The organism is Kitasatospora sp. NPDC042419, from assembly GCF_056437345.1.
In genome coordinates this window covers 55,709-112,964 of record NZ_JBWKAW010000011.1, presented here as the reverse complement: position 1 = coordinate 112,964, position 57,256 = coordinate 55,709, and the positions used below count along the sequence as shown (strand labels likewise).

At 74.7% G+C, this 57,256-nt stretch carries 46 protein-coding genes (2 of these 46 cut by a window edge); 15 read left to right on the top strand and 31 right to left on the bottom strand.

Going from position 1 to position 57,256, the window contains the following annotated elements; genetic code table 11:
- From AC067J_RS21790 to AC067J_RS21765, 6 genes are all read right to left on the bottom strand, one after another.
- Positions 1–637 carry the 5' portion of a demethylmenaquinone methyltransferase gene (locus AC067J_RS21790; RefSeq protein ID WP_478301580.1) on the bottom strand. Its footprint begins 56 nt before the window's first position, so the window shows 637 of its 693 coding nt (coding positions 1–637); the start codon lies at positions 635–637; the stop codon falls past the left edge of the window.
- 133 nt (positions 638–770) lie between these two features.
- Complete coding sequence (locus AC067J_RS21785) at positions 771–1,358, bottom strand: hypothetical protein (RefSeq protein ID WP_478301578.1); 588 nt, start codon at positions 1,356–1,358, stop codon at positions 771–773.
- Positions 1,359–1,763: 405 nt separating this feature from the next.
- Positions 1,764–2,483 carry an amidohydrolase family protein gene (locus tag AC067J_RS21780; RefSeq protein WP_478301577.1) on the bottom strand — a complete coding sequence of 240 codons (720 nt, stop codon included), beginning with the start codon at positions 2,481–2,483 and terminating at the stop codon, positions 1,764–1,766.
- A gap of 14 nt (positions 2,484–2,497) precedes the next feature.
- A complete protein-coding gene (gene mqnC / locus AC067J_RS21775) occupies positions 2,498–3,721 on the bottom strand; it encodes a cyclic dehypoxanthinyl futalosine synthase (RefSeq protein WP_478301575.1) in 1,224 nt (407 codons plus the stop codon).
- Positions 3,722–3,883: 162 nt separating this feature from the next.
- Positions 3,884–5,611, bottom strand: coding sequence for a serine/threonine-protein kinase (locus tag AC067J_RS21770; protein ID WP_478301573.1), 1,728 nt, complete (start codon positions 5,609–5,611; stop codon positions 3,884–3,886).
- 207 nt (positions 5,612–5,818) lie between these two features.
- Positions 5,819–6,721: a menaquinone biosynthetic enzyme MqnA/MqnD family protein gene (locus AC067J_RS21765; RefSeq protein ID WP_478301572.1), complete on the bottom strand. Its 903-nt coding sequence runs from the start codon at positions 6,719–6,721 to the stop codon at positions 5,819–5,821.
- Between the two features lie 469 nt (positions 6,722–7,190).
- Here AC067J_RS21765 and AC067J_RS21760 point away from each other — a divergent pair, with 469 nt between their 5' ends.
- The 3 genes from AC067J_RS21760 to AC067J_RS21750 all read left to right on the top strand — a co-directional run bounded on the left by AC067J_RS21760 (position 7,191) and on the right by AC067J_RS21750 (position 8,385).
- A complete protein-coding gene (locus tag AC067J_RS21760) occupies positions 7,191–7,394 on the top strand; it encodes a cold-shock protein (RefSeq protein WP_327679974.1) in 204 nt (67 codons plus the stop codon).
- A 307-nt stretch (positions 7,395–7,701) separates the two neighbouring features.
- Positions 7,702–7,959 (top strand): acyltransferase family protein, encoded by a 258-nt coding sequence (locus AC067J_RS21755; protein WP_478301570.1) that lies wholly within the window; start codon positions 7,702–7,704, stop codon positions 7,957–7,959.
- Positions 7,960–8,022: 63 nt separating this feature from the next.
- Positions 8,023–8,385 (top strand): hypothetical protein, encoded by a 363-nt coding sequence (locus AC067J_RS21750; protein WP_478301568.1) that lies wholly within the window; start codon positions 8,023–8,025, stop codon positions 8,383–8,385.
- A gap of 308 nt (positions 8,386–8,693) precedes the next feature.
- Here the strand turns inward: AC067J_RS21750 and AC067J_RS21745 are convergent, their stop codons facing one another.
- Positions 8,694–10,040: a dicarboxylate/amino acid:cation symporter gene (locus AC067J_RS21745; RefSeq protein WP_478301566.1), complete on the bottom strand. Its 1,347-nt coding sequence runs from the start codon at positions 10,038–10,040 to the stop codon at positions 8,694–8,696.
- Between the two features lie 446 nt (positions 10,041–10,486).
- Here AC067J_RS21745 and AC067J_RS21740 point away from each other — a divergent pair, with 446 nt between their 5' ends.
- The gene (locus tag AC067J_RS21740; protein ID WP_478301564.1) at positions 10,487–11,734 is read left to right on the top strand and encodes an MFS transporter; all 1,248 of its coding nucleotides are present in this window, start codon (positions 10,487–10,489) and stop codon (positions 11,732–11,734) included.
- Positions 11,735–12,054: 320 nt separating this feature from the next.
- Here the strand turns inward: AC067J_RS21740 and AC067J_RS21735 are convergent, their stop codons facing one another.
- The 5 genes from AC067J_RS21735 to AC067J_RS21715 all read right to left on the bottom strand — a co-directional run bounded on the left by AC067J_RS21735 (position 12,055) and on the right by AC067J_RS21715 (position 16,723).
- The gene (locus AC067J_RS21735; protein ID WP_478301562.1) at positions 12,055–13,029 is read right to left on the bottom strand and encodes a LacI family DNA-binding transcriptional regulator; all 975 of its coding nucleotides are present in this window, start codon (positions 13,027–13,029) and stop codon (positions 12,055–12,057) included.
- Between the two features lie 221 nt (positions 13,030–13,250).
- Entirely contained in the window at positions 13,251–13,643 is a 393-nt protein-coding gene (locus AC067J_RS21730; protein ID WP_478301560.1) for a DUF4229 domain-containing protein, read from the bottom strand.
- A gap of 119 nt (positions 13,644–13,762) precedes the next feature.
- A complete protein-coding gene (locus tag AC067J_RS21725) occupies positions 13,763–14,290 on the bottom strand; it encodes an N-acetyltransferase family protein (protein WP_478301558.1) in 528 nt (175 codons plus the stop codon).
- A gap of 22 nt (positions 14,291–14,312) precedes the next feature.
- On the bottom strand, positions 14,313–15,626 hold the full coding sequence (locus AC067J_RS21720; RefSeq protein ID WP_478301556.1) for an MFS transporter: 1,314 nt from the start codon (positions 15,624–15,626) through the stop codon (positions 14,313–14,315).
- Between the two features lie 581 nt (positions 15,627–16,207).
- A complete protein-coding gene (locus AC067J_RS21715) occupies positions 16,208–16,723 on the bottom strand; it encodes an ATP-binding protein (RefSeq protein ID WP_478301554.1) in 516 nt (171 codons plus the stop codon).
- A gap of 571 nt (positions 16,724–17,294) precedes the next feature.
- On the opposite strand from AC067J_RS21715, the gene AC067J_RS21710 reads away from it, so the two are divergent.
- Both AC067J_RS21710 and AC067J_RS21705 read left to right on the top strand, forming a co-directional pair.
- Positions 17,295–17,984, top strand: coding sequence for a sigma-70 family RNA polymerase sigma factor (locus AC067J_RS21710; RefSeq protein ID WP_478301552.1), 690 nt, complete (start codon positions 17,295–17,297; stop codon positions 17,982–17,984).
- Positions 17,981–19,183 carry a zf-HC2 domain-containing protein gene (locus AC067J_RS21705; protein ID WP_478301550.1) on the top strand — a complete coding sequence of 401 codons (1,203 nt, stop codon included), beginning with the start codon at positions 17,981–17,983 and terminating at the stop codon, positions 19,181–19,183. The genes AC067J_RS21710 and AC067J_RS21705 overlap by 4 nt, the downstream gene beginning before the upstream one ends.
- 73 nt (positions 19,184–19,256) lie before the next feature.
- Here the strand turns inward: AC067J_RS21705 and purU are convergent, their stop codons facing one another.
- Positions 19,257–20,123 (bottom strand): formyltetrahydrofolate deformylase, encoded by an 867-nt coding sequence (gene purU / locus AC067J_RS21700; RefSeq protein ID WP_478301548.1) that lies wholly within the window; start codon positions 20,121–20,123, stop codon positions 19,257–19,259.
- Positions 20,124–20,249: 126 nt separating this feature from the next.
- Complete coding sequence (locus AC067J_RS21695; protein ID WP_478301546.1) at positions 20,250–20,693, bottom strand: SCO4402 family protein; 444 nt, start codon at positions 20,691–20,693, stop codon at positions 20,250–20,252.
- A gap of 245 nt (positions 20,694–20,938) precedes the next feature.
- Here AC067J_RS21695 and AC067J_RS21690 point away from each other — a divergent pair, with 245 nt between their 5' ends.
- On the top strand, positions 20,939–22,240 hold the full coding sequence (locus AC067J_RS21690) for an ABC transporter substrate-binding protein (protein WP_478301544.1): 1,302 nt from the start codon (positions 20,939–20,941) through the stop codon (positions 22,238–22,240).
- Positions 22,241–22,404: 164 nt separating this feature from the next.
- Here AC067J_RS21690 and AC067J_RS21685 read toward each other — a convergent pair whose 3' ends face one another.
- Positions 22,405–23,559, bottom strand: a complete 1,155-nt coding sequence (locus tag AC067J_RS21685) for a hypothetical protein (RefSeq protein ID WP_478301542.1) — start codon at positions 23,557–23,559, stop codon at positions 22,405–22,407.
- Positions 23,560–23,733: 174 nt separating this feature from the next.
- Positions 23,734–25,110, bottom strand: a complete 1,377-nt coding sequence (locus tag AC067J_RS21680; protein ID WP_478301540.1) for a transcriptional regulator — start codon at positions 25,108–25,110, stop codon at positions 23,734–23,736.
- A 317-nt stretch (positions 25,111–25,427) separates the two neighbouring features.
- Between AC067J_RS21680 and AC067J_RS21675 the strand changes: the two genes are divergently transcribed.
- Positions 25,428–26,135 (top strand): bifunctional DNA primase/polymerase, encoded by a 708-nt coding sequence (locus tag AC067J_RS21675; RefSeq protein ID WP_478301539.1) that lies wholly within the window; start codon positions 25,428–25,430, stop codon positions 26,133–26,135.
- A gap of 655 nt (positions 26,136–26,790) precedes the next feature.
- Here AC067J_RS21675 and AC067J_RS21670 read toward each other — a convergent pair.
- The gene (locus AC067J_RS21670) at positions 26,791–27,483 is read right to left on the bottom strand and encodes an iron-dependent transcriptional repressor DtxR (RefSeq protein WP_478301537.1); all 693 of its coding nucleotides are present in this window, start codon (positions 27,481–27,483) and stop codon (positions 26,791–26,793) included.
- Between the two features lie 220 nt (positions 27,484–27,703).
- Between AC067J_RS21670 and AC067J_RS21665 the strand changes: the two genes are divergently transcribed.
- From AC067J_RS21665 to AC067J_RS21655, 3 genes are all read left to right on the top strand, one after another.
- A complete protein-coding gene (locus tag AC067J_RS21665; protein ID WP_478301535.1) occupies positions 27,704–28,468 on the top strand; it encodes an SIS domain-containing protein in 765 nt (254 codons plus the stop codon).
- Between the two features lie 286 nt (positions 28,469–28,754).
- On the top strand, positions 28,755–29,669 hold the full coding sequence (locus AC067J_RS21660; RefSeq protein WP_478301533.1) for a DUF4231 domain-containing protein: 915 nt from the start codon (positions 28,755–28,757) through the stop codon (positions 29,667–29,669).
- Positions 29,670–29,780: 111 nt separating this feature from the next.
- The gene (locus AC067J_RS21655; protein WP_478301806.1) at positions 29,781–30,638 is read left to right on the top strand and encodes an alpha/beta fold hydrolase; all 858 of its coding nucleotides are present in this window, start codon (positions 29,781–29,783) and stop codon (positions 30,636–30,638) included.
- On the opposite strand, the gene AC067J_RS21650 is transcribed toward AC067J_RS21655, so the two are convergent.
- The 3 genes from AC067J_RS21650 to AC067J_RS21640 form a co-directional block, all read right to left on the bottom strand.
- The gene (locus AC067J_RS21650) at positions 30,635–31,615 is read right to left on the bottom strand and encodes a 2-hydroxyacid dehydrogenase (protein ID WP_478301531.1); all 981 of its coding nucleotides are present in this window, start codon (positions 31,613–31,615) and stop codon (positions 30,635–30,637) included. The genes AC067J_RS21655 and AC067J_RS21650 overlap by 4 nt on opposite strands.
- A 133-nt stretch (positions 31,616–31,748) precedes the next feature.
- Positions 31,749–35,741, bottom strand: a complete 3,993-nt coding sequence (fxsT, locus tag AC067J_RS21645) for an FxSxx-COOH system tetratricopeptide repeat protein (protein ID WP_478301530.1) — start codon at positions 35,739–35,741, stop codon at positions 31,749–31,751.
- A complete protein-coding gene (locus AC067J_RS21640; RefSeq protein ID WP_478301528.1) occupies positions 35,738–37,129 on the bottom strand; it encodes a TIR-like protein FxsC in 1,392 nt (463 codons plus the stop codon). Before AC067J_RS21640 ends, fxsT (AC067J_RS21645) begins: the two co-directional genes overlap by 4 nt.
- A gap of 504 nt (positions 37,130–37,633) precedes the next feature.
- Here AC067J_RS21640 and aspS point away from each other — a divergent pair.
- Positions 37,634–38,911, top strand: a complete 1,278-nt coding sequence (gene aspS, locus AC067J_RS21635; RefSeq protein ID WP_478301526.1) for an aspartate--tRNA(Asn) ligase — start codon at positions 37,634–37,636, stop codon at positions 38,909–38,911.
- Between the two features lie 50 nt (positions 38,912–38,961).
- On the opposite strand, the gene AC067J_RS21630 is transcribed toward aspS, so the two are convergent.
- The 9 genes from AC067J_RS21630 to pdxH form a co-directional block, all read right to left on the bottom strand.
- Positions 38,962–39,684 carry an AAC(3) family N-acetyltransferase gene (locus AC067J_RS21630; protein WP_478301524.1) on the bottom strand — a complete coding sequence of 241 codons (723 nt, stop codon included), beginning with the start codon at positions 39,682–39,684 and terminating at the stop codon, positions 38,962–38,964.
- A gap of 332 nt (positions 39,685–40,016) precedes the next feature.
- Complete coding sequence (locus tag AC067J_RS21625; protein WP_478301522.1) at positions 40,017–42,464, bottom strand: FxsB family cyclophane-forming radical SAM/SPASM peptide maturase; 2,448 nt, start codon at positions 42,462–42,464, stop codon at positions 40,017–40,019.
- 63 nt (positions 42,465–42,527) lie between these two features.
- Entirely contained in the window at positions 42,528–42,713 is a 186-nt protein-coding gene (locus AC067J_RS21620) for a hypothetical protein (protein WP_478301520.1), read from the bottom strand.
- Between the two features lie 262 nt (positions 42,714–42,975).
- On the bottom strand, positions 42,976–44,166 hold the full coding sequence (locus AC067J_RS21615; RefSeq protein ID WP_478301518.1) for an aKG-HExxH-type peptide beta-hydroxylase: 1,191 nt from the start codon (positions 44,164–44,166) through the stop codon (positions 42,976–42,978).
- 11 nt (positions 44,167–44,177) lie between these two features.
- Positions 44,178–45,371: an FxsB family cyclophane-forming radical SAM/SPASM peptide maturase gene (locus tag AC067J_RS21610; RefSeq protein WP_478301516.1), complete on the bottom strand. Its 1,194-nt coding sequence runs from the start codon at positions 45,369–45,371 to the stop codon at positions 44,178–44,180.
- A gap of 54 nt (positions 45,372–45,425) precedes the next feature.
- Complete coding sequence (fxsT, locus tag AC067J_RS21605) at positions 45,426–49,436, bottom strand: FxSxx-COOH system tetratricopeptide repeat protein (protein ID WP_478301515.1); 4,011 nt, start codon at positions 49,434–49,436, stop codon at positions 45,426–45,428.
- Positions 49,426–50,826, bottom strand: coding sequence for a TIR-like protein FxsC (locus tag AC067J_RS21600; protein WP_478301513.1), 1,401 nt, complete (start codon positions 50,824–50,826; stop codon positions 49,426–49,428). Before AC067J_RS21600 ends, fxsT (AC067J_RS21605) begins: the two co-directional genes overlap by 11 nt.
- Before the next feature lie 218 nt (positions 50,827–51,044).
- A complete protein-coding gene (fxsA, locus tag AC067J_RS21595) occupies positions 51,045–51,230 on the bottom strand; it encodes an FxSxx-COOH cyclophane-containing RiPP peptide (RefSeq protein WP_478301511.1) in 186 nt (61 codons plus the stop codon).
- A gap of 152 nt (positions 51,231–51,382) precedes the next feature.
- On the bottom strand, positions 51,383–52,015 hold the full coding sequence (pdxH, locus tag AC067J_RS21590; RefSeq protein WP_478301804.1) for a pyridoxamine 5'-phosphate oxidase: 633 nt from the start codon (positions 52,013–52,015) through the stop codon (positions 51,383–51,385).
- A 417-nt stretch (positions 52,016–52,432) separates the two neighbouring features.
- Between pdxH and AC067J_RS21585 the strand changes: the two genes are divergently transcribed.
- Both AC067J_RS21585 and serC read left to right on the top strand, forming a co-directional pair.
- Positions 52,433–53,533 (top strand): citrate synthase 2, encoded by a 1,101-nt coding sequence (locus AC067J_RS21585; RefSeq protein ID WP_478301509.1) that lies wholly within the window; start codon positions 52,433–52,435, stop codon positions 53,531–53,533.
- 289 nt (positions 53,534–53,822) lie between these two features.
- Complete coding sequence (gene serC / locus AC067J_RS21580) at positions 53,823–54,941, top strand: phosphoserine transaminase (RefSeq protein ID WP_478301507.1); 1,119 nt, start codon at positions 53,823–53,825, stop codon at positions 54,939–54,941.
- A gap of 188 nt (positions 54,942–55,129) precedes the next feature.
- On the opposite strand, the gene AC067J_RS21575 is transcribed toward serC, so the two are convergent.
- On the bottom strand, positions 55,130–55,939 hold the full coding sequence (locus tag AC067J_RS21575) for an SDR family oxidoreductase (protein ID WP_478301505.1): 810 nt from the start codon (positions 55,937–55,939) through the stop codon (positions 55,130–55,132).
- An 84-nt stretch (positions 55,940–56,023) separates the two neighbouring features.
- Between AC067J_RS21575 and AC067J_RS21570 the strand changes: the two genes are divergently transcribed.
- Entirely contained in the window at positions 56,024–56,692 is a 669-nt protein-coding gene (locus tag AC067J_RS21570; protein ID WP_478301503.1) for a TetR/AcrR family transcriptional regulator, read from the top strand.
- A 32-nt stretch (positions 56,693–56,724) separates the two neighbouring features.
- Here AC067J_RS21570 and thpR read toward each other — a convergent pair whose 3' ends face one another.
- Positions 56,725–57,256: the 3' portion of an RNA 2',3'-cyclic phosphodiesterase gene (thpR, locus tag AC067J_RS21565; RefSeq protein WP_478301501.1), read on the bottom strand. It continues 56 nt past the right edge of the window; 532 of the gene's 588 nt are visible here — the last part of the coding sequence; its start codon lies off the right edge, out of view; its stop codon occupies positions 56,725–56,727.

The window sequence follows — 57,256 nt, the reverse complement described above, 5'->3', positions numbered from 1 at the left end:
CCACCTTGGACCAGCCGGCCTCCTGCAGCATCCCGGCCAGCTCGGGCTGGTCGGGCCAGGCCCGGATGGACTCGGCGAGGTAGACGTAGGCGTCCGGGTTGCTGCTGACCGCCGTGGCGACCGGCGGCAGCGCACGCATCAGGTACTCGGTGTAGACGGTCCGGAACGGCGTCCAGGTCGGCGTGGAGAACTCGCAGATCACCAGCTTGCCGCCGGGCTTGGTGACCCGCTGCATCTCGCGCAGGGCCGCCTCGGTCTCGTGGACGTTGCGCAGCGCGAAGGAGATCGTCACCGAGTCGAAGGTGCCGTCGGCGAACGGCAGCCTGGTGGCGTCCCCGGCCGTCAGCGCCAGCTCGGGGTGACGGCGCTTGCCCTCGGCGAGCATGCCGACCGAGAAGTCGCAGGGGACGACCTGGGCCCCGGCCTCCTGGAAGGGCAGCGAGGAGGTGCCGGTGCCGGCGCCGAGGTCGAGTACGAGGTCCCCCGGTCCGGCGGCCACCGCCTCGGCCACCGCCCGGCGCCAGGCGCGGGCCTGGCCGAGGGAGAGCACGTCGTTGGTGCGGTCGTACTTGGCCGCGACGTCGTCGAACATTGCGGCGACTTCGTGCGGCTGCTTGTCCAGAGAGGCTCGGGTCACGACCCCATTGTTCACCCTGGCCCCGACGATCCGGGCAAGGGGGCACGTCCGAGGCGATCCGGGCGGCGCGGCCCGGGCCCGCCCCGACGGGGACCGGCGTCCGGGCACGCCGCACCCCGGCGCGGGCGGCGCGTCAGTGCAGGCCGCGCCGGCCGCCGGAGCGGCGCTTGCGGCGCGAGCGCTTGCCGTGCGTTATCGCCGGCATGCCTTCGGCCAGCGCACCGGTCGCCAGGGCCACGGTGGTGGCGATCCGGTTCTGCCCGCTCCGGACGGCCACGTCCCGCCGGTGCCGCCGGATCCTCAGCATGCAGACGGCGAAGAGCACCACGGCCACCGGCACGCTGAACCGGGCCAGCCCGACGCCGACCGGCTGCGGGTAGGTGTCGCCGCAGACCCGGACGGCGCCCGGGTCGTCGGCCGCGTGCTCCAGGCAGACCGCGTCGCCGACCTTCACGCCGTCGGCGAGCGGCAGCGCGGCCGCGGTGTGCTGCTGGCCGACCGCCCGGTAGCTGACGGTGCTGTAGGAGCCGCCGCCGGCGGCGAGCTGGGTCACGGTGCCGTCGACTCTCACCGGGTGCGCGCCGATCCGGTCGGCCTGCTCGGCCTGACGCCAGCCCAGCAGGCACATGCCGAGGGCCAGTACGGCGCTGAGCACGGCGGTGAGGTACCAGCCACGGCCCAACCGCGGGGAGCGCGGCGGGGGGACGGTCGCGGATCGCATGGTTCCTGTCCTGGCTTGCGTTCGGGGCCTGGGACGGGGCCCCGCCGCCCGAGGGGCACGGGCGGAGTGTGGTGAGGGTACGGACTGAGCTGAGCCGGATGCTATCCGCTGGCGGGCCCTCAGGTCACGACGAAGGGGGAATCAGACACCCTCGTTGACGCCACAGTTCGAGGGCATACGAAGCAAGTCCCTTGCGCCGCACGGGAGTCTCACCGAGCAGCAGAAAGCAGCAGTATTACGGTACGACTACCAATGAGTAGCATGCGGACATCGACGCCAAGGCGATCTCGGCGCCCTCCCCCGGCGACGATCCACCCTGACGGTCACCCGGCCCGACTCCGGCCCCGGCCCGACTCCGACCCCGACCCGACGAGGCCCGGCCCGGCCCCGTCGTCGGCCCCGGCCTCAGCGCCGACGGAACACAAGCCGCCCGGCCAGCACCGTGGCCCGACAACCGCCGGCCCGCGGCCCGTCCGGGCCGGGCTCGAACACGGCGAAGTCCGCCCGGCCCCCGACGCCCAGCCGGCCGTGCACGGCCCCGGCGAACGGCAGCACCGCGAGCGGGTCCAGCGGCCCCGCTCCGGCCCCCGCTCCGCCCGTCCCACCCGATCCATCGGCCTCATCGGCCCCATCCGGTGCACCGGAACCGCCGAGCGCACCTGAACCGCCGAGCGCCCCGGGACCGCCCGGTGCGCCCAGTCCCGACCGGGCCACCGCCGTCCGCACCGAGGCCCGTTCGAACGGGCCGGCCACCGCCGTCACCCCGAACCCGAGCATCCGCTGCAGCCCGCGCCGGGCGCTCGCGCCGCACCGCGCCTCGTCGGCCGGATCCCCGAGCCCCCCGAGGCCTCCGGGCACCGGCTCGTCGCCGACCCCCTCGCGCGGGTCCGGGTGGTACGCGCGCTCCAGCAGCCAGTGCCCGTAGGGGTTGCGGAGGCCGGGCGTCAGCAGCCCGTCACCCCAGTCCCGCACCCGGGCCGCCGGGTGCTCCGCCGCCAGCTCCGCGTACGGGCCCACGGCGGCGACCAGTTCGCCGCGCACGAGCACCGCCCCGTCGGTGTGGGACGGGGCGGTGGGATCGGCCGGGTCCGGCAGCACACGGGCCGCCCGGTGCAGGGTCAGCACAGCGGTGGTCGCGCTCAGCCGTTGTCGAGGATCTTCAGCTCGGGGTGCGCCGTGCCGCCCTCGATCGCGGTGGAGGCGATGTGCGAGGCGACCCGCGGGTCGACCGGGTCGTTCGCCGGGTCGTCCAGCACCCGCAGGTGCTCGTAGGTGGTCGAGCGCTGGGCGGGGACGCGGTCCGCGGCCCGGATCAGGTGGATCAGCTCGGTGAGGTTGGAGCGGTGCTTGGCGCCGGCCGCCGAGACCACGTTCTCCTCCAGCATGACCGAGCCGAGGTCGTCCGCGCCGTAGTGGAGCGACAGCTGGCCGGCCTCCTTGCCCGTGGTCAGCCAGGAGCCCTGGATGTGGGCGACGTTGTCCAGGAAGAGGCGGGCGATGGCGATCATCCGCAGGTACTCGAAGACGGTCGCCTGGGTCGACCCCTTCAGGTGGTTGTTCTGGGGCTGGTAGGTGTACGGGATGAAGGCGCGGAACCCGCCGGTGCGGTCCTGCACCTCGCGGATCATCCGCAGGTGCTCGATCCGCTCGGCGTTGGTCTCGCCGGTGCCCATCAGCATGGTGGAGGTGGACTCGACGCCCAGGCCGTGGGCGGCCTCCATGATCTCCAGCCAGCGCTCACCGGACTCCTTGAGCGGGGCGATCGCCTTGCGCGGGCGCTCCGGCAGCAGCTCGGCGCCGGCGCCGGCGAAGGAGTCGAGGCCCGCCTTGTGGATCCGGGTGATGGCCTCCTCGATCGAGACGCCCGAGATCCGGGACATGTGCTCGACCTCGGACGCGCCCAGCGAGTGGATCACCAGCTGCGGGAAGTCCGCCTTGATCGCCGAGAAGGCGCGCTCGTAGTACTCGACGCCGTAGTCCGGGTGGTGGCCGCCCTGGAACATGATCTGGGTGCCGCCCAGCTCGACCGTCTCCGCGCAGCGGCGCAGGATCTCGTCGAGGTCGCGGGACCAGCCCTTGCTGCTCTTCGGCGCCACGTAGAAGGCGCAGAACTTGCACGCCGTCACGCAGACGTTGGTGTAGTTGATGTTGCGCTCGATGATGTACGTCGCGATGTGCTCGGTGCCGGCGTAGCGGCGGCGGCGCACCGTGTCGGCCGCCGAGCCGAGCGCGTGCAGCGGGGCCGAGCGGTAGAGCTCCAGCGCCTCCTCCGGGCTGATCCGGCCTCCGCCGGCCGCCCGGTCGAGCACGGCCTGCAGGTCGGTGCTGGGCGCATCGAGGGTGGTCGCTGCGAGCTCGGACACCTGACGGCCTTCTCTCTCTCGGGTACTGCTGGTCTTGCGGGCGCTGCCGGACGGGCACGGTCCCGGGCTGCACCGTCGGGTTGCACCGGCGGTTCGAACCGTCAGTCCGCAACACCGGGCTGCATCCGGTTCAGCCTACGCCAGCGCCTCCGCTCCCCCGCGTCAGCCCGCCCGCCGCAGCGTCCCGGACGGGTTCCCGGCCTTCGGGTCGGCCGAGGTGAAGACGATCGCGCCGTCCTTCTGCAGGGTGAGCGTCTCGGAGTACGAGCCGCCGGTGCACGCGCCGGGCAGCGAGGAGCGGACCAGCCGGGAGGTGAACACCAGCTTCTCCGGCTCGGCCGAGGTGAGCGTCCAGGCCCCCTCGCAGCTGACCGAGAGCAGGCCGGTGAGCTCGTTGCGGCTGGTGGTGGCCTCCTGGCCGAGCGCCGCCTTCCCGATGACCAGGGTGGTCGTACCGGCGGGCACCCCCTTCTGGGTCGTCATCTCCCCGCGCCAGGTGCCGAGGAAGGACTCCGGGACGACGCTCGGCCCGCCCGCCGGGGTGCCGCTCCCGGAGGCGCTGCCGGACGGCGTCCCGCCCACCGGGGTGCCGCCCGACGGCGTGGCGCCCGCCCCGGTCCCGCCCGACGGCGACGGCGACGGCCCGCGCGACGGCCCGCCGGGCGTGGTCGACGGCGGCGGCTGGGTCACGCCCCCGACGACCGGGGCACTCGGCGAACCCGAGCCCGAGCCCGCGACCACGGCCGGCGGGTCCTCCTTCCCCCACACCCGGTAGGCGCCGTACCCGCCGCCCGCCACCAGCAGCAGCAACGCACCCGCCACGAGCGCGGCCCCGTACCGGCGCCGGGGCGCCGCCCCGCCCGTCGGCGCGCCCCACGCACCCGATCCCCCGGCCGCACCCGCGCCTGCACCCGCACCGGGTACGAAGGTCGGCGTCCGGTCGGCCCCCGGCGGGACCGGCGCGGCCCCCACCGACGACTCCTCCGCCTCCAGGTCCAGCAGCTGCACCGCGCTCCGTCCGACCGCCGCCGCCAGCGCCGGCGGCAGCCAGCCGCCCTGCCCCAGCCGCGCTGCGGCCGTGCCGTCCGGGTCCAGTCGCGCGCGCAGTTCACGCGGGGTCGGGCGGGCGGCCGGGTCCTTGGCCAGGCAGGCGAGCACGGTCGAGCGCAACGGCCCCTCGGGCAGGCCGGAGAGGTCCGGCTCCTCGTGCACCACCCGGTAGAGGAGGACGGCGGCGCTCACTCCCTCACCGAAGGGGTGCGCCCCGGTGGCGGCGAAGCCGAGCACGGCGCCGAGCGAGAAGACGTCGCTGGGCGGCCCGGCGAGCAGCCCGTTCGCCTGTTCGGGGGACATGAAGCCGGGTGAGCCGACCACGTAGCCGGACTGGGTGAGCCCGCTGGCGGCGTCCAGGGCCCGGGCGATGCCGAAGTCGATCAGTCGCGGGCCGTCCAGGGTGAGCAGCACGTTGGACGGTTTGACGTCGCGGTGGACCAGCCCGAGGCCGTGGACGTGGTCGAGCGCCTCGGCCAGGCCGGCGCCGAGGGTCCGGACGGCCGACTCGGGCAGCGGCCCGTGTTCCGTGACGGCGGTGCCGAGCGCGGGACCGGCGACGTAGCCGGTGGCCACCCAGGGGTGTTCGCCCTCGGTGTCGGCGTCCAGGACGGGTGCCGTCCAGGAGCCGCCGACCCGGCGGGCGGCGTCCACCTCCTGCCGGAACCGGGCGCGGAACTCGGCGTCCTCGGCCAGCTCGCCGCGCACCACCTTGACCGCCACCGTGCGGCCGCCGGCCGTCCGGCCGAGGTAGACCCGGCCCATGCCGCCCGCGCCGAGCCGGCGCAGCAGCCGGTAGGCGCCCACCCGGCGCGGATCGTCCGATCCCAGTGCCTGCATCCCCCGCACCCTCCCGTCGCCGCACGGCCCCGCCTCCGGGGCACGGATTCCGGGTGCAGACGCTACCGGGCGGCGGACGGTGAGGCGCCACATCCCGTGGCCCGGCCCGTCCGGCCCGGGGTCAGGCCGGACCCCGGGCGGGCCTGACCGTGGGCCGGACCGGGATCAAGCCGGAACGGACCGGACCCTGGCCGGCCCGGGCCCGGGTCAGGCGACGACGGGCGCCGGTTCCAGCAGCCGCACGGCCACGTCGGGCGCGAAGCCGCTGTCGGGCGCGACCCGGCGGGCGAACTCGGCCAGCCCGGCCAGCTGCCGCTCGCCGAGCGAGAAGTCCAGCGCCTCGCTGAAGTACCGCTCCAGCACGCCCGCGTCGAACGCCTCCCAGCGGGCCGCGTGCGCGGCGACCTCGCGGGCCTCCACCAGCGAGAGGTCCCGGGACTCCAGGAAGGCCCGGTGCACCGCCGCGGTCAGTTCGGGCCGGCGCTCGGCGAAGTCGCGGCGGGCGGCCCAGACCGCGAAGACGAACGGCAGCCCGGTCCACTCCTTCCACATCTCGCCGAGGTCGTGCACCGCCAGTCCCTGCGCGGCGGCCTGGCCCAGGTAGGCGCGGAGCGCCGGGTCGCCGATCAGGACGGCCGCGTCGGCCTCCGCGAGCATGGAGTCCAGGTCGGGCGGGCAGCTGAAGTACTCCGGGCGCACGCCTTCCCGCTCCTCCAGCAGGAGCCGGGCGAGCCGTACCGAGGTACGGCTGGTGGAGCCGAGGGCGACCCGCCGGCCGTCCAGCTCGGCCAGCGGCACCTTGCTGACGATCACGCAGGACATCACGGGACCGTCGCTGCCGACCGCGATGTCGGGCAGCACCAGCAGTTCGTCCGCGTGCCGGAGGTACTCCACGCAGGTGATCGGCCCGATGTCGAGAGAACCGCCGACCAGTTGGTCGCTGAGCTTCTCCGGGGTGTCCTTGGTGAGGTCCAGGTCGAGGAGGTTGCCGGTCCGCGCCAGTCCCCAGTAGAGGGGTACGCAGTTCAGGAACTGAATGTGCCCGACCCGCGGCCGGACCGGGGTGGTGTTCTCCTCGGGATCCAGCGGTCCCGCATCCGGTGCTGCCACTGCGCCGCTCCCTTGCTGTTCGTGCGCTTCCCCCGCAGGGTATGCCCGCCGTTCCGGAAGCCCGGCACCGGCCTTACGACACGCGCTCGCGCCGTCGCGGCACTCTCCGCGCGGACCGCCGCGAAGGACCGCGGACAGCGTCCCGGCAGCTCACGCGCGGGCCGGCCCGGCGGCTCCCGCGCACTGCCCCAACGGGCCGTGCAGGCCGCCGGAACGGCCTTACGACACGTGCGGTCCGGCCCGCAAGTCACCCCTGGTCGTCACAGCAGCCGCATGCTAGCGTTGCCCTCAGTTGCAGTTTGATTCCCCTTGCAGTACTTGAAGCCTGCGGAGCATGTAACCGCGGGCTTTTTGTAGTTTTTCAGCAATATCGAAAAACTCCGGACCCGTCCGGAGGCAGGGCGATCAGCGCAGCGGACCGGGTGCCACACGGTGTGGTCCCCGACACGTCCCTCGCAAGGAGAACGGCATGGCTCAGGGAACCGTCAAGTGGTTCAACGCTGAGAAGGGCTTCGGCTTCATCGCCCAGGAGGGCGGCGGCCCCGACGTCTTCGTCCACTACTCCGCCATCAACGCGAGCGGTTTCCGCTCGCTGGAGGAGAACCAGGCGGTCAGCTTCGACGTCACCCAGGGTCCGAAGGGCCCGCAGGCGGAGAACGTCACCGTTATCTGACCATCCTCATGATGTCCTGATCGCTCGGGACCCCCTCGGGTCCGCCGACGGCCGCCGGCCGTCACCATGAGCACAAGAGCAACACCCAAGGGGGCCCGCCGTTTCCGGTGGGCCCCCTGCCTCTTCCCGCGGCACCCGCGCCGGGCCGCTCCCGCAGCCCCGACGGACGCCTCGGGCCGGCCCCGACCCCGGTTCGCGGACACGGCCCCGGAGCGGACCCTCGGAGCCGCAGGAAGACGGGGCTTCGTACGCGAGGCACCGCCGTCGAACAGGCCTTTCCCATGGGCTACTCTCCCGCCGTGAAAACATGAGAGACCGAGGCTGTCCCTCCGGGGTGCGGGAAGTACGGGAGAGGCGGCCGGTCGAACGGGGGGGGGGCCGGCTCGGCTGGCTGGACGCGCTGCGCGGCATCGCCGCCATGGTGGTGCTGCTGCACCACTTCGATCTGGTGCCACTGCTGCCGCCGGCCCTGGGCAAGTTCGTCTGGTGGCACTTCGACATGGGCTTCTACGGAGTCATGTTGTTCTTCATCGTGAGCGGCTACATCATCCGGGCCTCTCTCTAACGTCGCGGTGACGTCAGGGCGTTCTGGGTCGGCTTCTCAGTCCACCTGCTGCACGTCCCGCTGATGCACACCACCGGCCCGCTGGTGGGCGTGCCGCCGCTTCCGAAGTCCGACGGCGACAAGCTGGTGTGGGCCGCCGAGTACCTGTCCGTGACCCTGGTGGTGAGCTACCTGATGTACCGGCTGGTGGAGATTCCGGCGCAGAAGCTGGGCCGCCGGGTCCTCAAGGCGGTCGAGCGCCGGTACCCCGGATCGGGCCCGGAGGCCGGGGGTCGGCCGGACGCCGCGCCGGTGCTGCCCGCGCAGGCCGATGACAGTGACCGGGTGCGGGTACCGGCCACGGTCGGCGCGGGCGCCGGGGCGGGCGCCGTCGCAACGGGCCGACCCGGCCGTCGCACGTACACCGAGGGCCCGCCGCGCTCCTGAGGAGGCGCGGCCGGCCGGTGGGAGTCCGCATTCTTCGCCCCGTCGCTGAGCGGCGGGGCGAGGTGCTTCCCCGAGGCTGCTCCGGGCCCGCGTACAGGCCCCGGGCACGGGCTCACAGGCGCGCCTGTGAGCCGGGCGCCGGTCCCGGGCGCCGGGTGCCGGTCCCGGGCGCCGGGTGCCGGTGCCGGATGTCGGTGCGGACGAGGTCGACACATGGACACCGGCCGCGCCCTCCCCGAACGACGACGTCGGCTCCCGAGACCACCAACGGGTCTCGGGAGCCGACGTCACGCACTGGCCGGGAGCGGTCAGGCCGTGGCAGCGGCCTTCGCACCGGCCTGGGCCGGGACGGCGGCCGCGGGGGCGTCCGCGTAGAGGTCGCCGGTGGGGTTGTTGTAGGCCGCCAGGTCGAGGGTCTTCTCGCGGGCGGCGACCACGATCGGCACGAGGGCCTGGCCGGCGACGTTGGTCGCGGTGCGGATCATGTCGAGGATCGGGTCGATCGCCAGCAGCAGGCCGACACCCTCCAGCGGGAGGCCCAGCGTCGACAGGGTCAGGGTCAGCATCACGATCGCGCCGGTCAGACCGGCCGTGGCGGCCGAGCCGATGACCGAGACGAAGGCGATCAGCAGGTAGTCCTTGATGCCGAGGTCGATGCCGTACACCTGGGCGACGAAGATCGCGGCCAGCGACGGGTAGATCGCGGCGCAGCCGTCCATCTTGGTGGTGGCGCCGAACGGCACCGCGAACGAGGCGTACTCGCTCGGCACGCCGAGGCGCTCGGTGACCCGGCGGGTGACCGGCAGGGTGCCGACCGAGGAGCGGGAGACGAAGGCCAGCTGGATCGCGGGCCAGGCGCCCTTGAAGAAGTTCAGCGGGTTGAGGCCGGCGGCGAACTTCAGCAGCAGGGAGTAGACGACGAACAGCACCAGCGCGCAGCCGACGTAGATGTCGACCGTCAGGGCGGTGAAGGGCTTCAGCAGGTCCCAGCCGTACTTGGCGACGGACTTGCCGATCAGGCCGAGGGTGCCGAGCGGGGAGAGCCGGATGACCCACCACAGGGCGGTCTGGACCAGCTCCAGGACGGACTCGCTGAGCTTGAGGACCGGCTCGGCCTTGGCACCGAGCTTGAGGATGGCCGCACCGGCCACGACCGCCAGGAAGACGATCTGCAGGACCTCGACCTCGGTGAACGCGGTCACGATGTTGGTCGGGAAGATCCCGGTCAGGAAGTCGATCCAGCTGCCGGTGGACTTCGGCGGCTTGAGGCCCTCGGTCTTGAGGTTGGTGCCCTCGCCGGGGTTGGTCAGCAGGCCGAGGCCGAGGCCGATGGCCACCGCGATCAGCGAGGTGATCAGGAACCAGAGCAGCGTGCGCACGGCCAGGCGGGCCGCGTTGGTGACGTTGCGGAGGTTGGCGACGCTCACCAGGATCGCGGTGAAGACCAGCGGGGGGACGGCGAGCTTCAGCAGCTGGACGAAGATCTTGCCGATGGTCTCCAGGGTGGTGGCCAGCCAGGAGATGTCGGCCGCGCGGGCCAGGTAGCCGAGGCCGATGCCGAGCACGAGGCCGGCGACGATCTGGACCCAGAAGGGGGTCTTGCGGATTCTGGCGAGCACGGACGGCGACGAGGTCGCCTCGGGCGCTGTGGACATGACGGTGCGGCTCCGGGGGAGGCGTTGCTGACGGTGAGGCGGGGCGGGAAAGGCGACACGGCGCGCGGGCCGGGCGGGGAGGTCCGGCCCCGATCAGGGGCGTGCCGCCGAAATACAGCTCATGGCGCGACAACGGCGCGGGCTGTCCACAGCACCGGTCAGACGGCACCCGCGGGCGGCGCCGGGCTGCGAGCCCAGGCCGTGCATCCGGAGTGCGTCTGAGGTGGTCATGGCCGATACGTTAGCAGTAAAGGTTTGAGATGTTCAAAGTAGTTGTTTGAGTTCCGGACACCCCCGTTCGCGGAGCCCCGGCGGAGTCCGGACACGAACGAAGCTGACGCACCATCAGATCACCTCGTCGCTCCGATTGACCGCTCGGCGGTTATACGTATAACTTGGGTGGCGCCCCCGCCCACCCAAGACGCCCAGACCGGAGAACCCCGCCCATGGGCTACCTCGCCCTGCTCCGCGCCCCGCACGTCGGCCGACTGCTCTTCGGCACCCTGCTAGGCCGCCTCCCGGCCGGCATGACCGCCCTGGTGATCGCACTCGCCCTGCGCGACGCCGGCGCGCCGTACAGCCGGATCGGGCTGGCCACCGCCGCGTACGCGATCGCGGCGGCGGTCGGCGGGCCGGTGCTCGGCCGGATCGTGGACCGGACGGGGCAGCCGCGCGTCCTGCTCGCCTCCGCCGTGGTCGCCGGCGGCGGGTACACGCTGCTCGCACTGGCTCCCGGCTCGGCGTGGGCGGCGCCGGTCGGTGCCGCGATCGCCGGCCTGGCCATGCCGCCGCTCGAACCCTGCCTGCGCTCGCTCTGGCCCGACGTCGTCGAGGAGGAGCAGCTCGACACCGCGTACGCCTTCGACTCCGCCTCCCAGCAGATCCTCTACGTCGCCGGTCCGCTCGCGGTGGCCGGGATCGCGGGCGCGGTCAGCCCGGTCGCGGCGCTCTGGGTGGCGGCCGGGCTGGGGCTGCTCGGAGCCCTGGTCGTGGCCACCACCGGACCGGCCCGGGCCTGGCAGGCCCCGCCGCGCGAACACTCGGCGGGCCTGCTCGGACCGCTCCGCTCGCCCGGACTGGTGCTGCTGCTGGTCGGCCTGGCCGGCGCCGGCTGGGCCGTCGGCGCACAGAACGTGCTCTTCATCGCGTACGCGGAGGCCCACGAGACGGACGGGCTGCCGGGCGGTGCGGGCACCCTGCTGGCGCTGGCCGCGCTCGGCGGACTGCTCGGTGCGCTCGCCTACGGCGCCGTGAAGTGGCGCAGCACCACCGCCACGCGCACCTGGCTGATGGCGGTAGGCATGGCCGTCTCCTATCTCCCGCTGCTGCTGGTCCCGGGGCCGGCCGCGATGGCCGGGCTGGCGTTCGTCTCGGGGATCGCGCTGGCTCCGCTGCTGGCGGCGGCGTTCGTCCTGGTCGCCGAGCTGGCCCCGGTCGGCACCGTGACCGAGGCCTTCGCCTGGCTGGTCACGCTCTTCGCGACCGGCAACTCGCTCGGCTACGCGGTCTCCGGCCACCTCGCCGAGGGGTCGCTGCGGTCGGTGGCGCTCTGTGCGGCGGGCGGGATCGGCCTGGGCGGGCTGCTGCTGTTCGGCGCCCGCCGCTGGTTCCGGCCGGCTCCCGCCGCCGCGACGGCGGCCGACCGGCCGCTGTCGGCCGAGCCGGCGCCCGCCGCGCCGGTACCGGTGGGCTGAGCCCACCCCGAATACGTGGCTGCGTCCGTCGGGCCGGTGGTCTGGCCGTCGGGCGCAGCCACTCACGCATGTCCTCGTGCGGACGGTCGGCTGTCGCGGCCGCGGCCTCCCCGGGTGCCCCTTCCCCGGTGATCGGCACGATCGGCCGGCCGGTGCCGAGGGCGGCGGAGAGGATGCCGGTCAGGCGCCCGTACCGCCACCGGCGTCGGGCAGCCCACCGCCGTGGCTCGGCGGGCACGCCGGACGGGCCGGGTCGGACGGCTCCGGCGAGTGCGTCGGCGAGCGGTGCGTCGGCGAGCGGTGCGTCGGCGAGAGGCCCGTCAGCCCGATCCGCCGGGCGCGGTGGAGGAGCGCAGCACCAGCGCGGTGGCGAGCGGCGCCACCGGTGCGACCGGCTCGCCGCGGAGCAGTCCGGCGAGCGCCGCGACACCGGCCCGCCCCAGTTCCTCGCCCGGCAGGTCGACGGTGGTGAGCGGAGGCGCGAGCAGCGCGGCCACCGGGACGTTGTCGATACCGACCACCGAGAGGTCGGCGGGCACCCGCAGGCCGAGCTCGGCGGCGGCCTGGTAGACCCCGGAGGCGACCACGTCGTCGTCGCAGATCACCGCGTGCGGGCGGGCCGGGTGCGCCAGCAGCCGGTGGGCGGCGACGCGTGCCGCGGACTGCCCCTCGTTCAGGCTGACGCCCAGTTCGAGCACGTCGAGGCCGAACGAGCGGACGGCCTCCTCGAACGCGGCCTGGCGGACCCGGAAGGTGTAGGCGGAGTGGGTGGAACGGAGCCGGCCGATCCGGCGGTGGCCGAGTGCGGCGAGGTGCTCGACGGCGGCCCGCATGCCGCCGGCCACGTCCAGCTCGATGGTCGGACGGGCCCGGTCGGTGCCCGGGTCGGCGTCCAGGAAGACGGCGGGGGTGTCGGCGGGGAGCTCGCCGAGCTGGCTGTCGTCCGGCGAACAGATCAGCAGTCCGTCGAACCGGCTGGTGGTGGCGGCCTCGGCGAGGGTCGCGCTCCCCCAGCCCGAACTCACCACGACGGCCAGGCCGTGCCGGCCCGCCTCCTCGTGGACGCCCTCCAGCACCCGTCCGAAGAACGGGCCGAGGATGTTCGGCACGGCCAGCAGGATCATGCCGCTGCGGCCCAGGCGCAGCTGGCGCCCGGCGGCCTGCGGCCGGTAGCCGAGGCTGCGGGCGGCCTCGCGGACCCGTTCCCGGGTGGCTTCGGAGACCCGGCGGCCGGCCTCGGAGCCGGAGAACACCAGCGAGACGGTGGCCTGGGAGACCCCGGCGAGGCGTGCCACGTCCCGCCCGGTGGGCCGTCGGACGGGGGCCGGCCAGGTCCCGGCCGCATGCCCGGTGCCCTCGGCCGCGGGCTCCGGCGCCGCGGCCGCGGATCCGGCTCCCGGTCCGGCGGCGTCACCGGGCACCGCGGCACCGGGCACGGCGGCACCGGGCGCGGCGTCGCCGGACTCGGCAGGGCTGGACTCGGCAGGGCTGGAACGGGGCACGGCGGCGGCGCGGGTCAGCTCTGCGCGGAGGCGGCCGAAGCGGAGGCGGCCGAAGCGGAGGCGGCCGAAGCGGAGGCGGCCGCCGAACGGGCGGCGTCGTCCGCGGCGTCCTCCTCCTCGTTCTGCGCGGCGATCCGCTGGGCCGTCCGCGAGCGGATGCCGTCCACCCTGCCGGAGATCTCGGCCGACATCTCGTCACGCTGCTTGTGCAGCAGCACGTAGCTGAGCGGCGCCGAGACGACCGCGGCCAGCAGGAACAGGAAGACCGTGCCCGACTGGCCCTTGACCGGGATCACCTGGAAGTGCCCCAGAAGCAGGGCTGCCAGCAGGCAGCCGAGGAAGATGGAGACCCGCATGGAGGTGTAGCGGAGCGTGGCGTGCGACTTCTTGCTCACAGTGCTGCTCACCGGGGACACGTCCTTCTCTGCGCGGGGCTGGGCCGGTCTCCCAGTGAAGCATGCCCGGACGGCCCGGCGGGGAACGGGTCCGCCGTCCCCCGCCGGGAGGCGTTGCGGCGGGGGTGCGGTCAGCGCAGGTCGAGCCACATGGTGACGTCGTCGCGGTCGTCGCCGGGCGCGACCCGGATGGTGCCGGGGACCCGGCCGACCTCGACGTAGCCGCTGCGCCCGTAGAACGCCTCCAGGCCGAGTCCGCCGCGCACGTGCAGCCGCAGGCCGACCAGGCCCCAGTCCCGGGCGGTCCGTTCGGCCTCGGCCAGCAGCGCCGCGCCGTAGCCGTGCCCCTGCAGTTCGGGGTGGACCATCACCCGGGAGAGCACCCGCCAGTGCTCCATCAGTCCGAAGCGCATCGACTCGAAGACCAGCAGGCCGGCCAGTCGGCCCGTCGCGGACTCGTGGGCGATCAGCAGGCGGTCCGGCCCGGCCGGTGCGATCCCGGCGAACTGCTTCTCCGCGGTGATCCAGACCTCGTCCTCGGTGACCGGGGGGACGAAGCCCACCGCGCCGCCGGCGTTGCTGGCGTCGGTCCACAGCCGGGTGATCCCGGCCCGCAGACCGGGGTCGAGGTCGGGGTCGAGGGTGAAGGTGAGCGCCATGGACACACAGCCTAGGCGCCCCTTACGACAGAGCCGGAGCGATCCGTTCCGGACCGGCCTTCCGGAGCGCCAGGCAGAGGACGACGGCGATCGCGCAGAGCCCGCCGGCCGCGTACCAGGCGAGGTCGTAGTCGCCGAGCGCGTCCCGGGAGAACCCGGCCAGTCCGGCCACCACGGCCGCGCCGATCTGGTGGCAGGCGAGCACCCAGCCGAAGACGATCGGCGCGTCGGCGCCGAAGTGGCGGCGGCAGAGTGCGACGGTCGGCGGCACGGTGGCCACCCAGTCCAGCCCGTAGAAGATCACGAAGGCCAGGATCGGCGGCTCCAGCGAGCCGGCGAACAGCTGCGGCAGCAGGAGCAGCGAGACTCCGCGCAGCGCGTAGTAGACGACCAGCAGCCGGCCGGAGTCGAAGCGGTCGGTGAACCAGCCGCTGGCGATGGTGCCGACCACGTCGAAGATACCGATCAGCGCCAGCAGGCTCGCCGCGGTGGTGACCGGCAGGCCGTGGTCGTGGGCGGCCGGGATGAAGTGGGTGCCGACCAGCCCGGCGGTGGTCGCGCCGCAGATCGCGAAGGAGGAGGCCAGCAGCCAGAACGCCCGGCTGCGGGAGGCCGTGCGGAGCACCCGGAGCGAACGGGCCAGCGCCCGCCCGTCGGCCGGCGGGGCCGGCGGTTCCTCGGTCGCCCCGTACGGGAGCAGGCCCACGTCGGCGGGCCGCTCGCGCATCAGCAGCAGCACCGGGACGGCGACCGCGGTCGCGGCCAGCGAGACCACCACGACGGCCGAGCGCCAGCCGTGCTGCTCGACCAGCCAGGCGCCGACCGGCAGGAAGACCAGGTTGCCCGCCGCGCCGGCGGCCGTCAGCACCCCGGTGACCAGCCCCTGGCGGGCCTGGAACCAGCGGCCGGTGATCGTGGTGGCGAACGCACCGGCCATCGAGCCGCTGCCGAGGCCCACCAGCACGCCCCAGCAGAGCACCAGTTGCCAGGGTTCGCGCATCAGCATGGTCAGTCCCGCGCCGACCGAGATGGTCAGCAGCGCGCAGACCACCACCAGCCGGACGCCGAACCGGTCCATCAGGGCGGCGGCGAACGGGGCGGTGAGGCCGTAGAGGGTGAGGTTGACCGAAGTGGCGCTGGATATCGTGCCCATCGACCAGCCGAACTCGTGGTGCAGCGCGTCCATCATCAGGCTGGGCGTGGAGCGGAATCCGGCCGAGCCGAGGAGCACCAGCAGCGCGACGGCGGCCACCACCCAGGCGTAGTGCAGCCGGGGCGCGCGGGTGGGGGCGGGGCCGGTCGGGGCGGGTCTGACAGGGGCGTGCGGTTCGTTCACCCGGCAGAGTCTCCCGAAGGGAGCCGGTGGGCGGCGAGGGGCGGAGCTGCCAGCTTTCGTCGGTATCGGGCCAACCGGGGACGGGAACCGGCCGACCGGAACCCGGCGTTCGGCGGGCGGACCCGGTGGCCGGAAACGACCGCCCACGGCGGGCGGATCGGATGGCGGCGGGCCGCACGCACCCCGAGCACGGCACGGCCGACCGCCATCCAACCTCGACGCACGGGCCCTGAACCCGCGCAGCACCCTCCGCACTCGCCAAGGAGCCAGCGCACGACCGGCAGACTGCGGCCCCCCTGCTGACACGATCCCCCTGGACAGCAGCACCACAGCGGCGTTCGGGTGTTCCCTCGGCGTCCCCTCGCAACGAAGAGCTGCACCCAAGCGTGATCAGTCGGATACGTCACGTCAATGGGTTGTCCGAAATTCGGAATGGTTGCGTCAGGTTTCGGCCCGGCGATCACCGGGCCGCCGGCACGGCCCCGGGACCGGCCCCGATCCCGGCCGGACACCCGGCACCGGCCCGCGCGCCGACCCCGGCACCGGCACCGGCTCCGGCTCCGGGCCCCGGTGAGTACCCGTCACTGCGCCAGCGCGGCCCAGTCCACGGCGGCCAACGGCTCCATCGGCCGGGCGTCCGGGCTGATCTCGCACCAGACCCGCTTGCCCGCACCGTCCGGGTACCAGCCCCAGCGGTCGCAGAGCAGCTCGACCAGCTCCAGGCCGCGCCCGTTGGTGGCGTCCACGTCCGGCCCGGCGTGCCGGGGCGCGGGCGCGGCCTGGCTGGCGTCGGCGACCTCGACCCGCAGCGGGCCGACCGTCGCCGACTCGCGCACCCCGAGGGCCGGTGCGACCCCGCCCGGGCCGTCGCCCATCGGGCCGCCACCGATCGGGAAGCAGAGCCGCAGCACGGCCGGACAGCCGGTGTGCACCACCGCGTTGGTCACCAGCTCGGAGACCACCAGCACGACCGTCTCGGCGATCGGCGCGTCCGGGTCCACGCCGTGGTTGAGCAGCCGCGAGCGCACCCACCGACGGGCCCGGCCGACCTCGGCGGGGTCCGCCTGCACCGCCAGCTGTACCTGTAGAACCTGCACTGCTCCACCACCTGCACTCGCAGTTCGGCCATCGTCCCGGCCGGGCCTGATCGCCCGGCCTGCCCGGGCACTCACCGGGCCGCCGTCCGTCGGGCCACCGCCCATCGGGCCGCCGCACGTCACACCGGGTACGGCGCACCCGCGTCACCTCGTCCGTCGCGCACTGGCCGCGACACGAATACGCCTCAGGATGATTCGGCGGACCGGCGGCAGCAAGCGCTTCGGGCATATTCCAGCGATCGGGGGACAGGGCAGGGCATACTGTCCCGCTCACTCTGGCGAGCCTCGGACCGGCGATCGCCCGGCCCGGGCCGACCGGCCGAGGACGCAGAGGTGAACCTACCGCCGTCCGCCCCCGCCGCCGCACCCGCCACTCGCGAACCACCCGTGCAACATATGTCCAGCCGCCTTCGAACAGGTCCCGGACCGGGCGGCCGGATCGACGGCAGATCCCACGATCGACGATCCGAAGCCGGCTCCTCCGTTCTTCACGGATTCCCTCCACCGCCCGAACGGCGCGGGATACCGTGGGGCGGGTCAGCGGTCCGTACGGCAGGAGGGGTGGTGACCGATGGCCACCACCGACGGCGCCCCGCGCTGGGACGAACAGCTCCAGCGGCGCCTGGCCCGCGGCGAGGAGACCGCGCTGGGCGAGCTCTACGACCAACTCGCCCCGATGGTCCACGGGTTGGCGGGCCGGATACTCGCCGACCAGTCCGCCGCCGCCCAGCTCACCCGGGAGATATTCGCCCACGTCTGGGAGCACCCCGAGTCCTTCGACCCGGCCCGCGGCTCGCTCCGCTCCTGGCTCGGCGCACTGACCCACCGCCGGGCGGTGGACCGGCTGCGGGCCCGCCGCGCGGCCGAGGCCGGACCGGTCGGCCCCGGCGAGGACGGCGCCGCCGAGGAGGAGATCCGCACGGTGGCCACCGCCGCCCGGGTCCAGTACGTGGTCGCCTCCCTGCCGCAGCCGCTGCGTGAGACGATCGCGGAGTCGTACTACGACGGCCGCACCTACCAGGAGACCGCCCGCCGGCTCGGCATCAGCGAACAGACCGCCAAGCAGCGGATGCGGCTCGGCCTGGAACTGCTGGCCACCGAACTCGAAGAGGAACGCGCCCGCCACCGGGGCGCCCCGGCGCCCGGGAAACCCGACCGGGAACCCGACCGGAGGCACGGCGGGAAGCACGACGGGGCGGACGGCCGGACGGACGACCGGGGATGCGGCAGCGGAGAGCGGACGGAGGGCGGGGGGACGTGACGATCACCGACGATCAGCACGAGGCCCTGCGCTCCCTGCTCGGCGCCTGGGCCCTCGGCGCCGTCCCGCTCCCCGAGGCCGCCGAGCTGGAACAGCACCTCCGGGCCTGCCCGGACTGCGCCGCCGAGGCGGCCCGGCTGCGCGAGGCGGCCGGATGGCTCGGCGTCGACGAGCCCCTCGACCAGCCCGGCCCGCTGCGCCAGCAGGTGCTCGACTGGTGCCTCGCCCGGCGCCCGGCCGACCTGCCCGTCCCGGCCTGGGGCGCGCCCTACACCGCCGAGACCGCCAAGCTCGACGCACTGCTCCGCGACCTCGGCCCGGAGGAGTGGCAGGAGGTGGCCGAACTCCCGTGGCACGGCGGGACGGAGTACCTGCGGCCGGCCGAGGTGCTCTGCCACCTCGCCGCCGTGGACGGCTACCTGGCCGTCGCCCTCGGCCTGCCCGACCCCGTCCCGGGCGGCGCCGCACCGGCCGCCGCCCGGCGGGTGCCGCCGCAGGAGGCCGCCCCGCCGCTCCCCCGGGTGCCCGCGCAGGGCGGCCCGCGCTGGGCCGGGATCACCGAACGGACCGCCCGGCTGACCGCCGAGCAGGCCGGCCAGCCGCCGCAGCGGGTCCGCGCCCGGTGGCGCCGGCACTGCCACGAACTGGTCCGTTCCGCCGCGCTCGCCCCGCAGGGCAACACCCCGGTCGACTTCGGCTTCGCGACCGTCCCGCTCCGGGACGCCTTCGTCGACCGGGCCTTCGAGTGCTACGTGCACGGCGAGGACGTCGCCCGGGCCGTCGCCTACCCGTACGCCCCGCCGGCCCCGCAGCACCTGCGGCAGATGATCGACCTGGCCGTCCGGATGCTGCCGCCGGCGCTGGCCGGGCAGCGCGCGGCCCGGCCCGAACACGCCGGGGCGACGGCCGGCACGTCCGACGCGCGCCCGGAGGGGCGGGCCGACGGCGGGCGGACCGGCCGCCGGGTCCGGCTGGTGATCGACGGCCCGGCCGCCGGCGAGTGGCTGATACCGCTGGACGGCCCGGAGTACGGCCCGCCCGCGGGCGAGCCGGTGGCGTCCCTGGTGCTGGACGGGCTGGAGTTCTGCCAGCTGGCCGCCGCGCACCGCGATCCGGACCGGGTGCCGGTCGGCGAGCACGGCGACCGGGCCGCGATCCGCGAGGTGCTGCGCGCGACACCGCTGCTCTCCCGGCCCTAGGGCCGACCGGCCGACCGGCCGACGTCAGGCGGTCGGTCACGCGGTCAGCCGGTCAGGCATCAGGCATCAGGCATCAGGCGAAGACGACGGTGCGCGTCCCGTTCAGCAGCACCCGGCGCTCGCTGTGCCACTTCACCGCACGGGCCAGCGCCTGGCACTCGACGTCCCGGCCGAGCGCGACCAGCTGGTCCGGGGTGACGTCGTGGGTCACCCGGGCCACCTCCTGCTCGATGATCGGGCCCTCGTCGAGGTCGGCGGTGACGTAGTGCGCGGTGGCGCCGATCAGCTTCACGCCCCGGGCGTGCGCCTGGTGGTACGGCTTGGCGCCCTTGAAGCTCGGCAGGAAGGAGTGGTGGATGTTGATCACCTTGCCGGAGAGCTCGGTGCAGAGGCGGTCCGAGAGCACCTGCATGTAGCGGGCGAGCACGACCAGCTCGACGTCCTCCTTGGCGACCAGGTCCAGCAGCTGCTGCTCGGCGTCGTCCTTGGTGTCCCGGGTGACCGGGATGTGGTGGAACGGGATGCCGTAGCCCTCGGTGAGGTCCCGGAAGTCGGTGTGGTTGGAGACCACCGCGGCGATCTCCACCGGCAGCGCGCCGATCCGGGTGCGGAACAGCAGGTCGTTGAGGCAGTGCCCGAACTTGCTGACCATCAGGACGATCCGCAGCTTCTCGTCGCTGGGGTGGATCTGCCAGTCCATCCCGAACGAGGCGCCGATCGCGGCGAAGCTGGCCCGGAGCTTGTCGGCGGTCACCGGCTCGACAGCGGAGAAGTGCACCCGCATGAAGAACAGCCCGCTGTCCCCGTCACCGAACTGCTGGCTGTCGATGATGTTGCACCCGGTCATGAAGAGGTAGCTGGAGACCGCGTGGACGATGCCCTGCTTGTCGGGGCAGGACAGCGTGAGGACGTACTGGGCGCTGGCCGGCTGCTGTTCCACGGTGGTGGTATCCCGTCCTGAGGTCGTGCTGGCGTGAATGGTCCAGCGTTTCACACTCCGGGACGGGCCCGGCCCGGCTGCCCGCACTCCGGGACGGAGCCCGGGGCGGGCCGCCGGGGCCCGGTCTCAGACCTGGGTCAGGATCCGCAGCACGTCCAGCGAGCGCGGCGGGGCGTCCGGGTCCTCACCGTCGTTGACCGCCAGCTTGACGTGCGCCTCGCGGGCCGCCCGGACCGCCTCCGGCCAGCCGTGGTGCGCCAGGTATGCGGAGGCCGGGGCGTCCGCGCCGACCTGGTGCAGGATCCCCACCGCCCGCAGCACCGCGACGTCGACCAGCGCGGCCTCGGCGGAGTCCCGGAAGATCGTGCCGACGTACTTCTCCGCCGACCAGCGGTCCAGCCAGGTGTCCTCGACCAGCCGGTAGACGGCGTCGGTCACGTCGCCGTACCCCTCGCGGCCGGCCAGCCAGGTCCCCTGCTGGAACCCGGGGTCGGAGAGCATGTGCAGCGCCGAGCGCAGCCGGGCGCGCCAGCGCCACCAGGGCAGGTCGTTGAGCGACATGCCGCCCATCGTGCTGGAGCGGTGGCCCGGACGAGAAGGGTTTCGGGCAGACCGATACGAAGAATCTGTGCTGGCGGACATGGACAACGATCGTACGTTCCCTCACCGTTCGTACTCCACTCCCGATCTACACGCGTCCGTGCCCGGAGTTCTGTCGCCGTTTCCCGGCCGTTCGCTTTTAGGCCCTCTCGGCTTGCGGCGCCGGGGATTGGCTGGTGCCCGTGCGCAGTACGGCGCCCAGGGAGGGAAGACCGATGACCAGCCGAAGGGGCTCGTCCCAGGACATGCACCCGAACGCGGGACGGCGCCGCCGGCGCCCGATCGCTGCCGCCGCCACCGCCGCGGCGCTGCTCCCAACCCTCTTCTCGGCCTCCGCGTGCGGCGGACCGGCCGACGCCGCCACCGGCAGCGGCGACCTCACCGTGATGACGTGGGCCCCGTCCGGAACCGGCTCCGCCGACCGGCCCGGGATGACCGCGCTGGCCGAGGCGATCGGCCGGGACGTCAACGTCAAGGGCGGCCTCAACGGCCGCCGGCTCCGCGTGATCACCTGCAACGAGCACAACAGCTCCGACGGCGCCAAGGCCTGCGCGCAGCAGGCGGTGGACGCCAAGGCGGTCGCGGTGATCGGCTCCTACAGCCAGTACGGCGACGACTTCATGCCCACCCTGGAGCGGGCCGGCATCCCGCTGATCGGCGGCTACGGACTCTCCCAGCCGGAGTTCAGCAGCCCGCTCTCCTACCCCGTGGGCGGCGGCATGCCCGCCCTGATCGGCGGCAGCGGCCGCCAGCTGGTGGAGGCCGGCTGCAAGGCGGTCGCCCTGATCCGGCCGGACACCCCGGCCGGCGACAACCTGCTCGGGTACCTGGGCAACGCGCTCAAGCCCGCCGGCATCAAGCTGCTGGACGTCAAGGCCCCGGAGAAGTCCAACGACTACTCCCCGGCCGTCCGCAAGGCCGTCGGCGCCGACCAGGCGGGCAACTGCGTCACCAGCGCGCTGGGCGCCGAGCCGACCGGCAACCTGCTCGACGCCTTCCGCCGGACCGGCTCGAAGAACACCCGGATCGCCTCGGTGATCGGGAGCGTGCAGCAGTCGGTGGTGGACTCCACCGGCGGTGACACCGGGCCGCTGGCCGGGGCCTTCGTGACCGGGTGGTTCCCGCCGGAGTCGGCCAAGATCTGGGACGGGCTGCGTGCGGTGATCCGCGCCGACAGCGCCGCAGGCAAGACCATCGACGCCGCCGACCCCGGGGTGCAGACCACCTGGGTCGCCTACCAGGTGTTCCAGCAGGTCTCCGATCGGCTGACCGCGGCCGGCCGGCCGATCGGGAGCAAGACCGTCTCCTCGCTGCTGGACAGCGGCGAGCAGATCGACGTCGGTCTCACCCCGCCGCTGAACTGGGGCACCACCAACATGCTGCCGAGCACCGAGTCGCCCCGGCTGGTGAACACCTGGGTCACCTACCAGGTGGTCAAGGGCGGGCAGATGACCCTCCAGCGGCCCGGCTTCGTCGACGTGCGCTGGGTCCTCACCGGGGGCAAGCCGCCGGCCTGACGCACCCCGACCGCCGCCGCGCCGGAGGGCCCGACCGACAGGTCCGGGCCCTCCGGCGTACCCGGGCACCCCGGTCCCCGCCCCGACCGCCGCCCCGACCGCCGCCCCGGCCCACCGTCCGGCCGGCCGCCGCCGCGCCCCCGGCCGTCGGCCCGGAGCTCGCCTCAGAGGTCGCCGTCGGTGCGGGTGGGCAGGCCGGTCTGGCCGGCGATGGCGTTCCAGAGCCCGGACGCCTGCTTCTTGGCGTTGGTGGCCGTCCCGCTGGCCTGCACGGCGTTCTTGTAGTGCTGGTTGTCGGTCTTCTTCGGCTCGCAGCCGCCCTGCGCGTCCCCGGCCCAGGCCGCGTACTCGTCGTCCGCGCTCGCCGAGGCCGTCCAGGCCGCGTTGAGCTGCTCGACCAGCTGCTGCCCGGAGGGCAGCTTGTCCGTCTTCAGCGTGGCCAGCTTGGTCTGCAGCTCCCGGCGCTGGCCCGCGGCGGCGGTGAGCGCCTGCTGCGACTCGGGCAGCTTCTCGCACTTCTGCACCGAGCCGACCGCGCCGACCACCGCCTGGCGGCTGTCGTTGGCGGTGCCCAGCAGGTCGGAGAGCGCCTGCGCCTGGGCCTTGACCTCGGGGCTGACGGTGGCCGTCGACGCGCCCGCGGTCGGGGTGGCGGCGGGCGTGCCGCTGCCGGTCACCGCGGCAGGAGCGGCCTTCGGCTCCTGGCCGTCCGGCTCGTCCTTGTCCATCAGCACGGCGACCAGCACCGCCGCCGCCAGGCAGCCGGCCACCACGCCGCCGACGACCAGCTTGGTGGACGAACGCCCGCCGCGGCCGCCCCGGCCCGCCGGGACCGCCTGGGTCGGGTACTCCTGCCCCGGGTACTCCTGGGCGGCCGGCGGGTAGCCCTGGTAGCCCTGCTCGGGCGGGCGGAAGGCCTGCGTGGGCTGGGCCGTGAAACCGGGCTGGGCGGCCGGGTGGCCACCGCCCTGCGGCTGCGGGCCGCCGGCCGGGTACGGCGGCAGGTACTGGGTCGCCGGCGCCGGGTCGGCCTGCGGCGCGCCGGGGTAGCCGGGCTGCGGTGCACCGCCCCAGGTGCCCTGCTGGGCCGGGATGGCCTGGGTCGGCAGCGCGCTGTCACCGAGGTACTCCGGCTGCCCGGAGGGCTGGGCCGGCGGCTGCACCGGCTGCGGGTGACCCGCCTGCGGGTGACCCGCAGGCGGGCCCGGCTGCACCGGGGGCTGCCCCTGCGGCTGCCCCTGCTGCTGGCCGGGCTCCGGGCGGAACAGGTCGTCCAGGTTGAAGTCACCCGAGTTGGGGTACGAGCGGCGCTGGCTCAACGCGATTCCTCACCTGTGCACGACCGCGCGCTGACGGCGGACCACATCTCGTCGGTTCTTGGGAGCATCACAGTTCCTTGGACGTCGCGCCCACGCTACCGGTTCGACGAACCGGCCGACCACGTGGGCGGTCCATCCCTCACCGACCCTGCACGCGCCCCGCCGACCCCCCGCTCAGGCGGCCTCCGCCTCGGCGCGGGCCTGGAACTCGCGGACCACCCGCTGCTCCCGGAACGGCTCCAGCCTGCGCCGGAACTCGTCCAGGTACTCCACGCCCCGGTTGGACCGCAGCCCGCTCAGCAGCCGGACCGCCTGGGCCCCGGTCTCGCAGGCCCGCTCGACGTCCCGCTGCTGGAGCTGCGCCGTCGCCAGCAGCACGAGGTCCACCGCGCGGCGCCGGACCCGGGTCGGCGGGTGCAGGTCGAGCGCCCGGCGGGCGTAGTGCTCGGCCTGGCCGGCCTGTTCGAGGTCCCGGTGGCAGTGGGCCAGTTCGTCCGCGAGGTAGGCGTCGTCGAAGTGGACGATCCAGTCCGGGTCGTCCTCCGGGCGGCGCTTCTCCATCATCTCCAGCGCCTTGGCGGCCACCGCCTCGCAGGCCCGGGCGTCGCCGAGCAGCGCGTGCCCGCGCGCCTCGGCCGCGTAGAACATCGCCATCGCCGTCGGGGTGGCCACCGAACGGGCGCCCTCCTGCGCGGCGCGGGCGAGCTGGGCGATCTCCCGCGGGTTGCCGAGGGTCGCCGCCAGGTGGCTCATCGACGCCGCCAGCACGTACCCGCCGTAGCCGCGGTCGTCGGCGGCCTGGGCCAGCCGCAGCGCCTGGATGTAGTACCGCTGCGCCAGGCCCGGTTGACCGGTGTCCACCGCCATGTAGCCGGCCAGCTCCGTCAGCCGTGCCACGGCCGCGAAGAGTTGACGTCCGATCTCCTCGCGGTAGGCGCCGCCGAGCAGCCCGGAGACCACGCTGTTGAGGTAGTGCACCACCACGGGGCGGACGTGCCCGCTGCCGAACCGGTGGTCCAGGTCGACCAGCATCGCGGTGGTCGCCTTGATGGCCGCGACGTCGGTCGGGCCGACCCGCGTGCCGCCGGTCCGCGCCACCACCGGGTCGGGCGGCGTGATCAGCCAGTCCCGGCTGGGCTCGACCAGGGCGGAGGCCGCCACCGTCGCCCCGGTCAGGAAGTCCCGGCGGCCGACGTCGCTGCGCCACAGCTCGCAGACCTGCTCCAGTGCGGCGCCCAGTGTCGGCGCGAACTGCAGCCCGATCCCGGAGCTGAGGTTCTTGCCGTCGGCCATGCCGATCTCCTCGACCGACACGCTCCGCCCCAGCTTGCGGCCGAGCGCCTCGGCGATCACCGCCGGTGCCTGCCCGCGCGGTTGCTGGCCGCGGAGCCAGCGCGCGACGGAGGTCTTGTCGTACCGCAGGTCCAGACCGTGCTCGGCCCCGCAGAGGTTGACCCTCCGTGCCAGACCGGCGTTGGAGCAGCTGGCCTCCTGGATCAGCTGCTGCAGACGCTCGTTGGGCTGTCGTGCGACAAGTGGTCTCGCGGCCATTGGCTTCGCCTCCCCACACCCTCCGGTCCGGCCGGCGGGCGACGCTTTCTGCTGATCTCTGTTGCCGACTGTCCGACCGTCCAAGGAATCTGACACCAGGTTAGCGATCAGCAACGCCAGCGGGATACCCACGGTGACGATCCCCACCCCCCGCGCGCCCGGGATAATGCTCCCGTGCGCCCCCACTGCGCCCACCTCGCCTCCCCCCGGCGCTCTCCAACACGGTTCGCCTCACCGGTTCGGGTGAATTGACGCCGCGCGGCGGACCGTCCGGCACCGGACCGTAACCAGCCTCACGCACGGTAGTTGAGCAGCCCGTGGAAGACATCCCCGACTCCCCCGACCAGGGCGGCAACGCCGGACTGCCCCCGCTGCTCATCGAAGCCGTCGGCTACGCCGAGAACCGTCACTGGGAGGTCGCCCCGGGCGCCTGGCTGATCGACGGTGACGGCCCGGCCCGCTGCTCCTGCGCGGAGCCGCGCTGCCCGCTGCCCGGCGCCCATCCGGTCGACTCGGACTGGGCGCGCAAGGCGAGCGCCGGGCCGGGGGCGGTGCGGCGCTGGTGGACGGAGCGCCCGGAGTCGTCGATCCTGCTGCCGACCGGGCGGTCCTTCGACGTGCTGGACGTGCCGGAGGTGGCGGGCTGCCTGGCGCTGGCCCGGATGGAGCGGATGGGCCTCCAGCTCGGCCCGGTGGTCGTCGCCCCGGCCGCGTCGGGCCGGTCGGGTCGGCGGTTGCACTTCCTGGTCCTGCCCGGCGTCGCGGCCAAGCTGCCGGAGATGCTCCGCAAACTCGGCTGGCCGCCCGGCCGGCTGGACCTGGTGGCCCGCGGCGAGGGCGACTGGACGGTGGCCCCGCCGTCCCGGGTCGGTCCGACCGGGTTCGCCCAGTGGGCCCGCTCACCCTCCGCGCTCAACCGCTGGCTGCCGGACGCCGCCGAGCTGATCAGCCCGCTGGCGTACGCGTGCGGACGCGAGGCCCCCTCGCTGCCGGACCGCTCCGCCCAGCCGGCGGCGGTCCGCTGATCCGGCCCGGTCCGCGGTGCCGGCCCGCCGTGCCGAACCTCCGGGCCGGGCCGCTGAGCCGCTCGGCCGAGTCCTCGGCCGGCCGCCCCTGAACGGCCGCCCTACGCCTATCGGGTGAGGGCGCGCAGTGCGCGAGACCCCGCGCGCGAGTGACGGGCCTTGTCTCCCACCGGAGACGGGGCCCGTCATACCCATGTCCGGATAAGGCTTCCGTGTACCCGCTGGTCAACGGGCGAAGCCGCTCGTACGAGTGACAACGCTCAAGGATTGCCATGATCGGCCGAGGGGAGGAATTCCAGCGTGAGGGGCCGCCGGAAGGGTCGCTCGGACGGGGAAGCCGGGCGAGGCGGGACGGGAGGGACGGAGGGGAACGGGAGGGAGGGCGGGGGCCGTGTCACCGGCCGGGTTCGGGGAGGCCGGTGGCACGGGGACAGGGAGGGACGGGGAGGGGCGAGCAGGGCCCGGTGCACGGGGCACCGGGCCCTGTCGGCCGTCCCGGCGCCGGGGCCCCGTCAGGACTGCGCGGTCGAGGCCGTCCGACCGGGGGCCACCCCGTCGGGGCCGCACGACCAGGGCCGCACGGCCAAGGCGCCGCACGACCAGGGCTGCGCGACCAGGGCCGCACGACCAGTGCTGCGTGATCAGTGCTACGTGATCAGGGCTGTGCGACGAACACGTGCGCCGCGATCTCCTTGCCCAGCTCCGCCGCGTTCTCGCCGGTGCCCACCAGCACCCCGCCGACCCCGGCGGTGACCCGCACCGTCGAGCCCGGCCGGACGCCGGCCCGGCGCAGCGTGCGCATGAGTTCGCCGTCCGTCTGGAGCGGCTCGCCGATCCGGCGGACGACCACGCTGGCCCCGTCCTCCCCGGGCTTCACCGAGTCCAGCGGGACGAGCCCGGCGTCGAAGCCCTCGCCCTCGGCCTTGGCGTCGCCCAGCTCGTCCAGGCCCGGGATCGGGTTGCCGTACGGGGACTGGGTGGGGTGGCCGAGCATGGCGAGCACCTTGCGCTCGACCGTCTCGCTCATCACGTGCTCCCAGCGGCAGGCCTCCTCGTGCACCTGCTCCCACTCCAGGCCGATCACGTCGACCAGCAGGCACTCGGCGATGCGGTGCTTGCGCATCACGCGCACCGCGAGCCGGCGCCCCTCCTCGGTGAGTTCGAGGTGACGGTCGCCCGCGACCTGGAGCAGTCCGTCGCGCTCCATCCGGCCGACCGTCTGGCTGACGGTGGGGCCGCTCTGCTCCAGGCGCTCGGCGATCCGGGCGCGCATCGGGGTGATGCCCTCCTCCTCCAGTTCCAGGATGGTGCGAAGGTACATCTCAGTGGTGTCGATCAGCCCAGACATCGCCGCTGGCTCCGTTCTTCGGTGTCCTCACCGCCAATTCTGACGTACCGCACGGACAACCGGGCCCGCGCAAGGCTCCGGGCGCGGGTTTTCGTCGCTGTTGACAGCGGCACCGGTGAGGCAGCACGGTGCTCGCCGTAGCTTTCTCCACCGGCGGTCTGGACCACCAGGGCCGCCCCACCCGGCCGGGTCCCCCACCGGCAGAGAGCGAAGGCAGCAGATGAGCGACCTGGTCGGCCGGTACTTCGACGCCGCGATCACCCACCTCCAGCGGGTCCGGGCCGAGGAGGCGGACGGCATCGAGGCGGCCGCCGCACTGCTGGCCGAGGCGATCTCCGAGGGGCGCAGAATCTTCACCTTCGGCGCGGGCCACTCCTCGCTGGCGGCCCAGGACGTGGTCTACCGGGCCGGCGGGCTGGTCCCCTTCAACCTCCTGGAGGTCCCCGGGATGGCCGGGGTGACGGTGATGCCCGCACCGCTCTCCAGCGCGCTGGAGCGGGTCTCCGGGCTGGCCACCACCACGCTGGACCTGACCCCCGCCACCGCCGGTGACCTGCTCTTCGTGATCTCGCTGTCCGGCCGCCAGGTGATGCCGGTCGAGCTGGCGCAGCACGCCCGCGGCCGGGGCCTGCGGGTGATCGGGGTCACCTCGCTCGCCTACCCCGGGGAGGTCCCCTCGGCGCACCCGTCCGGCACCTACCTGAAGGACCACTGCGACGTCGTCCTCGACAACAAGATCGCGGTGGGCGACGGCGAGCTGACCCACCCGGGCGCCGAGACCACCTTCGGCCCGGTCTCCACCATCGTCACCAGTGCCCTGATGCAGGCCGTGGTCGCGTCGGCGGTCGGCCGGCTGGCCGACGCGGCGGCGGCCGGCGACGGCGCGGCGCCGCCGCTGTTCCGCTCCGGCAACGTGCCCGGCGGCACCGAGTGGAACGCCAAGCAGATGGCCGACAACACCGACCGGATCTTCTACACCTACTGAGCCCGGGGCCCCGGTCCTCGTGCCCCGGCCGCCCCTCCGGGGGGATGAAGCGCGGCCGCGGACGCGGGCGCGGAGCGCGGGTGCGGGCGCCCGGGCCGGGCGTCCCGCGGCGGCGCCGCCGGGCCGGGCACCGATATACGGGACAAACTCCGGCGGTTTCCCGGCCAAAGCGGACGGACCGGGGGCGGCCGAGGCGTACCGGGCCGCCCGCCGGGGCAGGACAGCGTGCGACCGGAGCGACTGGTGGGGGCCGAGGATGGCGTCGGGTGCGGGTCCAATGGGCTGGGTGCGGGAGCGCGAGCTGCTGCCCGAACTGTTCTGGGCCGCCGACTCGGCCTCCCAGCAGGGGCAGCGGCGGGCCGTCCGGCTCTCCGCCTGGGAGCTGGTGCTGCTGGTCTCCGCCGCCGCGGCCGGCTCCGCCGACGGCGGTCTCTGGGCCTGGTTCGCGGCCGCCGCCTACCTCGGCGCGATCTGTCTCGCCGTGGTGATCAGCCGGCAGAACCCGCAGGGCCTCTGGTACGAGGGCCGGGCCGCCGCCGAGTCGGTGAAGACCCTCGCCTGGAAGTTCGCCGTCCGCGCCGACGCCTTCCAGCCGCCGCCGCGCAGCCTGCCGGACGCCGAGGGCCTCTACGGCTTCCAGCTGGGCCGGGTGCTGAACGCCTTCCGGGGCAGCCGCGCGGTCGGTGCCGGCCTCGGCACCCGGCCCGCCGACACCCAGATCACCGAGGCGATGCGCGGGCTGCGGGCCCAGCCGCTGGCGGTCCGCCGGGACGTCTACCTGCGCGAGCGGATCCGGGTGCAGCACGACTGGTACCGGTCGAAGGCGCGCTACTGCGCCCGGGCCGGCTTCTGGACCGGCGTGCTGGGCGTGGTGCTGCCGCTGCTCGGCCTGGTGCTGGCGGCGCTGCGGGCGATGGGCGAGTTCTCCTACGACGCGCTCGGCACCGTCTCGGCCGTCGCCGCCTCGGTCGCCGCCTGGGCGCAGTTGCGCCAGTACCGGCCGCTGGCCGCCGCGTACGGCCTGGCCGCCCACGAGCTGGAGCTGATCAGCAGTCAGCTCACGCGCCTGGACGTCGGTTCGGCCGATGCCGAGGAGCTCTGGGCCCGGCTGGCCCGGGACGCCGAGGACGCCGTGTCCCGCGAGCACACGACCTGGCAGGCCCGCCGCGAGGTCCGCGGCACGACCGACCGGGACCACTGACCGGGCCGCCGGCCGGGCCCCGACCGGGCCCGCCGGGCGGATCCACCGACCGGGCGCACCGGCCGAACGGCCGGGCCCCGAGAGCCGAGGAGGTCGCACGTGGCGCTACGGATGGTCAAGGCGGCGGACGGCCGCGCACTGGCGGTCGACACCCACGGCGACCCGCGCGGCCGCCCGGTGTTCCTGCTGCACGGCATGCCCGGCAGCCGGGTCGGCCCGCACCCGCGCAGCACCGTCCTGTACCGGCTCGGCGTCCGGCTGGTCTCCTTCGACCGGCCCGGCTACGGCGACTCCACCCGGCTGCCCGGCCGCCGGGTGGCCGCCGCGGCCGCGGACGTCCGGACCATCGCGGACGACCTCGGCATCGACGCCTTCGCGGTGCTCGGGCGCTCCGGGGGCGGGCCGCACGCGCTGGCCTGCGCGGCGCTGCTGCCCGGGCGGGTCACCCGGGCCGCCGTCCTGGTCGGCCTGGCGCCCCGGGACGCCGCCGGCCTCGACTGGTACGGCGGGATGACGCCGTCCAACGTCCGGGCGTACCGGGAGGCCGAGCGCGGGCACGACCGGATCGCGGCCGGCATGCTGTTCCGCTCGCAGCAGATCAGGGCCGACCCGGTCAGCCTGCTCAAGGGCCTGCGGCCCGAACTCCCGCCCACCGACCGGGAGGTGGTGGCCGACACCGGGCTGCGGCGGATGCTGCAGAGCAACTACCGGGAGGCGTTCCGGCACGGCGCCGACGGCTGGATCGACGACGTGCTGGCGTTCACCGCCGGCTGGGGCTTCGACGTCGGGGACGTCGCCGTGCCGACCTGGCTCTGGCACGGCGCCGACGACCAGTTCTCCCCCGTCGACCACTCCCGCTGGCTGGCCGACCACATCCCGGGCGCCGAGCTGTTCCTGGAGCCCGGTGCCGCCCACTTCGGCGCCTTCCGGGTGATGGCCACCGCCCTGAGCTGGGCGGCGGCGGGCTAGCGGCCGACCGGGGTGCCCGGGCCGACCGGGGTGACGGGGGCGGCGCCGGCCAGGACGGCGAGGACGTTGTCGACCGCGAGGCCGCCCATCGCCTGCCGGGTGCGGACGGTGGCACTGCCGAGGTGCGGGGCGAGCACGGCGCGTTCCTGGGCGAGCAGCGCGGGCGGGACGGCCGGCTCGTGCTCGAAGTTGTCGACGGCGGCGGCGAACAGCGCCCCGGAGTCCAGGGCGGCGGCGAGCGCCTCCTCGTCGACGACGCCGGCGGTCATCGACACCACCACCGCGCCGGGCGGCAGCAGGGCCAGCCGGCGGGCGTCCAGCAGGTGCCGGGTGGCGTCGCTGAGCGGGCAGGTGACCACCAGCACGGTGGAGGCCGCGAGCAGGTCGTCCAGCGGCAGCCACTCGGCGCCCTCGGCCTGCTCGGGCGGCAGCGGGCGGCGGTTGTGGTAGCCGACCGGCATGTCGAACGCACGGGCCCGGCGGGCGACCGCCTGCCCGATCCGGCCCATGCCGAGGACGCCCAGCGGGGTGCCGGCCAGCTCCAGGCCGAGCATGAAGTTGGGCGCCCAGGCCCACGGGCCGCCGGAGCGCAGCAGGCGTTCGCCCTCGCCGAGCCGGCGGGTGGCGGCCAGCAGCAGCGCCCACGCCATGTCGGCGGTGGCGGCGGTGAGCACGCCGGGGGTGTTGGTCACCAGGACGCCGCGCGCGGCGCAGGCGGCGAGGTCGACGTTGTGGTGCCCGACCGCGTGGTTGGCCACGATCCGCAGGCCGGGGCCTGCCGCGTCGAGGAGTTCGGCGTCCACCACGTCGTCCAGGGTGGTGATCACGGCGGTCCGGCCGCGGACGGCGGCCAGCAACTCGGCGCGCGGCAGCGGCAGGTCGGAGTCGTGCACGGTGGCCGCGTGGTGCGCGGTGAGCCGTTCGACGACGCCGGGTGCGAGGCGGCGGGTGACCAGGACCGGGGGCAGCTCGTTCATCAGGCCCGAAGCATACGCGGCGGGTGCGTACGCGGCATGCGGCAGCCCGGACGGCTGCGGCACGCCGCGTACGGCGGGCACGCCGGGCACGGCACGCCGCGTACGGCGGGCGCCCCCGGCCCCGGTGGGCCGGTCAGACCGGCTGCGGTTCGAGGTCGCGGTTGATCCGCTTCCAGCCCCGGACGGCGACGGTGTTGGGGTGCTCCTCGCCGAACTGGCGGATCAGCTCGGCGATGGCGCGCGCCCGGAGTTCGGCGGCCTGGGTGTGCCGGCCGGCCACCCGCAGGGTGACCGCCAGGTTGGCCTCGCAGGCCACGGCGTCGGGGTGGCGCGCCGAGTAGCGGTTGCAGAGGCCCTCGTGCGCGGCGCGGCCGAGTTCCTCGGCGAGGTCGGTCCGGCCGTCGTCGCCGTGGGCGTTGGCCAGGTTGATCATCGCGATCAGGGTGTACGGGTGGTCCGGTCCGACCGAGCGGGTGAGGCCGTCCACGGTGGCCGTGCCGCGCGCGATCGCTCCCGGGACGTCCCCGCTGCCGCGCAGGTAGATGCCCAGGTTGTTGGCGCAGGCGAGGGAGAACGGGTGCTCGTCGCCGAACAGCCGCCGGTGGCCCTCGTAGACGGTGGCGCACAGGTCGCGGGCGGCCTCCTTGTCACCGGACGCGCTGTGGTCGGCGGCCAGGTTGAGCGCGCAGGCCAGCGCGTCGGGCGCGTCGGCGCCGTACCGCTCCAGGTAGCGCTCGTAGGTCTCCTTGGTGATCCGGCGGGCCTCGGCGAGCTGCCCGATCCGGCGCAGCGAGACGGCCAGTGACTTGGCGTTGCGCAGGTTCTCCGGGAGGTCCGGGTCGAGGACGTCGCCGAGGTCCTCGGTGACTTCCTGGAGGAGTTCCACCGAGCCCCGGTAGTCGCCCAGTTCGCGCAGGTCGCGGGCGAGGTTGGACTTGGTGGAGAGGGTGTACGGGTGGCGCGGGCCGAGTACCGCGGTGCGGCGGTCCAGCGTCTCCTGGTCGAGTTCGCGGGCGGCCTCGCTGTCGCCGACCAGCCGGTAGTCGATCGCCAGGTTGTTCGCCATGGAGAGCGTGCGGGGGTTGTCGTCGCCGAACAACTCCCGGAACTGGTCGAGGATTTCGCGATCCAGGTCGAGTGCGGCCTGGAAGCGGCCGAGCGCCCGCCGGTCGGCGCCGAGCGAGCCGGCCGTCATCAGGGTGTACGGGTGGTGCTCGCCGAGCAGCGCCCGCTGGCGCTCCAGGGTGGCCTCGTCCAGGGCCAGCGCCTCGGCGTAGTTGCCTTGGGAGCGCAGCACGTTGGCGAGCTGGAAGCGCAGCAGCAGGGTCTGCCGGTCGTCCTCGCCGAGCTTCCTGGTCCACTCCTCGTCCAGGGCGTGGCCGAGGTCCCGGGCCCGGTCGAGCTCTCCGCGCTTCCACAGGTAGCGGACGCGGTCGATGAGCAGCTGGCGGGTGTCGGCCTCGTCGCAGTTGTGCGCCTTGGACGGCGACAGGTGCGGCCAGATCTCGTCGAAGGCAGGCCAGTTGGCCGGGTCGTCGGTGTCGCCGAGGGAGGGCCGGGCGCCGGTGAGGATGCGGTGCACCTCGTGGACGGCGACCTCCTGCTCGTCGTCGGTCATCTCGGCCCGGATGACGGCCTGGACCAGCCGGTGCACCTGGAAGCTGTTGGTGCCGGCGTCGACCTTGGCCAGCGCGTACCGGCCGATCGCCTGGATCACCTTGCCGAGCATGAACTTGTCGCTCAGGTCCGCGTCGTACTGGACGAGGGCGCGGATCATCTGGTCGCTGTAGAACAGGTTCATCGAGATCGGCTCGGGTGCGAAGAACGCGCAGAGCTGGAGCAGCCGGACGGCCGCCGGGGACTGCTCGCGGAGCCGGGCGATCGAGACGTTCCAGGTGGCGCCGACCGGGGTCGGGTAGTCGGCCGGGCGGGTTCCGGCCAGGGCGCGGGCCGCCTCGGCCTGCAGCTGGGCGACGTAGGTGTCGACCGGGGTGCCGGTGGTGTCCAGCCAGGCGGCGGCGACCTCGACGGCCAGCGGCAGGTCGCCGACCGCCTCGGCGACCCGGTCGGCGTCCGGCCGGGAGAGGCCGCGGGCGCGCCGGCAGAGGTGCTCGACGCTCTCGCCGCGGGTGAAGACGTCCACCTCCAGGGCCTCGGCGTGCCCGGACCAGGCCTGGTTGCGGGAGGTGACCAGGATGTGGCCGGACCCTCCGGGGAAGAACCGGCGGATCTCGGCCGGCTCGTCGGCGTTGTCGAAGATCAGCAGCCAGCGCGAGGTGGGCACGCCGCGCCGGAGCGCCTCCCGGGCGGCCTCGGCGGCCTCGGTCACCGAGTCGCCGACCCGCAGGCCGAGCCGGCGGGCGAGGTCGGCCAGCGCGGGCGCGACCAGCTCGGTCTGCTCGGCGTCGATCCACCAGACCAGGTCGTAGTCGGACATGAAGCGGTGCGCGTACTCCAGCGCGACCTGGGTCTTGCCGACGCCGCCGAGCCCGTACAGGGTCTGCGGGGTGGGGAGCACGGCCGCCATGCCGCCGCGCAGCTGGTTGCGCAGCTGCTCCAGGACGGCGGAGCGCCCGGTGAAGGAGGGGTTGCGCGGCGGGACGTCCCAGACCTGCGGCTTGCTGCCGGGGAACCGGGGGCCGCCGGCCGGGCTCTCGGCGAGCGCGACGTCGCCGCGGCCGAGCGCGCGCAGCAGGGTCTGCACCGACTGGGCCTCGTCACGGCCGACCAGGTCGACCGGGTTGCGGTTGGAGAACGGCGCGGTCAGCCGGACGTCGCCGACCCGGACCGGGACCAGCTGGCGCCGGGTGCCGGACGGGTCGGAGCTGACCACCGACTCCCAGAGCGCGCGGGCCTGCGGCGAGCGCTGGTAGGCGGGCGAGAGGACGGCGACGGTCCGGTAGGCGGCGTCGATCCCGCGCTCGGTGTCCTGGCGCGGGTCGGTGCCGGCGCTGAGGTCGCGGGGCAGCACCCGGAAGCCGGCCCGGGTGAGCACCGACTCGATCCAGTCCGCCCACATCCGGTCCTCGGGGACGTAGGAGAGGTAGAGGTCGGCCGGGACGGACGGGCGGCGGCGGGTGAAGGCGTCCACGTAGCGGAGCCGGATCTCCTCGTCGACCGTCGGCAGCGAGCCGACCCGGCCCTCGGTGATCGCCGAGGTGAGCCGCTCGCAGGCGGCCAGCATCGAGGTCTGGGTGCCGCCCTGGTCGCCGAAGGTGGCGAGGATCTCCTCGTAGGCGTAGAAGGGCCGGTAGGGGATCTCCACCGAGCCCCAGTAGTGGGCGAGTTCGTCGCCGTCGAGGCCGGCGGGCAGGCCGTCGAAGCGGATCCGGGCGAGCGCCCGGCCGGCGTCGGCCTTCTCCTTCTCGCCCTCGTCGATCCGCATCGGCACCGGCAGGATGCGGATGCCGCGCTCGCGGTAGCGGTCGTGGATGTGCTGGGCGATCCGGGAGGCGCCGTCGATGGACTGGTCGCTGAGGGTGAAGCAGACGACGAGGTCGTCGGGCATCTGGACGGTGCAGATCTCGGCGATGTCCGAGAGGCCGGTCCGGGAGTCGATCAGCACGTAGTCGTAGTGCTTGCTCATGTCGGCGCGCAGGGCGTCGAAGAACTGCCCGCCGTCGAAACGGTCGTAGAAGATGTCCCAGTCGAGGTGGGTGACGGCCTCGGAGTAGTCCCGGTTGAACTGGCCGGCGGAGAGGAAGTCCAGGCTGCCGCCGAGCGGGAACAGCGGCCAGGAGAGCGAGAGCGCGTGCGGGTGCACCCGGGCGAAGTCCAGGTGCCAGCCCTCGGCGTGCTCGACCGGGCGGAGCGCCTCCTCCCGGTACTCGGCGATCAGGTCCATCATGCCCGTGGTCCCGGCGAGGGCGGCCTGGTCGAGGAAGGGGTGGAAGAACTTGGCCAGGCCCGGCGCCTCCAGGTCCCAGTCCACGGTGAGCACCCGGAAGCCGTTGGCGGCCAGGATCCACGCGGTGTTGGCGAGCGCCATGGTGCGGCCGGTGCCGCCCTTGTACGAGTAGAAGGTGATGATCCGGCCGTGCCGGTCCCGCTCCGCCTCGCGCTGGGCGGCGAGTTCCTCGGCGGTGAGCCCGCCGATGCGGAGGTTCCTGGTGCGGTTCTCGCTCATGTGGTTCCTCCCCCGGGCGTCCCGTCGTCCGGGCGGTCGCCTCTCTGGCGTACTGGGTGGTCGTCGTGACCGAAGGGGTCGTCCGGTTCGGAGGGGTCCCCGCCGTACCGGTCCGGGCCGGCCCGTCCGCCCTGCGGCCGGAAGGCGCCGCGCAGGCTCGGGCGGGGGGCCGGCGGCTCGTCCGGTTCGGTCCTGGTGCGCCCCTCGAAGGCGTACTTGGCTTTCATCGCGGCTCTCGGCAGCGCGTCGTCGAACTCCTCCAGGCTGGCCAGTCCGGGGGTGCCGCCGATCACGCCGAGGAAGCTGGGGCGGGCCGCCCGGTGGGTCAGCCGCAGTACCTGGTCGGCGAGTTCGGCCATCTCGCGGTGGCGCTCGACGCAGTCCGGGTCGTCCGCGTTCCACGGCTCCAGCACGCTCACCCAGGCCGAGTCGGAGCGGTCGAACCGCCGTACCAGCTCGCGGCGCCGCTCGTCGCAGAGGGCCCAGCGGTCGAGCAGCAGCAGGCCGGGGGCGGTGGGCTCGCCGCCGCCGAGCAGCTCCTCCGCCTCGTCGTCGAACTCGTGCACGGTCGGCTGGAACCCCAACTGCCGGGCCAGGCGGACCGCGTGCTCGGCGAGCGGGCGGTTGGCGGCCGGCCGGTAGGGGTGCCAGTCGGTGCGGCGGGTGCCGTAGTAGTCCGGGTTGCGGTCGGCCGGCACCTCGCCCTGGTGGTACGAGAGGACGGAGATCCGCAGCCGCTTGGTCGGTGCGGCGACGTCGAAGGCGCTCGGCTGGGCGTTGAAGTCGAGCCGCCGCCCGACCGGGATGACCGTCTCCTCGGCCACCTCGACGATCCGCGCGGCCAGCCGGTGCACGGCCAGCTCGTACGCGGAGCGGAAGTAGCTGAGCTTCATCAGCGCGTACAGTCCCTCGGCGGCGTAGTCGGGGCCGAAACTGGCGTGGTTGAACTGGAGTTCGCTCGCCACCTTGGGCAGCTTGTAGCGGCTCATCGGCGCCCAGAGCACCGGGACGATGCCGCTGGTCCGCTCGGAGTCGATGGTCGCCGGGTAGACCGGGCGGCGGGTGAAGGCGTGCCACTCCTGGCCGCACGGGATGCTGTTGAAGTAACGCGGCGAGTACAGCGGCACGAACACCCGGCAGCTGGCCAGCTCCTCGGAGAGCCGCTCGGCCCAGAGTTCGCCCTGGTGCATGGACTCGTCCATGAAGCCGACCGGCACCCCGGCCGGGACGGTGGTGAGTTGGAGGACCGCCTCGCAGAGGTCCCGGTAGAGCTGGCGCACCCAGTGGTTGGGGTCGCCGGCGCCGCGTGCCCCCGCCTTCGGGGTGTGGGCGTAGCTGAGGAAGAAGTAGGGCCGGGCCGCGTCCTCGTCCCAGCCGTGGTCGTTCACACGCGCCTCCCCCTGGCCCCCCGGCAACCTCTTTCCCGCGCGTCCCCGTTCGCGGGGCTTCAGTGTAGGAACGACCCGGGGGGCATGGGAATAGCACGTGGGGGCACGCGGATTGACATGACCGAAACGACCGGGGGCGCACGGTCGCACGCACGCGCGGGCGGTAGCCCCCCGCGGACCGGGCCCGCCGCGCCGGCCGCGGGTTAACGCGTTGCCCCCGCCCCGGTCCGCGCCTACGCTCGACGGAACGCGTCGAGGGAGACGAGTACCCCCGGGTCACCGTGAGCAGAGAGAGCCGCCGACAGCTGGGAAGGCGGCCTCGCGCCCCGGGGGGAAGACACTCCTGAGTGCGGGGAGGCAATGCCCCGCCGGCCGGCCCCCGTCACCGGGCCCGAACGAGGCCGGCGCCCTTCCGGGGCGCCGGCGAAAGTGCGGTGGCACCGCGAGTCGCCCCTTCTCGCCCGCACTCCCAAGGGATCACGGCAACGCCCCCGGAGGGCTGCGATGATCCACCCGACGACCCGCGTCCTGGCTGCGGAACTACCGAACCACGTAGGCGAATCCGTCGAAGTCAGCGGCTGGCTGCACCGCCGCCGCGGACTCAAGTCCGTCACCTTCCTGATCCTCCGGGACCGCTCCGGCCTCGCCCAGGTCGTGGCCGCCGGGAGCGGCGCCGACTTCCCCGAGGAGACCGTCCTGCGGGTCCGGGGGAAGGTCACGGCCAACCCCCAGGCGCCCGACGGCGTCGAGCTCACCGAGCCGGAGGTCGAGGTGCTGTCCGGCCTCGCCGAGCCCCCGCCGTTCAGCCTGTTCCGGCCGACGGTGCCGGCCGCGCTGCCCGTCGTCCTGGACCACGCGCCGGTGGCCCTGCGGCACCCGCGGCTGAGCGCCGTCCACCGGATCTCGGCCGCCTCGGTGGCCGGCTTCCGCTCGGCCCTGGACGGCCTCGGCTTCACCGAGATCCGGACGCCGAAGGTGGTCTCCTCGGCCACCGAGTCCGGGGCGAACGTCTTCGCCCTGGACTGGTTCGGCGGGCGGGCCTACCTCGCGCAGTCCCCGCAGTTCTTCAAGCAGACCATGGTCGGGGTCTTCGAACGGGTCTACGAGACGGGCCCGGTCTTCCGGGCCGAGCCGCACGACACCGCCCGCCACCTGGCCCAGTACACCAGCCTGGACGCCGAGTTGGGCTTCATCACCGACCACCGCGAGGTGATGGCCGTGGTCCGCGAGGCCGTCGCCGGGATGGTCTCCGCGGTGGCCGAACGCGCCGCCGGGGCGGTCCGGCTGCTGGAGCCGGACCTCCCGGAGGTGCCGGCGGAGATCCCGCAGATCCACTTCGCCGAGGCCATGCGGATGCTGGGCGCCGACGAGCCGGACCTCGCCCCGGCCCACGAGCGCGCGCTCGGCGAGTGGGCGCTGAGCGAGCACGGCAGCGAGTTCCTGTTCGTGGTCGGCTACCCGATGCGCAAGCGCCCGTTCTACACCCACCCGGAGCCGGGCCGGCCCGAGTACTCCAACAGCTTCGACCTGCTGTTCCGGGGGCTGGAACTGGTCACCGGCGGCCAGCGGCTGCACCGGCACGAGGACTACCTCGCCGCCCTCGCGGCCCGGGGCGAGTCGCCGGAGCCGTACGCGGGCTACCTCAGCGCGTTCGCGCACGGCATGCCGCCGCACGGCGGCTTCGCCCTCGGCCTCGAACGGTGGACCGCGCGGCTGACCGGGTCCGACAACATCCGCTACAGCACGCTGTTCCCGCGCGACCTGCACCGCCTGTCGCCCTGACCCGGCGCGCGGGTGTCCACCGGGGGACCCCCGGCGGACACCCGCGCGGTCTACCGGCCGCGCCACTCCCGGAGCACGTCGGTCGCGAGGTCGACGGCCTCGCGGACGGGGACGAGCCGGCAGTCGGCGCCGCCGATCCGCCGGTCCGCCACCGTCCGGGCGCGGGAGACGACTTCGGCACCGAGCTCGGCGAAGTGCAGGTCGTCCAGGTCCGGGGCGGTGAAGGTCACCCAGCCGTCGGGGGCCGCGCACCGGTACTCGCGCAGCCGGACGTCGGGCATCCGCAGGTCCGCCAGGTGGAAGGCGGTGAAGCGGGACATCGGGACGCCGATCATCAGCACCCGGGCGTCCAGCTCGTACAGCCGGCCGAGCGGGGAGCCCGGTCCGAGGTGGGAGGTGAGCTCGTGACGGCCGACGACCTCCTCGGCCCGGGCGCCCAGCGCGGCGAAGGAGGTCTGCGGGTGGGTGCTGCGGCGGGCGCCCCGACGGGTGCGGACCTCCTCGGACAGCGCGCCCATGGTCGGCGAGCAGGGCGTGCCGGCCGGGTCGAAGCGCGGCATCCGGGCCCGGTGGGCGGCGGCCTCCGCCTCGGTGAGGCCGGCCACGGCGGCCAGGTGGAGGCGGGAGGTGGCGGAGTTCTCGGGGGTGGCGGTGTAGGCGACCAGGGTGCCGCGCGAGGGTCCGCCGAGCGCGTCCAGCAGGGCGTCGGCGACGGTCGCGGCGCCGCCGGCGACCGGGCCGAGGGCCCGCAGGGAGGCCTGGACGAACAGCACGTCGCCCGGCCGGACGCCGAGGGCGGCGAAACGGCCGGCGAGCCGTTCCCTGGTCTGCGGCGGGGCGGCCGGCGGAGCCGCGCGGCCGGTGGCGGCGTACGCGGGCGGCGCGGCCGCCCGGGCGGGGGCGGCGGGTGCGGCGGGGGAGAAGGTCTCGGTGGTGATGGCGTGTCCCGGGGGTGACGGCCACGGACGGGGGGATCCGCGGCCAGGGTAGAGGGCGGGGGCGCGGCTGAGAACGGGGCGTCGGCGCCCGGCGGCCGGACACCGGCGTGCGCCCGGCGCCCGGCCGTTCCTCCGGCACCGGCACCGGAGGAACCGCCGGCCGGAAGTCAGCCGGCCGCCGCCGGGAGGCGGTCCCGGCGCGCCCGCTCGGCGGCGTCCTCGGCGGACCTCGGCAGCGGGACGGCCAGCCAGGGGCCGACGCTCTCCCCCATCCCCTCGGCGAACCGCAGGCCGAGGGCGGTCAGCGAGCCGGAGCCGGCCAGCCGCTCCACCGCCTCGGCGGTGTAACGGCGCCAGAGCGCGAACTGGGCGCGGGCGTGGCCGGCCGCCTCGCCGGGCAGGCCGTCGTGGGCCCGCACCCTCGTCCCCCAGTACGCCGTCACCGCGAGGTGGGCGTAGGTGCCCTGGAGCAGACCCTCCAGCGGGCGCGGGTCGGGCCGCCAGGGCGCGTCGTACAGCGCCGTGTCGGCCGGGTCGTAGAGGTCCGCCTGGTCGAGCACCGCGCCCAGCTTGACGTGCTGGAACTCGTGCGCGAGCAGCAGCGCGAGGGTGGGCGCGGTCGCCGGGCGGGCGATCCCGACCGCGCCGTAGGCCTGCCGGGCGGCGGCGCTGACGTCCCGGCCGGGCGGGCCGGGGCGCAGGGGGGTGACGGTGCTCAGGCCGGCCCGCAGCCCGTGGGCGTACTCCGGGAGGTCGCGGTCCAGCAGCTCGGTCGCCTCCCGCAGCGCCCGGCTCCAGGCACCGAGTTCGGGTTCGGCGAGCCGGCCGGCCACCGGCCACTGGTGGCTGTCCCGCTGCGGGTCGACGTCCTCCACGGCGAGCGTCCAGCCGCCGGCCAGGGCGACCCGCCGGACCGGCTGCCAGCGCGGGTCCCCGTCGCCGGGGCGGACGGTCGAACCGTCGTCGGCGCGGACGGTGAACCCCTCCCTCGCCCCGGTGACCACCGCCTCGCGGACGCCGGGGCCGAGGTCGAGCCGGCCGAGTGCGGGCAGGTGCAGCACGCCGTCGCGGAGCGGGACGGCGACGGCGTCGCCGCGTCCGGCCCGGACCGCCGCGACGGCTGCCAGCCCGGCCAGCGGCCCGAGGCCCGCCGCCGGGTCGCCGCCCAGCCGCCGGGCGGCCCAGGCGCGGGCGTACGGGTGCGCGAGCACCGCGTCCACGGCGGCGGGGTCGGCCGCGTCGAGCTCGGCGAGCAGCTCCCAGGCGGCCGAGCGGGCCAGCCCGGAGGTGGCCCGGACGGCGGCCAGCATGGCGCGGGCGAGGGCGAGTTGGGTGCGGTTCAGGGCCCGGACGGTGTCGGCGCCGCCGTGGCCCCGGGCCAGTTCGTCGAGCTGTGCGCCGGTGAGCCCGGCCGGCCCGCCCTGGGCCGGAACGACCGCGGCGGAGGCGCCGGCCGACGCCCCGGTGGAACCGGCGGAGGCGGCAGCCGGTGCGGCCGGCCCGCCGGAGCGGTCGGCGATGCCGTTGATCAGGGTCATGAGGTCCCCGCAGTAGACGGACGGGTGGTCGAAGCCGCCGTCCCCGTACCGGTGCGCGTACAGCCCGCCCCCGCAGGAGCGGACCACCGGGCAGGCGCGGCAGGTGGCGCTGAGCCCGGCCAGGCCGGCCTGCCGGGCGGCCACGCCGGGGTGGAGGGCGACCTCGTCGAGGCTGTGGGTGAAGACGTCCAGGCCGGTGGCGGGGGCCCCGTCGTACGCGGTCTTCAGGCTGTCGGCCTGCTCGAAGCTGCCGTCCGTCTCCAGCACCACCAGGTCGGACGGCTCCAGGCCGAGCGACTCGGTGAGGCTGGACAGCCCGTGCCGGGTGCGGTGGACGGAGTCGAAGGTGCGGACGGCGAACGGGCGGCCGTCCGCCTCCCAGAGGTCGTAGACGGTGAGCAGCCAGTCCGCGTACGGGTGCGGGCCCTGCCCGGCGGGACGTTTCGGCGGCTGCTCCCAGGTGGCGTGCGGGAGGAGGAAGTCGACGGCCGGGGGGTCGAGTTCGGCGAGCGCGCGGTACACGGCGACCGGGTCGTTCTCGACGTCGACGGTGCAGAGCAGGCCCGCGTAGAGGTGCCGGTACTCGGGCCGGCGAAGCAGTGCCACCGCGCGGAGCACCTGCGGGTGGCTGGAGCGGCCGTCGGCGTAGCGGCGGTGGCGGTCGTTGGCGGCGCGGTCGCCGTCCAGCGAGACGCCGACCTTGATGCCCAGTTCGGCGAAGAGGTCGCAGAACGCGGTGTCGAGCAGCACGCCGTTGGTGTGGATCCGCAGGTCGAGGGTGCAGCCGGGCGGGAGGGCGGCCCGGAACTCCTCGGCGGCCCGGCGGATCCGTTCCGGGCCGGCCAGCAGGGGCTCTCCCCCGTGCAGGACGACCCGGACGGACGGCAGCCGATGCGCGGCCGCGTGCTCGCCGACGCGTTCGGCGGCCTTGGCCAGGACCAGGTCGCCGACGGCCCTGGGGCGCCCGCGCCAGCTGGTGTCCGCGTGCTCGTAGACATAGCAGTGGTCGCAGGCCAGGTCGCAGCGGCTGTGCACCTTGACGACGAATTGCGTCAGTGGCAGCGGCATTCGCGTCATCGCGGCATCGGATTCGATCGGATTCGCTCGGAGGGCAACCGGCCCGGAGAGGGGTCGGGTCTGTCAGATCGAGGAATTGAAGGCGGCGACCGGCACCAGTCCGGAGTCCGCCCCGGGCAGGGCGCGCTGCAGTCGGGCGGCGAGTTCCTCCGCGCCGAGCGCGGACAGATCGGCGAGCGAGAGGCGCTCCACCGCGTCCTGAGTGTCAGTCAGTTCAATGCCTGGCCTGGTGCTGGTTACCGGTGTCATATTCGTTCCTTCTGGCGCGGTTAGAACCTGCCGACAGTGGGTACCCCACTCGCTCGACAAATGTAGTGGCTGGAAAGGCCCGGCGCGGTACCCCGCATCGCGCGAATCGGCGTCGCCCCTGGTACCGGGCCCCTCCACCCCGGAAATTCACTCGTCCAGCGGTCGCGCATCCGCCGATTCCTACGCCCCGGGGCCTCCCGCGCCGCCCGACGGACCGGTTCCGGCCCCGGCGGGACCGCAGCTCGGCCCCGGGGCGGCCCGCTCACTCGAACGCGCGTACCACCCGCGCCATCTCCGCCACGAACGCGTCCCCGGCGGCCGTGAGTTCACCGCTCCCCGCCAGGGTGGCCAGGGCCGCCCCGGTGTGCACCCGCCAGCGGACGTGCTCGCGCCCGGCCCGCTCCCGGCCCGGCGCTCCGGCCGCGAGCTCGGCCCGCCAGAAGTCGGTGACGCCCAAGTGCGCGTAGGCGCCCTGGAGCAGGGCGCCCACCGGGCGCGGGTCGGGCCGCCAGGGCGCGTGGTGGACGGCTGCGCCGTTGGGGTGGTGGAGCGGCACCAGGTCCAGCAGCGCGCCGAGTTGGACGTGCAGGAACTCGTGCACCAGGGCCAGCGCCAGCAGCACCGGCTCGGCCGGGAGGGAGGCCGCCACCGCGCCGTAGGCCCGCCGGGCGGCGGCGCTCACCGCCGAGCCGTCCGGGGCCGGCCGCAGCGGCACGAGGACGGCCACACAGGCCGCCACCGCCTCCGCGTGCGGGCGGTGGCGGCGCACCAGGACCTCCCAGGCACCGGCCAACGCCTCTCGCCAGCAGTCGAGTTCGGCGGCCCCGAGCGGTCCGGCCACGGGTCGCCCGTAACCGGCGCGGCGCGGACCGGCGTGGTCGAGCAGCGGCGTCCAGCGCAGCCCGTCGCACTCCAGCGGGACGGCCACGCCGGCCGGACCGCCCCGGACGAACTCACCCAGCACACCGAGCGGGGCACCCGCCCCACCGGCCGCACCGGCTCCGGCGGCCGCGGCGTCCCCGCCCGCCAGGGCACGCAGGCAGTCGGCCGCCCACGCATCCAACTCCGGTGCCAGCAGCACCTGTTCCCAGCGCTCGCGATCGTCCTCCCGGAGCGCCCCGAGTTCCTCGTAGGCCGCCGCGAAGCCGCCGTCGGCCGCCGGCAGCGCCCTCCGCAGGGCGAGCAGCAGCAGCGTCCGCTTGCTCAGCTGCCCGGCCCGCAGCAGCCGGACGGCCGCCGTCCCGCCGCGCGCGGCGGCGAGCGCCCGGAAGGTCGCCCCGTCCACCCCGTGCCGGGGCAGCCCGGCCGCCGCCCGGGCGGTCGGCACCCCGGGCGCCGGCCCACCCGCCGCGGTCCCGCCGGCGCCCGCTCCGGCACCCGTCACCGACCCCGCACCCGACACCGGCCCCGCGCCCGTGCCCATGCCCGCGCCCACTCCCGTGCCCGCACCCATCGCCCGCCTCCTCAACCCGCCGCTCCCGCCACCGGCGCGCCGCCCAGCCGCGCCACGTCCTCCCGCAGCCGCCCCGCGATGTGGCGGATCAACCGGGCCAGGTCCGCGCAGTACACCGAGGGCCGCCCGAAGTGCCCGTCCCCGTAGCGGTGGGCGTAGAGGCCGCCACCGCAGACCGGCGCCAGCGGGCAGGCGGCGCAGACCGGGCCGAGCCCGGCCAGGCCGCGCTGGCGGGCCCGGAAGGCCGGGTGGGCGGCGGCGTCCGCGAAGTCGTGGCGCCAGACGTCCAGCCCCGTCCCGGGCGCGCCGTCGTACGCCGCCTTGAGGCTGTCCGCCTGCTCGATCGCGCCGTCCGCCTCGACCACCACGAGGTCCACCGGGGCGAGGCCGACGGCCTCGCTGGCCGCCCGCCCGCCGAGCAGCAGCACGGCCAGTTCCTCGAAGAGCCGTACGCCGGTCTCCCGGCGCGGTGCGTCGTACCAGCGGTCGAAGGCGGCGGTCAGCCACCGCGCGTACGGCGCCGGCTCACCGGCCCCGCCCCCGGCCGCCGGGGGCGGGGCGGAGGGGACCGCCCGCCGCAGTCCGGGCGGCTGGGCCTCCCAGGTGCCGTGCGGCAGCAGCAGGTCGATCCGGGGCGGCGCGAACTCCAGCAGCGCCTCGTAGGTGGCGACCGGGTCGGCGGCGAGGTCCACCACGCAGAGCAGCCCGGCGAACAGCTCCCGGTGCTCCGCGGAGCCCAGCAGCCGGACCGCCTCGGCCGTCCGCGCCCAACTGCCCGCGCCGGAGCGGAACCTACGGTGCCGGTCGTGGTCGGCGGCCGTGCCGTCCAGCGACACCCCCACGCCGACCCGGTACCGGTGCAGCACCTCCCACAGCGCGGGCTCGGTGAGCAGCCGCAGCCCGTTGGTCTGCAGGCTGAACCGGACCCGCGGCGCGCTGGACGCCAACTCCCCCAGCAGCTCGTCCAGATGGCCGGCGCCGACCAGCAGGGGCTCGCCGCCGTGCAGGATCACCCCGACCTCGTCGAGCCCGCAGCGGTCCGCGTGCTCGGCGATCCGCCGGGCCGTCCGGCGGGCCGTCCCGACTGCCATCCGCCGCGGCCGGTCACGCCAACTCTGGTCCGCCGCCTCGTACATGTAGCAGTAGTCGCAGGCCAGGTTGCACCGACTGTGGATCTTCAGCAGATACTGCCGGAACGGCACCATGGCGCCGAGCCTAGCGCCGCCCCGGCGGCGCCCCGAAGGGGACCGGACGGGGCGTCACACGGACGGCGGTTCGATGTCCGAGTCCAGCCGCATGCCCGCCATGACCGCCACCGTCGTCGGGTGCTCCTCCCCCAGGGTGCGCCGCGCCCGCCGGACGCAGTCGGCGCGCAGCTGGGCCGCGCGCTCCCGTTCGCCCGCGGCGGCGAGCGAGAGCGCGAGGTTGGAGCCGATGCCGATGGCGTCGTAGTGGTCGGGGCCGAGGGTCTCGACCATGAGCGGCTGGGCCTGCTCCTCCAGCGCGCGGGCGGCCGCGGGCTCCCCCGTCCGGACCAGGTCGTTGGCGTGGTTCATCATCGCGATCGGGATGTAGAGGTGGTCGTCGCCGAGGACGGCCCGGAACTGCTCCAGCGTCCGCCCGGAGAGCTCGCGGGCCTCCGTGCCGCGCCCGGCGAGCCGGAGGTAGACGGAGAGGTTGTTGGCGCCGGCCAGGGTGACCGGGTGGTCCTCGCCGAGGTAGTCCCGGTAGCGGGCGAGGGCCCGTTCGGCGAGCTGGATGGCCCGGTCGGTGTCGCCGAGCGCGTTGAGGTCACTGGCCAGGTTGGTCGCGGCGGCCAGGGTGTCGGGGTGCTCGGGTCCGTTGATGTCGAGGTAGCGCTGGTAGATGTCCTCGTCGATCTCCAGTGCCTCGTTGTAGCGGCCGGCCCGGCGCAGCGCGACGGCGAGGTTCTTGCGGGCGCGCAGGGTGTCGGTGTGGCCGTCGCCGATGGTCTGCTGGTAGATCCGGACGGTCTCCTCCAGCAGGTCCAGTGCCTCCCGCAGCCGACCGGTCTCGCGCAGGTCGCGGGCGTAGTTGGAGGCCGAGGAGAGCGCGTAGAGGCTGTGCGCGCCGAGCGCGTCGCGCTGCTGCAGGTAGTTGGTGCGGTGGCGTTCCAGGGCGGCCCGGCGGTCCCCGGCGAGGTAGTCGGAGACGGCCAGGTTGTTGGTGATCATCAGGGTGCGCGGGTGGTCCGGTCCGAGCGTGCGCCGGGCCGCGTCCAGGGTGCGGCGGTCCAGCTCCCGGGCCTCCTGGTAGCGGCCGAGCGAGCGCAGGTCGGCGCCGAGGCTGTTGGCGACGGCGAGGGTGTGCGAGTGCTCCGGGCCGAGGGTGGCGGTGAACCGTTCCAGGATGTCCTCGTCCATCGCGTACGCCTCGTGCAGGGCGCCCTGGGAGCGCCGGATGTTGCTGAGCTGGGTGCGCAGCATCAGGGTCTGCGCGTCGTTGTCGGCGTCGAAGCCCGGGCCGCCGAAGCCGGGCCGGTGCCAGTGCTCCAGGGTGCGCTCGGCCAGGTCGCGGCCGGACTCGTGCAGGCTGCGCTTCCACTGGTAGCGCACCGAGTCGATGATCCACTGCCGGACGTCCTCGTCGGCGCTGCCGGTCGCGCCGGACGGCCAGAGGTGGGGCAGCAGGGCGGCGTACTGCGGCCAGTTGGCGGGGACGTCCGGCTCGCCGGGGTTGGCGGCGGCGAGCGCGGCGTGCACGACGGCGCGGATCTCGGCCCGCTCGTTCCCGTCCACCTGGTCGCGGAGCACCGCCTGGACCAGCCGGTGCACGGTGATGGTTCCGCTGCCCTGGTCGGTGCGGGCCAGGCCGAAGCGGTTGATGGCGCGCAGGAACTCGCCGATCGCCAGCTTGTCGCGGGGCGCCCGGGGCGGCAGCCGCAGGGCGTGGGTCACCGGCCGGCTGTAGAGCAGCCGCATCGGGATGGCGTCCGGGCCGAAGAAGGCGCAGATCTCCAGGATCTGGGCGGCCGGGGCGTTGACGCCGCGCAGTTCCTCCACCGAGATCCGCCAGGTCGCGGCGGCGGAGTGCGGGTACTCGGCGGGGCGCAGCCGGGTGCGCTCCAGCATCTCGGTGAGGGCGTCGTCGAGCAGTTCGAGGTACGTGGAGAACGGCATCGAGGTCTCCTGCAGCCAGACGGCGGCCTGCCCGATGGCGAGCGGGAGGTCGCCGAGCCGGTCGGCGACCTGGTCGGCGTCGGCGGGCGCGAGGCCGGTGTTGAAGCGACGCAGCAGCCGGATGCTCTCCTCCCGGAGGAACACGTCGACCTCCGCCAGCCCGGCGTGCTTGGACCAGCCCTGGTTGCGGGAGGTGATCAGCACGTGGCCGCCGGAGGAGCCGGCCGGGAGCCAGGGCGCGAGCTCGTCGGGGGTCCCGGCGTTGTCGTAGACCAGCAGCCAGCGGCGGTAGGGCTGGCCGCGGCGCAGCGCGTCGAGCACGGCGGCGGCGGTGTGCGCGACGTCGTCGCTGCTCTCCACCCCGAGCCGGGGGGCCAGTTCGGCGAGCTTCTGCGGGATGTTGGCGGGCTCCTCGGCGGGCACCCACCAGACGACGTCGTAGGCGGCTTTGAAGCGGTGCGCGTACTCGGCCGCGATCTGCGACTTGCCCGCGCCGCCGAAGCCGTACAGGACCTGGCTGAGGACGGCGGCGGACCCGGCGGTGAAGCGGTTGCGGAGCAGTTCGAGGAGTCGGCCGCGGCCGGTGAAGGAGGCGTTGCGCGAGGGCACCTCCTGGATCTGCGGCGCCGCACCGGGGAAGCGCGCGGGCGCGGCGAACTCGCCGCTGTCGGTGTCCGGTTGGCGGCTGGAGCCGGGCGGCGGCCCGAGTTCGTTGTAGAGCTGGGACTCCGCGAGCAGGGCGGAGGAGCGGACCAGGTCGGGCACCGCCGGGCCGACGAACGGGCGGGGCACCGGCTCGTCCGAGCCCTGGAGGCGCAGCGCGACCAGCAGCGGCGAGCCGCTGACCGGGTCGCGCCCGCCGAGCAGTTGCCAGGCCTCGGCGGCGCGGGCCAGCGCGGTGTACTCGGGCGAGAGCAGGGCGAGCATCCGGCCCTGGCCCTCCAGCGGCCCGACGGCCTCCGGCGGCGCCCCGGAGTGCGACTCCGCCGCGTTGTGCAGCGAGGTCTGGTAGCCGAAGCCGGTGAGGGTGGCCGCGGCCCACTCGGCCCACATCCGGTCCTCGGGGGCGTAGCTGACGTACACCTGGCGGGGCGTGGTGCGGGTGGAGCGCAGGTAGGCGCCGTACAGCCGGCGGCGGGCCTCGCCGGTGAGCGGGCGCAGGGTGCGGACCCGGCCGTCGGTGATCCAGCCGGCCAGCCGCTCGAAGGCGTTGAGCAGGCTGCGCGCCTCCTGCGGCCGGTCCGCGACGGTGGCGGGCACCTCCTCGTACGCGTAGAACGGCTTGTAGGGGACTTCGATGTCGCTCCAGTAGCCGGCCCTGCGGTCGGCCGGGAGCCAGCGGCCCAGGTAGGGGGCGAAGGCCTCGCGGGCGTAGTCCCGGCCGGCTTCGAGCCGCTCCTGTTCGGCGTCCTCGACCCGCATCGGGACGGGCAGGACGCGGATCGCCCGTTCCTCGGCGTCGGCGATGGTGCGGGCGGCGTCGACGCCGCCGCGGATGTTCTGGGCGCTGAAGGTGAAGCAGTCGACGACGGTGTCCGGCATCAGCACGGTGCAGATGCCGGAGGTGTCGCTGACCCCGGTGCGGCTGTCGATCAGCACGTAGTCGTAGGCCCGGGCCCAGCGTTCGCGCAGCTCGCGCAGGAACTCGCCGCCCCGGATGTCCCGCCCGTGGTAGAAGCTGCGCCAGTTGAAGCTGGTCACGGCGGCGGGGTAGGCGGCGTTCTGCCGCCCGGCGGGCAGGAAGTCGAGGCGGCCGCCGTCCGACAGGTCGAGCGCGAGGCCGCAGACGTAGGCGTCGAGCCGGCCGGGTTCGTCCAGCCAGGCGGCGGGGGCGAGTCCGGCCGGGCCGGCGGCGGAGGGCAGGGCCTGCTTGACGTAGGCGCGCAGCAGGTCGATCAGGCCGTCGGTGGCGTGCAGTTCCGGGTCGACCAGCAGCGGGTGGTAGTAGCGGTGCAGGCCGGGCGCCTCCAGGTCCCAGTCCACCACGAGGACGCGCAGGCCGCGGCTGGCGAGGATCCAGCCGACGTTGGCCAGGGCCATGGTTCTGCCGGTGCCGCCCTTGAAGGAGTAGAAGGTGACGACCGTTCCCGGTCCGGTCCGCTCCGGCTCCGGGCCGGGCTCAGCGAACATCGTCCTGCTCCCCCTTCAGCGGCACTGCCGCGCCGTCCGGGCTGCGGCGCGGGCCCGGTGGCCGCGCCGGAACGGCGAGCCCGGGCATCGCCGGACCGGCCTCCACACCGCCCGGGCCGAGGCCGAAGACGGCACCGTCGCCATCGTCCCCCCAATCGAAGTTGTCGTCCATGAGCTTGTTCTGAGCAACCGTCACCATGATGGTGAGCTGGTTGTCGAAGCTCTCCCGGGGCACCGCGACGCGGAACAACTGCTCCGGATCGCTCCGGCGCAGCCAGCTCCGGCGGAACACGCCGCGCACGCCGGCCCAGAGCGCGTCGCGCTCCGGCCCCGCGGCCGGGTCGCCGCTGCCGGCCGGGACCATCACCCCGGTGACCGGGTGGTTCTGCTCGTCGTACTCGCGCAGCGCCGTCCGGTAGCCGTCGCCGGCGGCCACCCACGGGTCCACCAGCAGCACGCTCACCTGGTTGTCCTCGCGGGCCTGGTCGAGCCGGTCGCCGAGGCCCGGGGCGACCTCCTCCAGGGTGGTGGTGTGCCCGGCCGCGGTGATCACCTGCTGGGCGCGGACCACCAGGGACGGGTGGGTCGGCGGGTGGTACGGGGCCCAGTGCCAGGGCTTGGCGCCGTACCAGCCGCCCCGGCGGACCGGTCCGGCCCGGTCGGCGGCCGCGTCGCCGGGTCCGTCGCCGGGTCCGTCGCCGGGCGCCCGGCCGGCGTCCCGGGCGGGCGGCGGGTCGGAGGCCCGGCCGGCCGCGACGAAGAGCCGGACCATCCCGGCGGTGGGGGCGGACCGCACCGGGGCCGCCACCGGGAAGTAGCCGCGGACGGCGCCGAGGTCGAAGTCGGGCAGCTCGGTGAGCCGGCGGCCGGCGGCGTCCCGGACCCGCTCGGCGACCACCCGCACGACCTGCCGGTACTCGGCGCCGAGCGGGTCGGTGCGCAGCAGGTCGCGAAGACCGGAGCGGACGTAGGTCTCGCCCATGCCCTGCTGGACGTACTGGATCTTCAGGACCTCGTCGGGCAGCGCGTCCGGCAGGGACTCCCAGAGCACCGGGATGAGCGCCGGGACGACGTCGCCCTCCAGTTCCTCGTGCCGGCGGACCCGGCCGCGGAAGGCCGTCCACTCCTTGCCGCAGTAGAGGCTGGCGAAGTAGGCCGGGGAGTAGAGCGCCACCATGGTCCGGGAGCTGGCCAGCATGCCGGCCAGCTGCTGCTCCCAGTTGTCGCCGAGGCGCAGCCGCTCGGTGTCGCGGTAGGCGATCTCGTCGGCGCCGGCGGCGGGCTCGATCCGGCCGAGTTCGTCCCTCAGGTCGTTGAAGAACTGGTCGACGAAGGCGTCCTCCGCCTCGTAGTCGCGACGCGCGTAGCTGAAGAAGAAGTACGGCCGCATTGCACCCCCCGGGCCTGACTGCGCCTCGCCTGCGCAGCTGTCATACCCAGCCTGTCCCGAACTCCACCGGTCGCGCCGGGGAGTTGGCGAACCCGGCCGCATGTGGGGAGGCTAGCGCAGCGGGAGGGCCGCGGTGCAGAGCCGCCGGTGCGGGTGCGGCCGGCGCGGGCGGGGCCCTGCGGGCGGGGTTGCGGCGCGCGGGGTTGCGGCGCGCGGTGCTACAGCGCGGACTGGAAGGCCGCGAACGGTTCCGCCCCGGGGGCGACGGCGTCCGCGACGACCCGGCGCAGGAGTTCACCGAGGACGGTGTCGGGCAGCGCGTCGAGCTCGCCGAGCGGGAGGGCGGTGACGTCGACCAGGTCAGAGCCGAGCCCAGAGGCGGTTTCCGCGCCGGTGACGCCCATCAGTCCCTCACTCGATCGTCTCGGCCACAGGGGCCGGCGGCCGGGGCCGGGGCCCCGGCCCGCGACGCGCATCCTACACCTGATCTTGACGCCCCATCAGTTCCGCCGACGGCGCCGCGCCAGGTCGTTCACGGGGCGCCGCGCCAGGCCGTTCACGGGCAGAGCCGCTCCACCCGCCAGCCGGTCGGCGCGGCCGGGTCGGCCAGGTAGCGCAGCCGGTCGTGCAGCCGGTTCTCCCGGCCCTGCCAGAACTCGACGCTCTCCGGCACCACCCGGTACCCGCCCCAGAACGGCGGCACCGGCACCCCTTCACCCTCCGGGTAGCGCCGCTCCAGCTCCTCGTAGCGCTGCTCCAGCACCTCGCGCGAGGCGACCGGGCTGGACTGCTCGCTGGCCCAGGCGCCGAGCTGCGAGCCGTGCGGGCGGGTCCGGAAGTAGGCGGCGGTCTCGTCCCGGCCGACCTTCTCCACCCGGCCCTGGACGATCACCTGGCGGGCCAGCGCGACCCACGGGAAGAGCAGCGCCGCATGCGGGTTGGCGGCCAGCTCGGTGCCCTTGCGCGAGCCGTAGTTGGTGAAGAAGACGAAGCCGCGGGTGTCGAACCCCTTGAGCAGGACCGTCCGCGAGCTGGGCCGCCCCTCGGCGTCGGCGGTGGAGAGCACCATCGCGTTGGGCTCCACCACCCCTGCCTCGTCCGCGTCGTGGAACCACCGGGTGAACTGGGCGACCGGCTCGGCGGCGAGCCGCTCCTCGACCAGTCCCTCGTGCGCGTAGTGCTTGCGCATCACGGTGAGGTCCGGTCCGGGGCGGGCCTCGTCGGCCAGGATCCGGGTGACGGGGGTCAGGGGCGTCGACTGGGCGCGGTCCGGGGTCTGCACGTCAACATCATCCCGTACGACAAGCAACCGGCACCGCTACCTCCGGACAAACCCCGGTGGGAGATAAGGTGACTCGCCACCGCTTGGCCGCCCGTCGTACGGTGATTTGTCCGGAACCTGGGGCTTGGTTCCGGAGATCCGCCGGGCACGACCGGCCCTCGGGCGAAAAGTCAAGCGGGCCCACGGGAAACATCACCATGGTGGTGTATGGCGCAATGCACCCCGTGCCTGTCACCCTGGCACCGAGTGCCAACCACCATTCGGTCACTGGCGTGCCTCCCCACCACGGCGGCCCGCCGATCGCAGAACTGAAGGAGCCGTGCCATGTCCGACTTCGTACCCGGGCTCGAAGGTGTCGTCGCTTTCGAGAGCGAGATCGCCGAACCCGACCGTGAAGGCGGCGCCCTGCGGTACCGGGGCGTCGACATCGACGACCTGGTCGGCCACGTCTCCTTCGGCCACGTCTGGGGCCTGCTGGTCGACGGCAAGTTCAACCCCGGCCTGCCGGCCGCCGAGCCCTTCCCGATCCCGGTCCACTCCGGCGACATCCGGGTCGACGTGCAGTCCGCCCTCGCCATGCTCGCCCCGGTCTGGGGCCTCAAGCCGCTGCTGGACATCGACGCCGAGCAGGCCCGCGACGACCTCGCGCGCGCCGCCGTCATGGCCCTCTCGTACGTGGCGCAGTCCGCCCGCGGCCAGGGCCTGCCGATGGTCCCGCAGAGCGAGATCGACAAGGCCGAGACGGTCGTCGAGCGGTTCATGATCCGCTGGCGGGGCGAGCCCGACCCGAAGCACGTCAAGGCGATCGACGCCTACTGGACGTCCGCCGCCGAGCACGGCATGAACGCCTCCACCTTCACCGCGCGCGTCATCGCCTCCACCGGCGCCGACGTCGCGGCCGCCCTCTCCGGCGCGGTCGGCGCGATGTCGGGCCCGCTGCACGGCGGCGCGCCGTCCCGGGTGCTCGGCATGATCGAGGAGATCGAGCGCACCGGCGACGCCACCGCCTGGGTCAAGAACGCGCTGGACAAGGGCGAGCGCCTGATGGGCTTCGGCCACCGCGTCTACCGCGCCGAGGACCCGCGCGCCCGCGTGCTGCGCCGCACCGCCAAGGAGCTCGACGCGCCGCGCTTCGAGGTCGCCGAGGCGCTGGAGAAGGCCGCGCTGGAGGAACTGCACAACCGCCGTCCGGACCGCGTGCTCGCCACCAACGTCGAGTTCTGGGCCGCCATCATGCTGGACTTCGCCGAGGTCCCCGCGCACATGTTCACCTCGATGTTCACCTGTGCCCGGACGGCCGGCTGGTCGGCGCACATCCTGGAGCAGAAGCGCACGGGCCGGCTCGTGCGCCCCGCCGCGCGCTACATCGGCCCCGGTCCGCGCAGCCCGCGCGACATCGAGGGCTACGACGCCATCGCGCACTGAGTGCAGCCGGTGCACCGCGTGCACCGGTCGCCCGCTCGCTCCGCCCGCACCACCCGCCCCGGGCGCACCGCGTGTCCTGGGCGCCTGCGAACCCACCGGGCGCCCGGCACGCACGCCGCCCGCACCGCGGGCCCGCGGGCCTCGCACGCACCGAGCTGAGCCCCTTGCCGAACGGCGGGTCCGGTACCGACCGGACCCGCTGTTTCCGCAGCTCGCAGCCGGGAGGACGGCATCTCAGCGGGCGGACTCCCGTCGAATCCCGGGCGCCCCGGCCGGTAGGCTGCGCCCCGTGGCTCAGATCCAGATCCCCGCTGACATCAAGCCCGCAGACGGCCGTTTCGGCTGCGGCCCGTCCAAGGTGCGCCCCGAGGCCCTGAGTGCCCTCGCCGCCACCGAGACCTCCCTGCTCGGCACCTCGCACCGCCAGGCCCCGGTCAAGAACCTGGTCAAGCGCGTGCGCGAGGGCGTGAGCAGCCTCTTCTCCCTCCCCGAGGGGTACGAGGTGGTACTCGGCAACGGCGGGTCCACCGCCTTCTGGGACATCGCGGCCTTCGGCCTGGTGCGGGAGAAGTCCCAGCACCTCGACTTCGGCGAGTTCTCCTCCAAGTTCGCCTCCTCGGTCAAGGCCGCGCCCTGGCTCGCCGAGCCGAGCGTGATCAAGACCGCCCCCGGAACCCACCCGCTGCCGGTCGCCGAGGCCGGCGTGGACGTCTACGCGCTCACCCACAACGAGACCTCCACCGGTGTCGCGATGCCGATCGCGCGCCCGGCCGGCGGCGACGAGGGCTCGCTGGTCCTGGTGGACGCCACCTCGGGCGCCGGCGGCCTGCCGGTCGACATCGCCGAGACCGACGTCTACTACTTCGCCCCGCAGAAGTCCTTCGCCGCCGAGGGCGGCCTCTGGCTGGCGACCTTCTCCCCGGCCGCGCTGGAGCGCGCCGCCGGGATCGCCGCCTCCGGCCGCTACATCCCGCCGTTCTTCGACCTGCCGACGGCCATCGACAACTCGTCGAAGGACCAGACGTACAACACCCCGTCGATCGCCACCCTGTTCCTCCTGGCCGACCAGCTGGAATGGCTGAACGGCAACGGCGGGCTCGACTGGGCCGTCGCCCGAACGGCTGATTCCTCGTCCCGCCTGTACGGCTGGGCGGAGAAGTCCGAGTTCGCCAACCCGTTCGTGGCGAACCCGGACGAGCGTTCGCAGGTCGTCGGCACGATCGACTTCGACGACGCGGTGGACGCCGCCGCCGTCGCCAAGGCACTGCGTGCCAACGGCATCGTCGACACCGAGCCGTACCGCAAGCTGGGCCGCAACCAGCTGCGCGTCGCGATGTTCCCGGCCGTCGACCCGGCCGACGTCGAGGCGCTCACCGCCTGCATCGACTACGTGGTCGGACAGCTCTGACCGAGCGGTACGACGGACGAAGGGCCACCGCCTCCGGGTGGTGGCCCTTTCCGTTCTCCGGGGACGCTACCGGCCGACCAGCGAGCTGACCAGCACGACGACCAGCAGCAGCACCAGGGCTCCGGTCACGATACGCATACGAGTCTTGGGATCCACGGTCAACGAGCGTACCCCCGGCCCGCCGCCGGTCAGACGCCGAGGTTGGATCCGCCGCTCGCGTCCAGGTTCTGGCCGGTGACCCAGCGGGCGTCGTCCGAGGCCAGGAACGAGACGACGTCCGCGACGTCGGCCGCCTCGCCGACGCGGTCGAAGACCGAGAAGGCGGACGCCCGGGCGCGCGCCTGCGGATCGTCCAGCCAGGGGTTGATCTCGGTGGCCACCACGCCCGGCAGCACCGCGTTGACGGTGATCCCGCGCGGGCCCAGCTCCTCGGCGAGGGTGAGCGTCAGGGTGTTCAGCGCGCCCTTGGTCATCGCGTACGCGACCGCCGTCGGGAACGCCACCCGGGTGACGCCGGAGGAGACGTTGACGATCCGGCCGCCGTCGCGGAGCCGGCCGAGGCCGTGCTGGACGACGAAGAACGGCGCCCGCGCGTTGACCGCGAAGACCCGGTCGAAGTCCTCCCCGGTCACCTCGTGGATCCGCCCGTACGCACCGATCCCGGCGTTGTTGACCAGGATGTCCAGCTCGCCCGCGTCCTCCGTCGCGGCCGGCTCGGGCCCGGCCTGCCAGTGCCGGACCAGCCCCGCGTCGAAGGCGGCCCAGAGCGCCTCGGCGTCCCCCGGGACACCCAGCTCGGCACCGATCGCGAACGCCCGGCCACCGGAGTGCTCGATCGTCCTGACGACCTCCTCGGCCGCCGCCGCGTTCCGCCCGTAGTGGACGGCGACCAGTGCGCCGTCCCGCCCCAACCGCTCGGCGATGCCCCGCCCGATGCCCCGGCTGCCGCCCGTGACCAGCGCCGTCTTCCCCGCCAGCCTGCCCGTCGACGTCCCCATGGCCATGCCCTCCCATTTCTGTAGCGGTCGCTAATGAATGGAACCGTAGCACGGCTTGTGTAGCGGTCGATATAGAATCTGCCCATGGCGACGACGAGCGGCGGGCGGACCGGCACGACGGACAGGGGCACCGCGCGGACCGGACCGGGCGGCACGACCGGCACGGGCGCCGCACAGCGCGGCCGGCCCCGCTCCTTCGACCGCGAGGCCGCCCTGGAGCAGGCGCTCCGGCTGTTCTGGGAACGCGGCTACGAGGCGACCTCGGTCGCCGACCTCACCGCCGCCATGGGCATCCGCCCGCCGAGCCTCTACGCGGCCTTCGGCGACAAGCGCGCGCTCTTCGACGAGGTGGTCGCCCGCTACCGCGAGAGCCACGGCGCCTACTCCACGCGCGCGCTCGCCGAGGAGCCCACCGCCCGGGCGGGGGTGGCCAGGATGCTGCGCGAGGCCGCCGCCCAGGCCACCGACCCCGACCACCCCTGGGGCTGCCTGCTGATCAGCTCGACGGTCAACTGCACCTCGCCCGAGGTGGTCGAGACCGTCCGCGCCCTGCGCAACGCCAACGTCCGTGCCCTGGAGTCACTGATCCGCGCCGACGTCGCCGCCGGGCACGAGCCCGCCGGGACCGACCCGGCGGCGCTGGCCCAGTTCACCGCGGCCGTCGTCCAGGGCATGTCGCAGCGCGCCCGCGACGGCGCGACCCGCGCCGAACTGGAACGGGTCGCCGCGGACGCGATGCGGGTGTGGCCCTGACGGGGACCGGCCCCGGACCGCCCCGGCCGGCCTCAGCTCCAGCGGGCCAGCGGCCAGGAGCGGACCGTCTCGTAGTGCGCGAACCCGCCGTCGTGCTCACTCTTCACCAGGTGCAGCTCGGCGGCCTCCCACTCCGGCCCCCGGTACTCCCCGAGCGCCAGCGCCAGCCCGTCCAGCTCCGCCGCCGCCACCCGCTGCACCGCCCGCCGGTGCCCGCGCGTCGAGCCGGCCCTGGCCAGGGTCAGGTGCGGGTGGAAGCTGAACGCGTCCACCTCGCCGACCAGCCCGGCGGTGGCGTCGTTCACCGCCTCGGCCAGCCGGCGCAGCGCCCAGGTCTGCCCCTCCACGCCGGCCCAGAGCACCCGGTCCCCGAAGCGGCCCGCGCCGGCCAGCCTCAGCGTGTGCACGGGGTGCACCTCTGCCACCCCGGCCAGCCCCTCCTCCAGTTCGGGCACCCGCTCGACGGGCACCTCGCCCAGGAAGGCCAGCGTCAGGTGCCAGCCGTCGACCGCCGTCCAGCGCAGCCGGTCCGCCCCGGGCAGCGCGTGCAACGGCGCCACCGCG

Bases quoted from the DNA above. Each gene is read 5' to 3' on its own strand.
- AC067J_RS21785 (WP_478301578.1), bottom strand. From the start codon at position 1,358: ATGCGATCCGCGACCGTCCCCCCGCCGCGCTCCCCGCGGTTGGGCCGT.
- AC067J_RS21770 (WP_478301573.1), bottom strand. From the start codon at position 5,611: ATGCAGGCACTGGGATCGGACGATCCGCGCCGGGTGGGCGCCTACCGG.
- AC067J_RS21760 (WP_327679974.1), top strand. From the start codon at position 7,191: ATGGCTCAGGGAACCGTCAAGTGGTTCAACGCTGAGAAGGGCTTCGGC.
- AC067J_RS21755 (WP_478301570.1), top strand. From the start codon at position 7,702: ATGAGAGACCGAGGCTGTCCCTCCGGGGTGCGGGAAGTACGGGAGAGG.
- AC067J_RS21750 (WP_478301568.1), top strand. From the start codon at position 8,023: ATGCACACCACCGGCCCGCTGGTGGGCGTGCCGCCGCTTCCGAAGTCC.
- AC067J_RS21745 (WP_478301566.1), bottom strand. From the start codon at position 10,040: ATGTCCACAGCGCCCGAGGCGACCTCGTCGCCGTCCGTGCTCGCCAGA.
- AC067J_RS21740 (WP_478301564.1), top strand. From the start codon at position 10,487: ATGGGCTACCTCGCCCTGCTCCGCGCCCCGCACGTCGGCCGACTGCTC.
- AC067J_RS21725 (WP_478301558.1), bottom strand. From the start codon at position 14,290: ATGGCGCTCACCTTCACCCTCGACCCCGACCTCGACCCCGGTCTGCGG.
- AC067J_RS21710 (WP_478301552.1), top strand. From the start codon at position 17,295: ATGGCCACCACCGACGGCGCCCCGCGCTGGGACGAACAGCTCCAGCGG.
- AC067J_RS21695 (WP_478301546.1), bottom strand. From the start codon at position 20,693: ATGGGCGGCATGTCGCTCAACGACCTGCCCTGGTGGCGCTGGCGCGCC.
- AC067J_RS21690 (WP_478301544.1), top strand. From the start codon at position 20,939: ATGACCAGCCGAAGGGGCTCGTCCCAGGACATGCACCCGAACGCGGGA.
- AC067J_RS21680 (WP_478301540.1), bottom strand. From the start codon at position 25,110: ATGGCCGCGAGACCACTTGTCGCACGACAGCCCAACGAGCGTCTGCAG.
- AC067J_RS21670 (WP_478301537.1), bottom strand. From the start codon at position 27,483: ATGTCTGGGCTGATCGACACCACTGAGATGTACCTTCGCACCATCCTG.
- AC067J_RS21665 (WP_478301535.1), top strand. From the start codon at position 27,704: ATGAGCGACCTGGTCGGCCGGTACTTCGACGCCGCGATCACCCACCTC.
- AC067J_RS21655 (WP_478301806.1), top strand. From the start codon at position 29,781: ATGGTCAAGGCGGCGGACGGCCGCGCACTGGCGGTCGACACCCACGGC.
- AC067J_RS21650 (WP_478301531.1), bottom strand. From the start codon at position 31,615: ATGAACGAGCTGCCCCCGGTCCTGGTCACCCGCCGCCTCGCACCCGGC.
- fxsT (WP_478301530.1), bottom strand. From the start codon at position 35,741: ATGAGCGAGAACCGCACCAGGAACCTCCGCATCGGCGGGCTCACCGCC.
- aspS (WP_478301526.1), top strand. From the start codon at position 37,634: ATGATCCACCCGACGACCCGCGTCCTGGCTGCGGAACTACCGAACCAC.
- AC067J_RS21625 (WP_478301522.1), bottom strand. From the start codon at position 42,464: ATGACGCGAATGCCGCTGCCACTGACGCAATTCGTCGTCAAGGTGCAC.
- AC067J_RS21620 (WP_478301520.1), bottom strand. From the start codon at position 42,713: ATGACACCGGTAACCAGCACCAGGCCAGGCATTGAACTGACTGACACT.
- AC067J_RS21615 (WP_478301518.1), bottom strand. From the start codon at position 44,166: ATGGGTGCGGGCACGGGAGTGGGCGCGGGCATGGGCACGGGCGCGGGG.
- AC067J_RS21610 (WP_478301516.1), bottom strand. From the start codon at position 45,371: ATGGTGCCGTTCCGGCAGTATCTGCTGAAGATCCACAGTCGGTGCAAC.
- fxsT (WP_478301515.1), bottom strand. From the start codon at position 49,436: ATGTTCGCTGAGCCCGGCCCGGAGCCGGAGCGGACCGGACCGGGAACG.
- AC067J_RS21600 (WP_478301513.1), bottom strand. From the start codon at position 50,826: ATGCGGCCGTACTTCTTCTTCAGCTACGCGCGTCGCGACTACGAGGCG.
- fxsA (WP_478301511.1), bottom strand. From the start codon at position 51,230: ATGGGCGTCACCGGCGCGGAAACCGCCTCTGGGCTCGGCTCTGACCTG.
- pdxH (WP_478301804.1), bottom strand. From the start codon at position 52,015: ATGCGCAAGCACTACGCGCACGAGGGACTGGTCGAGGAGCGGCTCGCC.
- AC067J_RS21585 (WP_478301509.1), top strand. From the start codon at position 52,433: ATGTCCGACTTCGTACCCGGGCTCGAAGGTGTCGTCGCTTTCGAGAGC.
- AC067J_RS21575 (WP_478301505.1), bottom strand. From the start codon at position 55,939: ATGGGGACGTCGACGGGCAGGCTGGCGGGGAAGACGGCGCTGGTCACG.
- AC067J_RS21570 (WP_478301503.1), top strand. From the start codon at position 56,024: ATGGCGACGACGAGCGGCGGGCGGACCGGCACGACGGACAGGGGCACC.